The organism is Bordetella pseudohinzii (assembly GCF_000657795.2).
Classification (GTDB): Bacteria; Pseudomonadota; Gammaproteobacteria; order Burkholderiales; family Burkholderiaceae_B; genus Bordetella; species Bordetella pseudohinzii.
In genome coordinates, this window is record NZ_JHEP02000022.1 from 1 (window position 1) to 43902 (window position 43902).

42 protein-coding genes and 3 tRNA genes are annotated in these 43902 nt (G+C 68.5%); 23 read left to right on the forward strand and 22 right to left on the reverse strand.

Going from position 1 to position 43902, the window contains the following annotated elements:
• Nucleotides 1-2318, forward strand: a 2318-nt coding sequence (locus L540_RS20045) for a DUF748 domain-containing protein (protein WP_048026709.1), incomplete at its 5' end; no start/stop codon positions are given.
• Between the two features lie 21 nt (nucleotides 2319-2339).
• Nucleotides 2340-3218, forward strand: a complete 879-nt coding sequence (locus L540_RS20050) for a dienelactone hydrolase family protein (RefSeq protein ID WP_043214512.1) — start codon at nucleotides 2340-2342, stop codon at nucleotides 3216-3218.
• 18 nt (nucleotides 3219-3236) lie between these two features.
• Here the strand turns inward: L540_RS20050 and L540_RS20055 are convergent, their stop codons facing one another.
• Entirely contained in the window at nucleotides 3237-3656 is a 420-nt protein-coding gene (locus L540_RS20055; protein ID WP_197085673.1) for a hypothetical protein, read from the reverse strand.
• 216 nt (nucleotides 3657-3872) lie between these two features.
• Between L540_RS20055 and L540_RS20060 the strand changes: the two genes are divergently transcribed.
• Both L540_RS20060 and L540_RS20065 read left to right on the forward strand, forming a co-directional pair.
• Nucleotides 3873-4376: a peroxiredoxin gene (locus L540_RS20060; RefSeq protein ID WP_043214516.1), complete on the forward strand. Its 504-nt coding sequence runs from the start codon at nucleotides 3873-3875 to the stop codon at nucleotides 4374-4376.
• 69 nt (nucleotides 4377-4445) lie between these two features.
• On the forward strand, nucleotides 4446-5855 hold the full coding sequence (locus tag L540_RS20065) for an MFS transporter (protein WP_043214519.1): 1410 nt from the start codon (nucleotides 4446-4448) through the stop codon (nucleotides 5853-5855).
• Between the two features lie 2 nt (nucleotides 5856-5857).
• Here the strand turns inward: L540_RS20065 and L540_RS20070 are convergent, their stop codons facing one another.
• The 3 genes from L540_RS20070 to L540_RS20080 form a co-directional block, all read right to left on the reverse strand.
• Nucleotides 5858-7009, reverse strand: coding sequence for a hypothetical protein (locus L540_RS20070; RefSeq protein WP_043214522.1), 1152 nt, complete (start codon nucleotides 7007-7009; stop codon nucleotides 5858-5860).
• 8 nt (nucleotides 7010-7017) lie between these two features.
• Complete coding sequence (locus L540_RS20075; protein ID WP_043214526.1) at nucleotides 7018-7746, reverse strand: helix-turn-helix domain-containing protein; 729 nt, start codon at nucleotides 7744-7746, stop codon at nucleotides 7018-7020.
• 129 nt (nucleotides 7747-7875) lie between these two features.
• The gene (locus L540_RS20080; protein ID WP_043214528.1) at nucleotides 7876-9420 is read right to left on the reverse strand and encodes an alanine racemase; all 1545 of its coding nucleotides are present in this window, start codon (nucleotides 9418-9420) and stop codon (nucleotides 7876-7878) included.
• Nucleotides 9421-9576: 156 nt separating this feature from the next.
• Between L540_RS20080 and clpB the strand changes: the two genes are divergently transcribed.
• Nucleotides 9577-12180 carry an ATP-dependent chaperone ClpB gene (clpB, locus tag L540_RS20085; protein WP_043214530.1) on the forward strand — a complete coding sequence of 868 codons (2604 nt, stop codon included), beginning with the start codon at nucleotides 9577-9579 and terminating at the stop codon, nucleotides 12178-12180.
• A gap of 60 nt (nucleotides 12181-12240) precedes the next feature.
• Here clpB and L540_RS20090 read toward each other — a convergent pair whose 3' ends face one another.
• Nucleotides 12241-13188, reverse strand: a complete 948-nt coding sequence (locus L540_RS20090; protein ID WP_043214531.1) for a LysR family transcriptional regulator — start codon at nucleotides 13186-13188, stop codon at nucleotides 12241-12243.
• A 99-nt stretch (nucleotides 13189-13287) separates the two neighbouring features.
• Between L540_RS20090 and L540_RS20095 the strand changes: the two genes are divergently transcribed.
• Nucleotides 13288-14736: an N-acyl-D-amino-acid deacylase family protein gene (locus tag L540_RS20095; RefSeq protein ID WP_043214533.1), complete on the forward strand. Its 1449-nt coding sequence runs from the start codon at nucleotides 13288-13290 to the stop codon at nucleotides 14734-14736.
• 48 nt (nucleotides 14737-14784) lie between these two features.
• Complete coding sequence (locus tag L540_RS20100; protein WP_043214535.1) at nucleotides 14785-15744, forward strand: tripartite tricarboxylate transporter substrate binding protein BugE; 960 nt, start codon at nucleotides 14785-14787, stop codon at nucleotides 15742-15744.
• A gap of 17 nt (nucleotides 15745-15761) precedes the next feature.
• Here the strand turns inward: L540_RS20100 and L540_RS20105 are convergent, their stop codons facing one another.
• Genes L540_RS20105 through L540_RS20125 form a run of 5 tightly spaced genes read right to left on the reverse strand, consistent with a single transcriptional unit; the run spans nucleotide 15762 to nucleotide 20078 of the window.
• A complete protein-coding gene (locus L540_RS20105; protein ID WP_043214536.1) occupies nucleotides 15762-17093 on the reverse strand; it encodes a sulfite reductase subunit alpha in 1332 nt (443 codons plus the stop codon).
• A complete protein-coding gene (locus tag L540_RS20110; RefSeq protein WP_043214538.1) occupies nucleotides 17090-18082 on the reverse strand; it encodes an FAD:protein FMN transferase in 993 nt (330 codons plus the stop codon). The genes L540_RS20105 and L540_RS20110 overlap by 4 nt, the downstream gene beginning before the upstream one ends.
• A 7-nt stretch (nucleotides 18083-18089) precedes the next feature.
• Nucleotides 18090-18890 carry a DUF4198 domain-containing protein gene (locus L540_RS20115; protein ID WP_043214539.1) on the reverse strand — a complete coding sequence of 267 codons (801 nt, stop codon included), beginning with the start codon at nucleotides 18888-18890 and terminating at the stop codon, nucleotides 18090-18092.
• Nucleotides 18891-18915: 25 nt separating this feature from the next.
• Nucleotides 18916-19431, reverse strand: a complete 516-nt coding sequence (locus L540_RS20120) for a DUF2271 domain-containing protein (RefSeq protein WP_043214540.1) — start codon at nucleotides 19429-19431, stop codon at nucleotides 18916-18918.
• 20 nt (nucleotides 19432-19451) lie between these two features.
• Nucleotides 19452-20078 (reverse strand): PepSY-associated TM helix domain-containing protein, encoded by a 627-nt coding sequence (locus L540_RS20125; RefSeq protein WP_043214542.1) that lies wholly within the window; start codon nucleotides 20076-20078, stop codon nucleotides 19452-19454.
• 171 nt (nucleotides 20079-20249) lie between these two features.
• Here L540_RS20125 and L540_RS20130 point away from each other — a divergent pair, with 171 nt between their 5' ends.
• Both L540_RS20130 and crcB read left to right on the forward strand, forming a co-directional pair.
• The gene (locus L540_RS20130) at nucleotides 20250-20795 is read left to right on the forward strand and encodes an HdeD family acid-resistance protein (protein ID WP_043214546.1); all 546 of its coding nucleotides are present in this window, start codon (nucleotides 20250-20252) and stop codon (nucleotides 20793-20795) included.
• Between the two features lie 24 nt (nucleotides 20796-20819).
• Complete coding sequence (gene crcB / locus L540_RS20135; RefSeq protein WP_043214548.1) at nucleotides 20820-21200, forward strand: fluoride efflux transporter CrcB; 381 nt, start codon at nucleotides 20820-20822, stop codon at nucleotides 21198-21200.
• Between the two features lie 7 nt (nucleotides 21201-21207).
• On the opposite strand, the gene hpnE is transcribed toward crcB, so the two are convergent.
• Genes hpnE through hpnC form a run of 3 tightly spaced genes read right to left on the reverse strand, consistent with a single transcriptional unit; the run spans nucleotide 21208 to nucleotide 24210 of the window.
• Nucleotides 21208-22527: a hydroxysqualene dehydroxylase HpnE gene (gene hpnE / locus L540_RS20140; RefSeq protein WP_043214550.1), complete on the reverse strand. Its 1320-nt coding sequence runs from the start codon at nucleotides 22525-22527 to the stop codon at nucleotides 21208-21210.
• Entirely contained in the window at nucleotides 22524-23387 is an 864-nt protein-coding gene (gene hpnD / locus L540_RS20145; protein ID WP_043214552.1) for a presqualene diphosphate synthase HpnD, read from the reverse strand. Before hpnD ends, hpnE begins: the two co-directional genes overlap by 4 nt.
• A 1-nt stretch (nucleotide 23388) precedes the next feature.
• Nucleotides 23389-24210, reverse strand: a complete 822-nt coding sequence (gene hpnC, locus L540_RS20150) for a squalene synthase HpnC (RefSeq protein ID WP_043214555.1) — start codon at nucleotides 24208-24210, stop codon at nucleotides 23389-23391.
• Between the two features lie 95 nt (nucleotides 24211-24305).
• Here hpnC and alr point away from each other — a divergent pair, with 95 nt between their 5' ends.
• Both alr and L540_RS20160 read left to right on the forward strand, forming a co-directional pair.
• Nucleotides 24306-25436, forward strand: a complete 1131-nt coding sequence (alr, locus tag L540_RS20155) for an alanine racemase (RefSeq protein WP_043214557.1) — start codon at nucleotides 24306-24308, stop codon at nucleotides 25434-25436.
• Nucleotides 25437-25549: 113 nt separating this feature from the next.
• Nucleotides 25550-26266 (forward strand): SDR family oxidoreductase, encoded by a 717-nt coding sequence (locus tag L540_RS20160; RefSeq protein WP_043214558.1) that lies wholly within the window; start codon nucleotides 25550-25552, stop codon nucleotides 26264-26266.
• A gap of 11 nt (nucleotides 26267-26277) precedes the next feature.
• Here the strand turns inward: L540_RS20160 and L540_RS20165 are convergent, their stop codons facing one another.
• Entirely contained in the window at nucleotides 26278-26877 is a 600-nt protein-coding gene (locus L540_RS20165; RefSeq protein ID WP_231584918.1) for a hypothetical protein, read from the reverse strand.
• Nucleotides 26878-27049: 172 nt separating this feature from the next.
• Here L540_RS20165 and radA point away from each other — a divergent pair, with 172 nt between their 5' ends.
• From radA to L540_RS20180, 3 genes are all read left to right on the forward strand, one after another.
• The gene (gene radA, locus L540_RS20170; RefSeq protein WP_043214560.1) at nucleotides 27050-28408 is read left to right on the forward strand and encodes a DNA repair protein RadA; all 1359 of its coding nucleotides are present in this window, start codon (nucleotides 27050-27052) and stop codon (nucleotides 28406-28408) included.
• A gap of 60 nt (nucleotides 28409-28468) precedes the next feature.
• Nucleotides 28469-29239 carry a sulfite exporter TauE/SafE family protein gene (locus tag L540_RS20175; protein ID WP_043214563.1) on the forward strand — a complete coding sequence of 257 codons (771 nt, stop codon included), beginning with the start codon at nucleotides 28469-28471 and terminating at the stop codon, nucleotides 29237-29239.
• Between the two features lie 160 nt (nucleotides 29240-29399).
• The gene (locus L540_RS20180) at nucleotides 29400-29624 is read left to right on the forward strand and encodes a hypothetical protein (RefSeq protein WP_043214565.1); all 225 of its coding nucleotides are present in this window, start codon (nucleotides 29400-29402) and stop codon (nucleotides 29622-29624) included.
• Nucleotides 29625-29685: 61 nt separating this feature from the next.
• Here L540_RS20180 and L540_RS20185 read toward each other — a convergent pair whose 3' ends face one another.
• The 6 genes from L540_RS20185 to radC form a co-directional block, all read right to left on the reverse strand.
• A complete protein-coding gene (locus L540_RS20185; protein ID WP_043214568.1) occupies nucleotides 29686-31077 on the reverse strand; it encodes an MATE family efflux transporter in 1392 nt (463 codons plus the stop codon).
• Complete coding sequence (locus L540_RS20190; protein WP_043214571.1) at nucleotides 31074-32804, reverse strand: ArnT family glycosyltransferase; 1731 nt, start codon at nucleotides 32802-32804, stop codon at nucleotides 31074-31076. Before L540_RS20190 ends, L540_RS20185 begins: the two co-directional genes overlap by 4 nt.
• A gap of 152 nt (nucleotides 32805-32956) precedes the next feature.
• A complete protein-coding gene (locus tag L540_RS20195) occupies nucleotides 32957-33223 on the reverse strand; it encodes a type B 50S ribosomal protein L31 (protein WP_043214573.1) in 267 nt (88 codons plus the stop codon).
• Between the two features lie 142 nt (nucleotides 33224-33365).
• On the reverse strand, nucleotides 33366-34205 hold the full coding sequence (gene kynA, locus L540_RS20200) for a tryptophan 2,3-dioxygenase (RefSeq protein ID WP_043214575.1): 840 nt from the start codon (nucleotides 34203-34205) through the stop codon (nucleotides 33366-33368).
• Between the two features lie 79 nt (nucleotides 34206-34284).
• Nucleotides 34285-34914: an arylformamidase gene (gene kynB, locus L540_RS20205; RefSeq protein ID WP_043214577.1), complete on the reverse strand. Its 630-nt coding sequence runs from the start codon at nucleotides 34912-34914 to the stop codon at nucleotides 34285-34287.
• A 55-nt stretch (nucleotides 34915-34969) separates the two neighbouring features.
• Complete coding sequence (radC, locus tag L540_RS20210; protein ID WP_043214579.1) at nucleotides 34970-35647, reverse strand: RadC family protein; 678 nt, start codon at nucleotides 35645-35647, stop codon at nucleotides 34970-34972.
• Nucleotides 35648-35719: 72 nt separating this feature from the next.
• Here radC and L540_RS20215 point away from each other — a divergent pair, with 72 nt between their 5' ends.
• The 5 genes from L540_RS20215 (at nucleotide 35720) to L540_RS20235 (ending at nucleotide 38304) form a co-directional block, all read left to right on the forward strand.
• On the forward strand, nucleotides 35720-36175 hold the full coding sequence (locus L540_RS20215) for an FKBP-type peptidyl-prolyl cis-trans isomerase (protein ID WP_043214581.1): 456 nt from the start codon (nucleotides 35720-35722) through the stop codon (nucleotides 36173-36175).
• Nucleotides 36175-37161 carry a 4-hydroxy-3-methylbut-2-enyl diphosphate reductase gene (gene ispH / locus L540_RS20220; RefSeq protein ID WP_043214583.1) on the forward strand — a complete coding sequence of 329 codons (987 nt, stop codon included), beginning with the start codon at nucleotides 36175-36177 and terminating at the stop codon, nucleotides 37159-37161. Before L540_RS20215 ends, ispH begins: the two co-directional genes overlap by 1 nt.
• Nucleotides 37162-37211: 50 nt before the next feature.
• Nucleotides 37212-37856 (forward strand): maleylacetoacetate isomerase, encoded by a 645-nt coding sequence (gene maiA / locus L540_RS20225; RefSeq protein ID WP_043214585.1) that lies wholly within the window; start codon nucleotides 37212-37214, stop codon nucleotides 37854-37856.
• A gap of 128 nt (nucleotides 37857-37984) precedes the next feature.
• A tRNA-Thr gene (locus L540_RS20230) sits at nucleotides 37985-38060 on the forward strand.
• Between the two features lie 168 nt (nucleotides 38061-38228).
• A tRNA-Asn gene (locus tag L540_RS20235) sits at nucleotides 38229-38304 on the forward strand.
• 74 nt (nucleotides 38305-38378) lie between these two features.
• Here the strand turns inward: L540_RS20235 and L540_RS20240 are convergent.
• The gene (locus tag L540_RS20240) at nucleotides 38379-38729 is read right to left on the reverse strand and encodes a cupin domain-containing protein (RefSeq protein ID WP_043214587.1); all 351 of its coding nucleotides are present in this window, start codon (nucleotides 38727-38729) and stop codon (nucleotides 38379-38381) included.
• A 106-nt stretch (nucleotides 38730-38835) separates the two neighbouring features.
• Here L540_RS20240 and L540_RS20245 point away from each other — a divergent pair, with 106 nt between their 5' ends.
• Nucleotides 38836-39873, forward strand: a complete 1038-nt coding sequence (locus L540_RS20245; RefSeq protein ID WP_043214590.1) for a CobW family GTP-binding protein — start codon at nucleotides 38836-38838, stop codon at nucleotides 39871-39873.
• A gap of 77 nt (nucleotides 39874-39950) precedes the next feature.
• Nucleotides 39951-40865 (forward strand): LysR family transcriptional regulator, encoded by a 915-nt coding sequence (locus tag L540_RS20250; RefSeq protein ID WP_109842581.1) that lies wholly within the window; start codon nucleotides 39951-39953, stop codon nucleotides 40863-40865.
• Between the two features lie 501 nt (nucleotides 40866-41366).
• Here the strand turns inward: L540_RS20250 and L540_RS20255 are convergent.
• A tRNA-Met gene (locus L540_RS20255) sits at nucleotides 41367-41443 on the reverse strand.
• Nucleotides 41444-41513: 70 nt separating this feature from the next.
• On the opposite strand from L540_RS20255, the gene scpB reads away from it, so the two are divergent.
• Complete coding sequence (gene scpB / locus L540_RS20260; RefSeq protein WP_043214593.1) at nucleotides 41514-42503, forward strand: SMC-Scp complex subunit ScpB; 990 nt, start codon at nucleotides 41514-41516, stop codon at nucleotides 42501-42503.
• Between the two features lie 41 nt (nucleotides 42504-42544).
• On the forward strand, nucleotides 42545-43902 hold a 1358-nt coding region (gene rluB, locus L540_RS20265; protein ID WP_048026713.1), incomplete at its 3' end, for a 23S rRNA pseudouridine(2605) synthase RluB.

Below are 43902 nucleotides of genomic sequence, written 5' to 3' on the forward strand. Positions count from 1 at the left end.
GGCCGGCGGCGGCGCCCGACCCGGCCTCGCCCCCTGTCGCGGGAGCCGCCCCCGAGGCCGCGCCTGCGCCTGCGCCGGCGCCCCAGCAATGGCAGGTGGCCGTGGACGCCATCAATATCCGCGACGCCGGGCTGCGCCTGCGCGACGCCGGCACCCAACTGGATTATCTCGTCACCGGGCTGGACGTGGCGGTCGAGAACGTGCAGCTGCCGCAGCCGCCCGAGCAGCCCATCCAGCTGTGGGCCAATATGGAAAACAGCGCCGATGGCGGCTGGCTGCGCGCCAAGGGGCCGCTCAGGCTGGAGCCGCTGGCGCTGGACCTGGACCTGCATATGGGCAATATCGCGCTGGCGCCTTTCGCGCCGGCCGTGCAGGCCGCCGCGCCCTTCATCATCAAGGATGGCCGGCTGGCCCTGGATACCCGGGTCCGCCTGGCCCAGGCCAATGACGCCACCCAGGCCAGCGCCCATGACCTGAAACTCTCGCTTGAGCGGCTGCTCGTCCGCGACGAAGGCATCAAGCCCGCCGTGGACATCTCGCTGGGCCAGCTGGATTTCGGCGCCGATCAAATGTCCCTGGGCGCCACGCCCTCGAACTTCACGCTCAAGGCCAGCGATATCCAGGGCAAGGGGCAGTTGGACATGAAGGGCGTGCTGACCTCCGCCCCGGTCACGCTCAAGAGCCAGGTCGACCTGGCCGGGCTGGATCTCGCGCCCTTCGCGCCCTATGTGGCCTCCAGCCTGAACGCGACCGTGCGCGCGGTGACGGTGGGCGCGCGCGGCGAGGCGGAATTCGCCATGGCCAACGGGAGCGCTCCCATGAGCGCGGCCTGGCGCGGCACGGCCGAAGTGAACGACTTCGACCTGCAAGACCGCGTCAACAAGGCCGACTTCCTCAACTGGAGCAAGCTTGCCCTGTCCAATATGCAGGTCGCGGTGCGCGGAGACCAATTCTCGGCCAACCTGGGCGACATCGTGCTGGACGATTTCTATGGCCGGGTGCTGCTCAATGCCCAGGGACGCCTGAACGTCATGGACATCGTCGCCGAGCCCGGCCAGGCGGGCGGCTCCATCACGCAGGACACGCAGACCCGGGCGCGGGCGGCGCCGGCCAAGGCCGCCTCGGCCATGCCGGATATCTCGCTTAACAGCGTGACGCTGACGCGCGGCAAGATGAATTTCACCGACCGCTTCGTCAAGCCCAACTATACGGCCGAGCTCTCGGCCATCGAAGGCTCGGTTTCGGCGGTGTCTTCGCGCCATCCAAAGCCGGCGCGGGTCAAGGTGGGCGGGCGCGTCTATACGACGGCGCCTTTTGCCATCAGCGGGACGGTCCAGCCTTTCGCGCAATACCTGGCGCTGGATATCAAGGCCTCGGCCAAGGGGGTGGACCTGCCGCGCTTTACGACCTACTCGGCCAAATACGTGGGCTATCCCATCAAGCGCGGCAAGCTGTCGCTGGACGTCGAGTACAAGATCAAGGACCGCGAGCTGCAGGCCAGCAACCGCGTCGTGCTCAACCAGCTGACCCTGGGCGACAAGACCGACAGCAAGGACGCCCTGCAGCTGCCGGTCTTGCTGGCGGTGGCGCTGCTCAAGGACAGCAAGGGCAACATCGATATCAATCTGCCGATTTCGGGCTCCCTGGACGATCCGCAGTTCTCGGTGGGCGGCATCATCGTGCGGGTCTTCGTCAACCTGATCGTCAAGGCCGTCACCTCGCCCTTCAGCCTGCTGGCCTCGATATTCGGCGGCGGCGAGGAGCTTTCCTATATCGAATTCGCCCCGGGCAGCGCCGAGCTCTCGCCCGACAGCGAACAGCGCCTGCAGACGCTGGCCAAGGCCTTGAACGACCGGCCCAGCCTCAAGCTGGACATCGCCGGGCGCGCCGACCCGAAGACCGACGAGGAAGGCCTGCGCCAGGCCTGGGTGGACCGCCAGATCCGCCTGGCCAAGGCGCGCGATACGGCGGGCCGCGGCAAGAAACCCAATCCCGACGGCGTGACCGTCAGCGCCGCCGAACGCGCCAAATACCTCGAAGATGTCTATGACGACACCAAGATCGAGGGCAAGCCCAGGAACTTCATCGGCATCGCCAAATCCATTCCCGCCGACCAGATGGAGGCCTTGTTGCGCAGCGCGGCCACCATCTCGCAAGACGATCTGCGCAAGCTGGCCGACGCGCGGGCGCAGGCCGTGTTCGAGAAGCTGCAGGCCGAAGGGCCGGCCGATCGGATTTTCATCGTCGCGCCCGTACTCGACGCCGAGGGCATCAAGGATGACGGCAAGCCCTCGCGCGTCGATTTCTCTTTGAAGTGATCCCACCCGGAGGGTGTTGCCATGGTTTTCAAAGATGCCGAAATCGATAGTCTCCTGCCGCCCCTGAAGCTGAATCGGCGCGGCTTCATCGCCACCGGCGTGGCCGCCGGTTTTTCGCTGGCCGCCGGCCCCGTGGCGGCCCAGACGGCCATCAAGACCGACAGCAAGGGCCTGGTGGCCGGGCGCGTCGACATCCCGACCACTGACGGCAAGATGCCGGCCTATCGCGCCGCGCCCGAGGGCAAGAAAGGGCTGGCCACGCTATTGGTGGTGTCCGAGATCTTCGGGGTGCACGAGTACATCCAGGACGTCTGCCGCCGGCTCGCCCACCAGGGCTATCTCGCCATCGCGCCCGAGCTCTTCGCCCGCCAGGGCGACCCGGCCAAGTATTCCGACATCGCCACGCTGCGCGCCCAGATCATCGACAAAGTGCCCGACGCCCAGGTCATGGCCGATCTGGACGCCACGGCCGCCTGGGCGGCGGCCAATGGCGGCGCGGCCGACAAGCTGGGCATCCTGGGTTTTTGCTGGGGCGGCCGCATCGTCTGGCTCTACGCGGCCCATCGCGCCGGCCTGTCGGCCGGGGCGGCCTGGTACGGCCAGCTGGGCGGCGCGCCCAGCGAGCTCAAGCCGCGCTCGGTGCTGGACGTGGTGCCCAATCTGCAGGCGCCCGTGCTGGGCGCCTACGGCGGCAAGGACGCCGGCATTCCGCTGGCCGACGTGGACAAGATGCGCGTGGCGCTGGCCAAGGGGCCGGCCGCCGCCAAGGCTTCGCGCATCGACGTCTATCCCGATGCGCCGCACGCCTTCCATGCCGATTACCGGCCCAGCTTCCACAAGGCCGAGGCCGAACAGGCCTGGCAGCGCATGCTGGACTGGTTCAAGCAGAACGGGCTCTGAGCGTTTGCGGCGCGCCGGTCAGCGCGCCGGTTTTTCCGGCAGGCCATCGGTCACTTCGGCGATGGCCTGTTTCATTTCGCCATAGCCGATCGCGCGTTCGCGCTGGAAACTGCCCAGCACGCCGGCGCAGCCGTCGACCCCGCCCTGGCGCATCTGCTCCATCATCTGTTTGCCATTTTCCTGGCCCTGCGCGAAGCGGCTGTCCAGGTTGGCGGCGTCGTAGCGGTATTCCTGGGCATAGTGTTTAAGGTTCACATGCCAGTTCGATTCGTGCTGGCGCAGGTCGGGTTCCGCGGCGCCGCAGATGCGCGCCGCGCCATTGGTGGCGCCGGCGGCGATGACGATCTGCTCGAAAGTGACTTGGCCGCCGGGGTCCGCCGGGGCCTGGGCCTGCGCCGCCGGCGCCAGGGCGGCCAGCGCCATCCAAAAGGCTCGCATGGTTCTGTCCTCCGTCGCTTGTTCGCAACGTTTGATTATCGCCATCCGCGGCCGCAACAGGCCCTTCAGGCCGGTTTGCAGTCGTTTCAGTCTGTGCGCAGGCTTTTCCCGGCCGGCCGCGGCCCCCGGGCCGCCGACAAGAACTATGATGGAGGGCAAGCCGCGTCCGTGGCCCGCCGAGAAGGCAAACAACAAACATTCCTGCTGGAGAGTTCCATGACCATTTCCGTTGGCGCCCGCGTGCCGGACGGCACGCTCACCGAGTTCATCGAAACCGAAACTCCGGGCTGCCAGCTCGGCCCCAACGCCTTCCAGGTCGCCGACCTGACGCGCGGCAAGAAGATCGCGCTGTTCGCGGTGCCGGGCGCCTTTACGCCGACCTGCTCGGCCAAGCACCTGCCGGGCTATATCGCCCGCGCGAAGGATTTCGCCGACAAGGGCGTGGATGAAATCTGGTGCGTGGCTGTCAATGACGCCTTCGTGATGGGCGCCTGGGGCCGTGAGCAGCAGGCCGGCGGCAAGGTGCGCATGCTGGCCGACGGCTCGGCGCTCTGGACGCGCGAACTGGGCCTGGAGCTGGACCTCATCGCGCGCGGCATGGGTGTGCGTTCGCAGCGCTACTCGGCCCTGATCGAAGACGGCGTGGTCACCCGCCTGAACATCGAAGCCCCCGGCAAGTTCGAAGTCAGCGACGCCGACACCCTGCTGTCGCAGATCTGATGTTTCTCCGGAGGCCGGCGGTCCGGCCTCCCGTGCAGCCCCTCCGGAACCCCTGCTGCCCGCCCGCCCATGTTATCGACCATATTCTCGTTTTCCTCGCTGTACCTGGCCACGTTGTTGATGTTGATCGGCACGGGCCTGTTCAACACCTATATGGGGCTGACCCTGACGGCGAAATCCGTCAACGAAATCTGGATCGGCTCCATGATCGCGGGGTATTACCTGGGCCTGGTCTGCGGGGCGCGGCTGGGCCACAGGCTCATCATCCGGGTGGGGCATATCCGGGCCTTCGTGGCCTGCGCGGCCGTGGCCACCAGCATGATCCTGCTGCAGGCCCAGATCGACTACCTGCCCGTCTGGCTGCTGCTGCGCCTGGTCTCCGGCATCATGATGGTGACCGAGTTCATGGTCATCGAAAGCTGGCTCAACGAGCAAACCGAAAACCACCAGCGCGGCCGCGTGTTCTCGGTCTATATGGTGGTCTCCGGCCTGGGCACGGTGCTGGGGCAGCTGGCGCTCACGCTCTACGGCGCGCTGGACGACGGACCGCTCATCCTGGTAGCGATGTGCCTGGTCCTCTGCCTGGTGCCCATTGCCGTGACGGCGCGCTCGCACCCGCCCACGCCGCGTCCGGCGCCGCTGGACTTCCTCTTCTTCGTCAAGCGCGTGCCGCTGGCCATGACCGTGCTCTTCGTGGCCGGCAACCTGAGCGGCGCCTTCTATGGGCTGGCCCCGGTCTATGCGGCCAAGCACGGCTTGCAGACCCCGCAGGTGGCCCTGTTCGTCGCGGTGTCCGTCACCGCCGGCCTGCTGTCGCAATGGCCCATAGGCTGGCTGTCCGATCGCGTCAACCGCGCTGGCCTGATCCGCTTCAACGCGGCCGTGCTGGTGCTGCTGCCCACGCTGATGTGGGGCTGGCTGGACCTGCCTTTCTGGCTGCTGCTCTGCCTCTCGGCGCTGCTGGGCGTGCTGCAGTTCACCCTTTATCCGCTGGGCGCGGCCCTGGCCAATGACCATGTCGAGGCCGAGCGCCGGGTCAGCCTGAGCGCCGTGCTGCTGATGGTCTACGGGGTGGGCGCCTGCCTGGGGCCGCTGGCCGCGGGCATCCTGATGTCGCTTGGCGGGCACGCCATGTATTACGTTTTCGTGCCGGTCTGCGCCATGATCCTGGTCTGGCGCGTGCGGCCCAGCGCCGTCACCGGTCTGCACCAGGTCGAGGAGGCGCCGGTGCAGTTCGTGCCCATGCCCGACACGCTGCAATCCTCGCCCGCCATGGTGGCCCTGGATCCCCGCGTGGATCCCGAGGTGGACCCGGCCATGGAGATGGTCACGCCCGAGGCCGGCGTGATGCAGCCGCCGCAGCCGCCTGCCGAGCCCGCGGCCGGCACGGCGGCATTCGACAATGTCGTGGCCGAGCCGGGCGAGCCGGCGGCCATCGTGCCGCCCGAGGAAACCGCGCCCCCGCGCACGGGAACCTGAACTTATCGGGTGATGGGCAGGCAGGCCGCGCCCTGGGGCAGCGGCGCGCTGGTCTCGCCCAGCAGGGCGCGCGCGCCGCAGGTCGAGCCGAACATGGCCGCCACGTTGTGGCCGGTTTCCACCACTTGCTGCGCCTGGTGCGCCAGCGCCGGCCAATCCGGGTGGCGCTGGGCGCTGTCCAGCTCATGGCGCCAATAGCCCAGGCCGCGCGCCCAGCGCGTGGCGCCCTGGGCTTCGGCGCCGCAGGTCTTGTCCAGGAATTGATGCTCGGGGTTGTTGTCGGCGCTGCCCAGCAGATAGGTGACATGGCGCGCCGCATAGCGCGCCGCCAGCCGCGCGCGGTCCACGTCGTGCAGATAGGCGGGCAGCTGGTCCAGGCCGTATTTGTATTGGTTGTAGGTGGGGCAGATCCCGCGCTCATAGGGCGCGAAACCGCGGCCGTCGGGGCGCGGCCGGTCCGGCGTCAGGTACAGGTAGGAGGACGGGTTGGCGACCACATAGCGCACGTCCAGGCCTTTTCTGCGCAGATCCTCGTCCACATTGTTGAGCACCGCATAGCGCTGGATGAGCTGGCCGCCGGCCGAGTGGCCGGCAAGCACCACCGTGCGCAGCGCCGGCAGGCGCTCGGCGCCGGCCAGTTCCTGCAGGATGTCGTCGAGCACCCGCATCGAGCTGACCGGGGCGGGCCGGCCCTTGGCCTGCATGCTGGGTTCGCCGTCTTCCCAGCTGGCGCGGCGCCAGGCCGGCATATGGCCGAAACCGGCGTCGATGGCGCTGGAGAACTTGGGCGCGATGATGAGGGTGTCGTCCAGGCGGTCCGGATTGCTGCCCATCAGGGCGGAGACCGCCTCATAAGAGCGGGTGGCATCGCGCTTGACCCCGTGCACGACGATGACCAGCCGGCGGATGCCGCGCAAATCGTCGCGCTTGAGGTTCTTGCTGGCATAGACCGGGAAGGGGTAGCGCTGCCCCGCGCGGCCCAGCTCCAGGGGCCGCCAGGGCGGCGTGCGCGCCAGATCGGTGACGATGGGTTCGTCATAGGGGTCGGCCGCCTCGTCGGCAGGCTGGGCGGCCTGGGCCCGCGGCGCGGCGGCGGGCAGGCCCGCCAAGACCGCGGCCAGGACCAGGCAGTACCTGACACGCAGGGGCTTCATGCCGCCTGTCAGCAGTGCTCGTGGCCGAGCAATTGGCGCAGGGCCTGCGGGTCGAGCAGCCGGACCTCGCGCTGGTTGATCCGGATCAGGCCCTCACGGGCAAAGCGCGAGAACAGGCGGCTGACCGTCTCCAGCGTCAGGCCGAGATAGTTGCCGATTTCTTCGCGGCTCATGCGCAGCACGAATTCGGTCGAGGAATAGCCCAGCGCGGCGTAGCGCTGCGACAGATTCAGCAGAAAGGCCGCCAGGCGCTGTTCCGAGCGCAGCGAGCCCAGGGTGGCCAGCATCTGGTGCGAACGGCTGATCTCGCGGCTCATCAGGCGGCGGAACTGCTGTTGCAGGCTGGGCAGGTGGCTGGCGACGCGGTCGATTTCGGCGATGCGGATGACGCAGACTTCGGAATCTTCGAGGGCGACGGCGTTGGACACATGGCGCGATTCGAGCATGCCGTCCAGGCCGACGATCTCGCCCGGCAGATGAAAGCCGGTGATCTGCAGCTGGCCGGCGGCGTCTTCGAGCTGGGTCTTGAGCGAGCCATAGCGCACCCCGAAAACGGCGTCCAGCGGTGTGTCGAGTTCGTAGAGCGTATTGCCTTTTTCGACCCGCACGCGCTCATTGACCAGATCGTCCAGCTTCTCCACCTCGGCGGCGGCCATGCCGATGGGGATGCAGACATGGCCCAGCATGCAACTGGAGCAATGCGCGGCGTCAGGCGCAATGGGAACCCGCTTCAGCATTCTTGACCTCGTTGTTTTGATGCACCGGCTCCGGGAGATGGCGCGGCTTGTTCGTATCGATACATTGTAGTCTTCTTGCCGGAATTTCGCCGATTTATGCAGTCAGCTGACAGAATTTGACGGTTTGCGCTACCAGCCGCCAAAGCGTGCCCAGATGCCTTCGACATGGCCGCTGTCCTGCCGCACGAGGTGGTAGCGCGCGTGCTGCGCGGCCGTCGCGCAAGCATGGTTGGGCAGGATGCGCAGCTGCGAGCCCACGGGGTAGGCGGCGGCCAGGTCGATGGCCGGCGCAGGGTCAAAACTGAGCACGCCGTGCTCCTGGTTGGCGTCGGTCATGCGCAGCCCCGGTATGGGCCGCCCCAGGCGGTCGCAGACCAGGCCATAGCCCTGATCGACGGGCTGGCGCGCGGTGCCCCGGTCGCGGCTCAGGGCCATCCAGCCGCCATCGGTGATGATCCAGCCGCGGTCGGGCTGGTGGCCCAGCACCGTCACCAGCACCGACAGGGCGATCTCATCGGGCGTGCAGGCGCCCACGCCGGCCATGACCAGGTCGAAGAAGACATAGACGCCGGCGCGCAGCTCGGTGACGCCTTCGAGATGGCGCGCATAGCGGGCCGTGGGCGTGGAACCGACGCTGACGATGGGGCAGGGGTGGCCATGTTCACGCAGGCGCTGCGCGGCGGCCAAGCAGGCGGCGCGCTCCTGCTCGGCCAGGGCCACGATGGCTTCGCGGCTGCGGCAGTTGTACGACTCGCCGGCATGGGTCAGCACGCCGGCCACTGTCACGCCGCCGGCGCGCAGCAGATCGGCGATGGCCGGCAGCTCGGGATCGTCGGGCTTCAGGCCGCTGCGGTGGCCGTCGCAATCGATCTCCAGCAGGCAGGGCAGGTCCAGGCCGAGGCGGCTGCGGGCCGCGCACACGGCTTCGGCCGCCTTGCGGTTGTCGAGAATGATTTTCAGGTCGCAGCCGGCGCGGCGCAGGCGGCCGGCGTGTTCGAGCTTGTTGGGCGTGATGCCCACCGCATAGAGGATGTCGTCAAAGCCCGCGGCATGGAAGCGGTCGGCTTCCTTCAGGGTCGATACAGTAATGGGGCCGGGTCGCCCGCCGCTGGCGGCCAGCGCCACCTCGATGCACTTGGCCGTCTTGACGTGGGGCCGCAGCGTCACGCCCAGGGCCGCGGCGCGCGATCGCATCATGTCGGTGTTGGCGCGCAGGCGGTCGAGGTCCAGCAGCAGCGCCGGCGTCTCCAGCGAGCCCAGGGCGGCGGCGTCGCGCGCCACGCGGTAGGACACCCAATCGTCGGCGGGGATGCCGCGCGCGCCGGGGGCGGCGCCCGGATTGATCGGGTAGTACTGGCACAGGACCGGGCCCAGGGCGGTCTCGGCCCGCACTTCGGCGCGCAGGAAACAGGCGTTTTCCTCGGGAGAGATCTCCTCGACCTCGTCCAGCAGGGGCAGCAGCCGCGGATCCGCCTGGTAGATGTCGCCGGTCACGAAGCGGCCGTCCTGGGCGGGCACCAGCCCCGGCCAGTCGCCGAAATCGACCAGATAGCCGGGCACGCGGCCCGGGCCGATCAAGCGCGGGGCGGGCAGGCCGTGCCTGGCGGCCAGTTGCGTCAGATCATTGATTTCGCCGCTGCGTAGCGTGCCGTAGACAAAAACGTTTATGCTCATTGGGACCGCCTCAGGATACAGGCGGTAGTGTAAGTCAGTGTAAGTCGACTTTCCGCGTGCGGCGGGGGCTTGAAAAGTCCCTTTTTGGCCGCACATTCAGGTCATCGAGCCGGCTGACGGGTTTCGGCATGGCTCCCCAACTGCCAACCGACCACTATGCGATTCGACAAACTTACGACCAAGTTCCAGCAAGCCCTGGCGGACGCGCAAAGCCTTGCCGCCCGCAACGACAATCCCTATATCGAGCCGGTCCATGTGCTGGCCGCCCTGCTCGCCGACGCCGACAGCGGCGCGGGCAGCCTGCTGGCGCGCGCCGGCGTGGCGGTCAACCGCCTGCAGCCCGCCCTGGAGACGGCCATGCGCGCCCTGCCGCAGGTCGCCGGCGAGGACAACGTGCAGGTCGGCCGCGATCTGCAAGGCGTGCTCACGCGCACCGACAAGGAGGCCGCCCGCCGCGGCGACACCTTCATCGCCAGCGAGCTCTTCCTGCTCGCCCTGGCCGATGACAAGGGCGAGGCCGGGCGCATCCTGCGCGAGGCCGGCCTGCAGAAAAAAGCGCTCGAGACCGCCATCGACGCCGTGCGCGGCGGCGAGAAAGTCTCCGAGGCCGAAGGCGAATCCAACCGCGAGGCGCTGGCCAAGTACACGCTGGACCTCACCGAGCGCGCCCGCGAAGGCAAGCTCGACCCGGTCATCGGCCGCGATGACGAGATCCGCCGCACCATCCAGATCCTGCAGCGCCGCACCAAGAACAACCCCGTGCTGATCGGCGAGCCCGGCGTGGGCAAGACCGCCATCGTCGAAGGCCTGGCCCAGCGCATCGTCAACGACGAAGTGCCCGAGACCCTGCGCGGCAAGCGCGTGCTCTCGCTGGACCTGGCCGCCCTGCTGGCCGGCGCCAAGTTCCGCGGCGAATTCGAAGAACGCCTGAAGGCCGTGCTCAAGGAGCTGTCGCAGGACGACGGACAGAACATCGTCTTCATCGATGAGCTGCACACCATGGTGGGCGCCGGCAAGGCCGAGGGCGCGATGGACGCGGGCAATATGCTCAAGCCCGCGCTCGCGCGCGGCGAACTGCATTGCATCGGCGCCACCACGCTGGACGAGTACCGCAAATACATCGAAAAAGACGCCGCGCTGGAGCGCCGCTTCCAGAAGGTGCTGGTGGGCGAGCCCGACGTCGAGTCGACCATCGCCATCCTGCGCGGCCTGCAAGAGCGCTATGAGATCCACCATGGCGTGGAGATCACCGATCCGGCCATCGTCGCGGCGGCCGAGCTTTCGCATCGCTACATCACCGACCGCTTCCTGCCCGACAAGGCCATCGACCTGATCGACGAGGCGGCGTCGCGCATCCGCATGGAGATCGACTCCAAGCCCGAGGTGATGGACAAGCTGGACCGCCGCATCATCCAGCTCAAGATCGAGCGCGAGGCCGTCAAAAAGGAGACCGACGACGCCTCCAAGCGCCGCCTGGCCGCCATCGAGGAAGAGCTCGAACGCCTGCAGCGCGAGTACAACGACTACGAAGAAATCTGGAAGGCCGAGAAGGCCGCCGTGCAAGGCACGCAGTCCATCAAGGAAGAAATCGACCGCGTGCGCGCCGAGATGGCCGAGCTGCAGCGCAAGGGCCAGTTCGACAAGCTGGCCGAGCTGCAATACGGCAAGCTGCCCGAGCTGGAGGCGCGCCTGAAGGCGGCCGACCTGGCCGAGACCGACATCGAGCGCGCGGAGACCGCCGGCGGCAAGCCGCGCCTGCTGCGCACCCAGGTCGGCGCCGAGGAGATCGCCGAGGTCGTCTCGCGCGCCACCGGCATCCCGGTGTCCAAGATGATGGAAGGCGAGCGCGACAAGCTGCTGCACATGGAAGACGCCCTGCATAAGCGCGTGGTGGGCCAGGACGAGGCTTGCAGCCTCGTGGCCGACGCCATCCGCCGCTCGCGCGCCGGCCTGGCCGATCCGTCCAAGCCCTATGGCTCCTTCCTCTTCCTGGGCCCCACGGGCGTGGGCAAGACCGAGCTGACGCGCGCCTTGGCCGACTTCCTGTTCGACTCCGAAGAGCACATGATCCGCATCGACATGAGCGAGTTCATGGAAAAGCACTCGGTGGCCCGCCTCATCGGCGCGCCTCCGGGCTATGTGGGCTACGAAGAGGGCGGCTATCTGACCGAGGCCGTGCGCCGCAAGCCCTATAGCGTGGTGCTGCTCGACGAGGTCGAGAAGGCGCATCCGGATGTGTTCAACGTCTTGCTGCAAGTGCTGGACGATGGCCGCCTGACCGACGGCCAGGGCCGCACGGTGGACTTCCGCAACACCGTCATCGTGATGACGTCCAACCTGGGCTCGCAGCAGATCCAGAGCATGGCGGGCAAGTCCTACGAAGTCATCAAGGATGTGGTGATGGAAGAACTCAAGCAGACTCTGCGTCCGGAGTTCCTGAACCGCATCGATGAGGTCGTGGTCTTCCATGGCCTGGACGCGCAGCACATCGAGTCCATCGCGCGCATCCAGCTCAAGCGCCTGGCCGACCGCCTGGAAAAGCAGGAGATGCAGCTCGAAGTCACCGATGCCGCGCTGGCGGAGATCGCCCGCGTGGGCTTCGATCCGGTGTTCGGGGCGCGCCCGCTCAAGCGCGCCATCCAGCAGCAGATCGAGAACCCGGTGGCCAAGCTCATCCTGCAAGGCGTTTTCGGGCCGCGCGATGTGGTGCCGGTGGACTACCAGGACGGCAAGTTCGTCTTCACCCGCACCTTGCAGTAAGCGCGCGCAAGCGCCACCAAGCCGGCCGCGAGGCCGGCTTTTTTTTGCGCGGACGGGTTTTCAGACGCAGCGCCTGCAGCCGGCGGGCAGCCGGGCCTGGCGCGCATAGGCCGCGATGGCCTCGATGAGCGCGGCCGCCGCGGGGCTGGGCGCGCGTTCGCGTTCGCGGACGATGCACAGCGTGCGCACGACCGTTGGACGGGCCAGCAAGGCATAGCTCAGGCCGGGCAGCATGACGCGGTGGGCGGCCAGGGCGGGCAGCAGGGCCAGGCCCAGGCCGGCCTGCACCAGGGCGGCCTGGGAAGTGGTGCTGGAGGCTTCGTAGAAAGGCGCGGCGGCCTCGATGGGCAGGTCGGCGCGCGAGCGCAGCAAGGCCATGATGCCGGTTTCGTCCACCACGCCGACCAGCTTGCGGCCGGCCAGGGCGCGCCAGGAGAGATAGCCGTCGCGGCCGGCCCGCAGCTGCGGGTCATCGCTGCGGTAGAGCACGCCGAAGCGGTCTTCCAGCAAGGGATCGAAGGCCAGGCCCGGCGCATCGGCCCAGCGGCTGGTCAGGCCGAAATCGACCTGGCCCGCGGCCACCAGGCGCTGGATGCTGCCGGAGTTGTCGTCGCGCAGATAGAGCCTGATGCCGGGGTAGCGCGCGGCATAGTCCGCCGCCGCCGGGGAGATGAGTTCGGTAATGGCCGAGGGCGCGGCGGCCACGCCCACGCGGCCGCGCTGCAGCGAACCATAGCGCACGGCATCGTCGATGGCGCCGTCGAAATCGGCCAGCAGGCGCAGCACCCGGGGCAGGAAGTCCCGGCCCAGCGGCGTGAGCAGCACGCGGCGGCTGGTGCGCTCGAACAGGGCGGCGCCCAGGGCCGTTTCCAGCTGGCGCACCAGGGTGGTGATGGAGGACTGCGTCTGGAACAGCCGCTTGGCGGCATGCGTGAAGCTGCTTTCCTGGGCCACGGCTACAAAGGCGTTCAAGTGCTTGAGCGTGACGTGCTTGGGCAGGCGATGCATTGCAAAATCCGATAGATGGATCAACTAAAACAATTTTCCCAGATTGATGGCAAGGCGGATACTGCGGGACGCCGGCTGTTCCGGCCTCCCGATACGCAGATGACACCGCATTCTTCCGACACCGCCGACTTCATCATCCTGGGCGCCGACCTCATCGACGGCAGCGGCGCGCCCCGGCGCCGCGCCGATCTCGCCGTGCGCGGCGACCGCATCATCGCCATCGGCCAGCTGGGCGACATGCCCGCCGCCCGGCGGATCGATGCGCAGGGCCGGGCGCTGGCGCCGGGTTTTATCGATGTGCACGGCCACGACGACCTGATGTTCGTGGAAAAACCCGCGCTGCCCTGGAAGACCAGCCAGGGCATCACGACCGTGGTGGTCGGCAATTGCGGCGTGAGCGGCGCGCCCGCCCCGCGGCCCGGCAATACCGCCGCGGCGCTTGCGCTGCTGGGCGAGACGCCCTTGTTTGCCGATATGGCCGCCTATCTGGCCGAGCTGGAGCGCCTGCGGCCCATGATCAATGTGGCCGCCCTGGTGGGCCATGCCAATCTGCGCCTGGCCGTCATGGAAGACCCGGCCGCCGCGCCCAGCGCGCAAGAGCAGGCCGCCATGGAGGCCCTGCTGGAGCAGTCGCTGCTGGCCGGCGCCGTGGGTTTCAGCACCGGCCTGGCCTATGAGCCCGGGGGGCGGGCCCAGCCCGCCGAACTGCACGGCCTGGCCCGCGTGGCGGCCAGCCATCGCCGCCTGCACACCAGCCATATCCGCAACGAGGCCGATGCCGTCGAGCAGGCCGTCGAAGAAGTCCTGGAGATGGGCCGCGCCACGGGCTGCGCCACGGTGGTCTCGCACCACAAATGCATGATGCCGGCCAACTGGGGCAAGAGCCGCGCCACCTTGGCCAGTATCGACCGCGCTCGCGCCCAGGGCCTGGAGGTCGGCCTGGACATCTATCCCTATCCGGGCAGCTCCACCATCCTGATCCCCGAGCGGGCCGAGTTGATCGACGAGATCCGCATCACCTGGTCGGTGCCGCACCCGGAGTGCAGCGGCCGCGGCCTGGCCGACATCGCCCGGGAATGGGGCTGCGACAAGACCACGGCGGCGCGGCGCCTGCTGCCGGCCGGCGCGATCTACTTCGCGATGGACGAGGCCGAGGTCCAGCGCATCTTCCAGCATCCGGCCTGCATGGTGGGCTCGGACGGCCTGCCCAATGATGCGCATCCCCACCCGCGCCTGTGGGGCTCGTTTACCCGCGTGCTCGGACGCTTTGTGCGCGAGGCCGGCCTGATGACGCTGGAAGCCGCGGTGGCGCGCATGACCGGCCTGCCCGCCCGCGTCTACGGCCTGAGCGGCCGGGGCGAGCTGCGCGTGGGCGCCTACGCCGATCTGGTGTTGTTCGACCCCGCCACGGTGGCGGATCGCGCCACTTGGGAGACCCCGGCCTTGCCCTCGGTGGGCGTGGACGGCGTCTGGGTCAACGGCCAGGCTGTTTTCCCGGAGCCGGCCCGCGGCCGGCCGGGCCGCGTCCTGCGCCGCGCGGCGGCCTGAGGCCGCCCGACCTGCTTGCCATCCTCAACTGTTATTGGAGACCTGACCATGCTGCGCAAGAGCTGTGCCGCCCTGGCACTGGCCGCTGCCGCGCTGAGCGCGCACGCGGAATTTCCCGACCGTCCCATCACGCTGATCGTGCCTTTCCCGGCCGGCGGCCCCACCGACATCGTCGGCCGCGTGGCCGCGGCCAAGGCTGGCGAGATCCTGGGCCAGCAGATCGTGGTGGAAAACCGCACCGGCGCCTCGGGCACCATAGGCATGGCCGCCACGGCCCGCGCCAAGCCCGATGGCTACACCGTCGGCCTGGCGACGGTGTCCACCCACGGCACCGCGCCGCATCTGTTTCCCAAGCTGGCCTATGACCCCGTCAAGGACTTCACGCCCATCAGCAATCTGGTGACCAGCCCCAACATCCTGGCCGTCAATCCTGCCTTTCCCGCCAAGGACCTGGCCGGCTTCGTGGCCCATGTCCGCGCCAATCCGGGCAAGGACGGCTACGCCAATGCCGGCGCGGGAGGCGTCAATGACCTGGGCATGATCTGGTTCCTGCAAATCATCGACGGCAAGATGAACAGCATTTCGTATCGCGGCTCGGCCCCAGCCCTGACGGACACCGTGGCCGGCGTGGTGCCGGCGATCTTCGACAACTTCCCGTCGACGCTGCCCTACGTCAAGAGCGGCCATCTGCGCGCCCTGGCCATCACCGGCAATGCCCGCAATCCGCGCCTGCCCGGGCTGCCGACCTTCGCCGAGCTGGGCTACCGCGATTACGATGTGACGGCCTGGTATGGCGTGGTGGCGCCGGCCGGCCTGCCCGATGCGGTGCGCGACAAGCTGGCGCAGGCCTTCGCCCAGGCCGTGCGCGATCCGGCCACGGCCGCCAAGATGGAAGAGGCGGGCGCCTTCCCGCTGGGCAATACGCCCGCCGAGTTCGCGGCCCAGATCCGCACCGAGAAAGACCGCTGGCAGCGCGTCATCCAGCAGGCGGACATCAAGATCCAGTGATGGCCGGCGCCGCGGCCTCAATAGACGTCGCGGCGCAGCCTGCCTTGGGCGCGCAGGGCAAGCACGGCCGGCGCGCCCAGTATCTCCGTGAGCGCCTCCTCCACACCCTGGGCCATGCCTTGCAGGCTGCCGCAGACCGCGATGAGGGCGCCTTCATCGACCCAGCCGCGCAACCGCCCGGCGCGTTCGCGCAGGCGGTCCTGCACATAGCCCTGTCCCTGGCGCGAATACACGAGGTCTAGTTCGGGCAGGAGCCCTTGCGCCTGCCAGGCGCGCAGCTCTTCGGCCAGCAAGGCATCGTGCGCCGCGTGCCGTTCTCCGAACACCAGCCAGTTGCGCGCATGGCCGGCCGCGATGCGGGCCTTGAGCCAGGCCCGCAAGCCGGCCAGCCCGGTGCCATTGCCGATCAGGATGAGGGGCTGGGGGCCCGGCGGCAGGTGAAAGCCGTGATTGCTGCGGATGCGCAGGGCCACCTCCGCGCCCACCGGGCATCGCTCGGTCAGCCAGCCGCTGCCCAGGCCCAGGCGGCCGTCGGCATGGCGCTGCTGCCTGACGAGCAATTGCAGGCAGCCATCGGCCGGCAGCGAGGCGATCGAGTATTCGCGATGGTTTTGCAGGGGCGCATCGGGCGCGGCGCGCGGCCCGACCTCGGCGATGTCGCCGGCCTGCCAGCTCGTCTCGCGGTCGGGCAGGAGACTGAGCAGAAAGCAGGGGCCGCCGGCGCTGCCGGGATTGAGGTGTTCGCGCCGGACCAGGCGCCAGGCCTGGTAATCGGGCGCCTGCCAGTCGTCCTGTTCGGCCGCGCCGCAGGCGGCGACCAGTTCGCCTTGCCAATGGCGCAGGGCCGCCGGATCGGCCCGGTCCACGTCCACCCGGTCGAACAGACTGCGCGCGCCCTGGGCCGCCAGCCAATGGTCCAGCGCGCGGCCGAAGCCGCAGAAGTTCGCATAGCTGCGGTCGCCCAGCGCCAGCAGGGCGTATTGCAGCTGCGCCAGCCGGCCTTGGGCGGCCGGGCGCATGACGTCCAGGGCAAAGCGGGCCGCGCCATCGGGCGCATCTCCCTCGCCATAGGTGCTGGCCACGAAAAGGGCGCGCCGGCATGAGGCCAGCATTGCGGCATCGACCTGGTTGAGCGGCCGCACGTCGGCCTCATGGCCGGCGGCGCGCAGGGCCGCCGCGCTGTGTTCGGCGAGTTCCTGGGCCAGGCCGGACTGGCTGGCATGCGCCACCAGCCAGCCGCCGGCGGGGCGCGCCGGCTGGCGCGCGGGCCTGGCGCGCCGCCAGGCCCGCCAGCTCAGGAGCATCCAGGCCGCCACCAGCAGGGCGGCGGCGGCATAGCGGGCCGTCATAGGCCGATCACATCCAGGGCGAGAAAGGCGGGGCTGGGCGCCAGGCGCAGGCCCTGGCTGCCGCGCACGATGAACAGCGCCGCCAGCTCATGGCGCCGGGCATAGGCCATGCCCTCGGCCTCGCCCATGACGTTCAAGGCCGTGGCCAGCGCGTCGGCCTGCATGCAGCCGGCATGCAGCACGGTCACCGAGGCCAGGTCATTGTCCAGGGGCTGGCCGCTGCGCGGGTCCAGCGTATGGGCATAGCGCCGCCCGCCGTGTTCGGCGTAGCGCCGATAGTCGCCCGAGGTGGCGATGGCCTGTCCGGCCAGGACCACGCCCAGGGCATGGGCGCCGCTGCCATCCGGCACTTCGACGGCCACCCGCCAGGGCTGGCCATCGGGCCGCCTGCCGCGGGCGCGCAGCTCGCCGCCCACCTCGATCAGATAGTGCCGCAGGCCCAGGGCGTCCAAGGCCCAGGCCGCGGCGTCCACGCCATACCCCTTGGCGATGGCCGACAGGTCCAGTTTCAGGCCGCCGGGCTGCCAGGCGCGGCCGCGCTGCGGATCCAGCGCCAGCCGCTGCCAGCCGCAGCGCGCGCGGGCTTCGGCGATCATGGCCGGCGAGGGCGGTTCGGACACGCCGCGGCGCGGACCAAAGCCCCACATATCCACCCACTCGCCCAGCGTGGGGTCGCAGGCGCCGCCGGTCTCGCGGGCCAGCGCCAATGCGTAGTCCAGCACGTGCAGCAGGGCCGCAGGCAAGACCTGCCAGCCGGCCGGCGCGCGATTGAAGCGCGCCAGGTCGCTTCCCGGCTCCCAGTGGCTCATCTGCGCCACCACGCCATCCAGCGCGGCCTGCGCGGCGGCCTGGATGCGCGTGTCGGACAGACTCAAGGGCGCGGACAGCCGCGCCGACCAGGTCGTGCCCATGGTGGCGCCGGCCAGCGCCGCCGGGCGGGTGAGCGAGGCGCCATAGTGCTCGGCGGCGGCAACGGCGATCTGCGGCATGCCGGGCTCAGGGGCGCAGCACTTCCAGCGTGCCGGCATAGCTCAGGCGGCGCTTGCTGGCCTTGGGCACGGTCACCTGCTGGTCTTCCAGGCTGGCCTCCAGCCAATACATGCCGGGCTGTGGCCATTGGACCTGGAACTTGCCCTGCGCATCGGTCTTGAGCGCAATCTCCCCGACCTTGTCGCGATAGCGGCTGCCGTCGGGCACGACGGTCACTTCCAGGCCGGCGGCCGGCTTGCCGTCCACCATCATCTGGAAGGTCGCGGCCTCGTCGGAGTACAGATCGTTCGGGTGCGTCACGGCCACCAGCTCCAGGCCGCGGCCCACGGGCTTGAGCGGGCTGGGCTTGCCGGAGGTCACGAAGGTTTCGACCCGCCCCAGGCTCTGGCTGATTTCCAGGTCCTGGGCCTGGGCCGGCACCGCCTGGGCCAGGCCCTCGGCCTTGCCGAAATAGCGCTTGGGCTTGCCGTCTTCTTTCCAGCGCGCGAACACGCCGTCATTGACCACGGCGACGCGGTAGGTGCCAGGTTGCGCGAGCTGCAGATCGAAGGTGCTGCGCAGCTTGCCGCGCTGCGCGTTCTCGGCCTGGACGCTGCTGCCGTCCGGCGCGACGATCACCAGGTTGTCCAGACGCAGCGGCGCGTGGTTGACGTAGAACTTGTCGTTGCTGACCGCGCCGTCGAAGGTCACCCAGGTGCTGTTCCCGGACAGCACGGTGGACGAAGGCAGCAGCCACACGTCGTGCGCGTGCGAGACCAGGGGCAGGGCGAGCGCGGCCGCGAGGCCCAGCTTGGCGAAGAGTTTCATGTCTTGTGCTCCGTTTGCGATGCGATCAGGGCTTGAGTTGGATGGCGACTTCGCCGAGTTCATGTTCGCCTTTGGCGGCCTGGCTGGCGGCGGCCTTGGGCGGCCAGGCAAAGGGCAGGCGCAGCAGCTCGCGGCCGCCGACTTCGCGCGCGGCCTCGACCACCACGGCATAGTTGCCCGGCTTGAGGTCGGACAGGGGCTTGGCGCGGTCGGAGAAGGCCAGCGCATGCTTGCCCGCCGGGCGCGTGGCGCCGCTCACGCCATCGACCGGGAACTGCTGGTTGCGGCCGCTGCGGCGCCACCATTGGCGCATGTCCTTGAGCCATTCCGTGCCTTCGTTGTTCTTCTTGGCCACGTCATACCAGACAGCCAGGTCGCCGGCCACGCTCTGGTCTTCGCGTTCGATCCAGATGGCCACATAGGGGCGGTGGTATTCGGCGACATCCAGCCGCGGGATTTCCACCGTGATGTTGAGGTCGGCCGCCTGGGCCGTGCGCGCGATGGCGCCAGCCAGGACAAGGGAAAGAATCAGTTTGCGCATGTCGTTTTCCGCGAGGGCGATCAATGGATGAAAAGCAGTGCCAGCACGACGGGGATCACCACGCCCAGCCCCACCATGGGCCAGGTGGCGGCGCGGTGGCCGGCGTGCATTTTCAACAGCACCAGCCCGGTCAGGGAGAAGACCAGACAGGCCACGGCGAACAGGTCCAGAAACCAGCTCCAGGCCAGGCCGGTGTGGCGGCCCTTGTGCAAATCGTTCAGGTAGGAAATCCAGCCCCGGTCGGTGCGTTCGTACTCGACCTCGCCGGTCTGCATATCGACCGACAGCCAGGCGTCGCCGCCGGCGCGCGGCAGGGAAAGATAGGCCTCGTCGGCGGACCACTCGGGCTTGGCCCGCGCCGTGTCGACGCCGAATTCATGGTCCAGCCAGGCCCCGGCCTCGGCGGGCAGGCGGGCGGCGCGTTGGCCGCCGGCGGCCTTGACGGCCTCGTGCAGCGGCCCGGGCAATTGCGCGCGGCGGGTCTGCACCGTGGCCTTGCTCTCGATATGCGAGGCGTTGTTCAGCGTCAGCCCGGTGACGGCGAACAGCAGCATGCCCAGCAGGCAGAGCGCCGAGCTGATCCAATGCCAGGTATGCAGGGTCTTGAGCCAGTAAGCGCGCCGCTGGCTGGCGTTTTTCTCGTTCATTGTGCAGGACCACAAAGGTGGGGCGCATTCTAACACTTAATGAGAATGACTCTTAAAATCGACTCGAATGCGGTCATTTCAGCTTGTTTCAGCCGGGGCCATGGCGCAGGGACGGATGAGGGCGATAAGATGAGCCATCCCGCCTGGGGCGGGCCCGACACGGAGAGAACCATGATCGACGTTACGCAAAACGTGGGACGGCAATGGGGGTGGGTGGCTTTGCGCGGTGTGGTGGCGGTGCTGTTCGGCCTGCTGGCGCTGTGCCTGCCCGGCATTACGCTGGCGGCCCTGGTCCTGGTCTGGGGCGCCTACGCCCTGGTCGACGGCGTCTTCGCCCTGATCGCGGGCTGGCGCATCCGAGACCAGGACAAGCCTCTATGGCCCTTGATCCTGGTCGGCATCACCGGCTTGGCCGCCGGCATCGTGACCTTTCTGTGGCCCGGCGTCACGGCCCTGGTGCTGCTGTACATCATCGCCTTCTGGGCCATCGTGGCCGGCGTGTTCCAGATCGTCGCGGCCATCCGTTTCCGCAAGGAAATCCAGAACGAATGGCTGCACGGGCTGTCCGGCCTGGTGTCGCTGCTCTTCGGTCTCATGCTCTTGATCCAGCCGGGCGCGGGGGCCTTGGCCCTGGTCTGGGTGATCGGCATCTACGCCGTGTTTTTCGGTATCCTTCTGCTCGCCCTGGCCTGGCGCCTGAAGCGTCACGCGGCCTAGGGTTTCTTCAGTCCGCGGATCCCGATGCTCATTCCTTTCAATTTTCTCGTCATCGGCCTGGGCGCGGCCGCCGGCGCCTGGCTGCGCTGGCTGCTGGGCCTGAGGTTCAACAGCGGCGGCTGGCCCTGGGGCACGCTGGCGGCCAATCTGGGCGGCGGCTATCTGATCGGACTGGTGCTGGGCCTGGTCGCCCTGCACCCGGAATGGCCGGCCTGGATACGGCTGGCGGCGGTGACCGGCTTTCTGGGCGGCCTGACGACGTTTTCGACGTTCTCGGCCGAAGTGGTGCAATACCTCGAACGCGGGCAGTTCGGGCCGGCGGCCGGCTATGCGCTGGCCAGCCTGGCCGGTTCGCTATGCCTGACCGCGCTGGGGCTGGCCACGGCCCACCTTCTGGGCCGTTAAGGCGCGCTCAGGCCGGCCCGGCCGCAAGCAATACCCGCGCGGCGGCCAGGCCGCTGCGCACCGCGCCTTCCAGCACGCCCGGATAACCCGTGTCCGTCCAGTCTCCGGCCAGCGCCAGGTTGGGCCAGGGGGTGCTGTTGAGCGGCCGGCTGAGCTTGGGCAGGGCGGCGAAGGTGGCGCGTTTTTCGATGAAGAGTTCCGCGACCTCGATGGCGGGCAGGGGCGGCAGGCCGGCGCGCGCGGCCTGTTCTTCGATCTGGCCGACCAGCGCGTCGATGGCGTCCTGCCGCTCCATATTGGCCAGGGTGGCCGCGGCGCTGCATACCAGGGCCAGCTCGCCCGTCTTGGACTTGCCGGTCAGGCGGGCGCGGTCGAACAGCCACTGGCCGGCCTGGCCTCGGCTGATGTCCTCGCGCAGCATCATCATGGGCTCGGGCAGCGACCAGGGCGCGGCCAGGCGCAGATTCAGGGTGGCGATGGGCTCGTACTCGAAGGCCTGCAGGGCGCGCAGCAGGCCCGGCGACTGCGAGGCGCGCAGCGCATTGCCCAGCAGCCGCGCGGCGATGGCCGGCGGCACGGCCACCACGGCGGCGTCGAAGCGCTCGTCATTGACGTCCACGCCCGTGGCCGAGGGCTGCAGCCGGCGCACGGTGTCGCCATAGCGCATCTTGACCTGCAGCGCGATCACATCGGGCCATAGCGCGGAAAGATCCACGCAGGGCAGCAGCACGTCGCTGTTGCGGCGATGGCCGGCCAGGGTGTCGCGCAGCACGGCGGCAAACAGCGATGCGCTGGCCTGCACCAGGGGGGTGTTGAGCGCGGCCAGGCATAGCGGCCCCCAGATATTGCGCACCACCGCTTCGGGCTGGGCGTGGTAGTCCAGCAGGCTGGCCACGGTCCAGTCGCGCGGCGGCTGCCAGTGGCAATGCCGCAAGGCGCGGATCAGGCGCAGCGCGGCCACTTTGTCGCCCAGGCGCAGGCCGCGCGCCAGCAGCAGGCCGGCGGCCGCGTGCAAGGGGGCGGGCAGCGGCGGCGCCGACAGCAAGAATTGCCGGTCCAGACTGGCCAGCCGCAGGGGGCGGCGCATCAGCAGGGCGTCGGGGTTGCGGCCCAGGCGGCGCATCAGCGCCAGGGTTTCGGCATAGGCGCCCAGCATCACATGCTGGCCGTTGTCCAGGTCGGCGCCGAAGGCAGGATGCACGACGCGCCGGGCGCGTCCGCCCGGGGTGCGGCCGGCCTCGAACACCGTGACCTTGGCGTCGGCCTCGCGCAAGGCCGCGGCCGCGGCCAGGCCGGCCCAGCCGGCTCCGATGACGGCGACCTTCATCGTCCCAACCTGCGCACGACGCCGTGGCCTCCGCCCACCCAGGTTTTCCAGGCCAGCCAGAGCTTGCGCAGCGGCGTGAGCGAGATGCGCTGATGCAGCACCTGCCAGTTGTCGCGCTCGATTTCATCGAGCAAGGCGTGATAGATGGCCGCCATCATGAGGCCGGGGCGCTGGGCGCGCACGTCGGCCTTGGGCAGGGCTTGCATGGCCTCGCGGTAGAGTTCGCGGGCCCGCGCGGCCTCGAAGGCCATCAGGGCCGAGAATCCCTCGGAGTAATTGCCGTTGAGGATGTCGCTGGCCTTGACCTCGAATTGCTGCAGGTCGTTGACGGGCAGATAGATGCGGCCGCGCCGCGCGTCGTCGCCGACGTCGCGGATGATGTTGGTGAGCTGGAAGGCCAGGCCCAGCTTGGCGGCGTACTCGACCGTGGCGTCCTCGGTGTAGCCGAAGATGGAGGCCGACATTTCTCCCACCACGCCGGCTACATGCCAGCAATACTTGCGCAGGCCGGGCCAGTCCAGGTAGCGGGTCTGGTCCAGGTCCATTTCCATGCCGTCGATCACGGCCATCAGGCGCTGGCGGCTGATGCCATGGGGCTGCACATGCGGTTGCAGCGCCCGCGTCACGGGATGCTCGGGATTGCCGGCGAACATGGCGTCGATCTGCGTGCGCCACCAGCCCAGCTTCACGCGGGCCAGCTGGGCGTCGGAGGTTTCGTCCACGACATCGTCGACCTCGCGGCAGAAGGCGTACAGGGCCGTGATGGCGCGCCGCCGTTCCGGCGGCAGGAACAGAAAGGCGTAGTAGAAGCTGGAGCCGCTCTGGGCGGCCTTGTCCTGGCAGTATTCGTCAGGGGTCATGTCAAATTAGCGCGCGCCACGCCATGAGCGCCCAATCGCGGGCGCCCAGTTGCGGGCGGTTCATGAAAACATCGTAGTCGGCCTGCTCGATGCGTTGCAGGATGCGCAGGCCGCCCTGGACCACCAGCTTCAGTTCGAAGCCGATGCGGCCAGGCAGGCGACGCGGCAGCGCAGCGCCAGAGTGTAGCAGCGCGCGCGTGCGGTTGATTTCGAAGGCCATCAGCGAGCGCCAGGCCGGGCTGAGGCGGCAGGCGGCCAGGTCTTCCTCGCTCACGCCATGGGCCTGGAGGTCTTCCTGGGGCAGATAGACGCGGCCCTTGTGCCAGTCCACGCGCACGTCCTGCCAGAAATTGGTCAGCTGCAGGCCGGTGCAGATGGCGTCGGCGTCGCGGATGTTGTCGGGGGTGGCGGCCTCGTAGAGGTGCAGCATCAGGCGCCCGACGGGGTCGGCCGAGCGCGCGCAGTAGTCGCGCAGGCTGGCGAAATCCGCGTAGCGCTTGGTGCCCACGTCCTGCTCGAAGGCCGAAAGCAGGTCGAAAAACGGCGTGATGGGCAGCTGGTGCCGGCGGATGGTGTCGGCCAGCGGGTCGAAGATGGGCGCCAGGTCCGCCTGGCCGGAAGGGCCGGGGCCGGCGCCGATGCGGTGCAGCTCGGCGCGATAGCGTTCCAGGGCGGCCAGGCGCTGGGCGTCGTCGGCCTGGCCTTCGTCGGCGATATCGTCGGCGGCGCGCGCATAGCGATAGATGTCGCGCACGGCCTGGCGCAAGGGCCGGGGCAGCAGCAATGAAGCGACGGGGAAGTTTTCGTAGTGATCAACAGCCATGGCGACATGGGGAAAGACATGCGGGGCGGCCGGCAGGGGGGCGTGGCCGCCATGCGCGGATACGTTAGACTATCCGACTCAGGAAGAAAGCTACCATGCCCCGTCCCATTTCCGCCTTGATTTCGTCTTCGGCTTTGCGTCATAACCTTTCCGTTGTGCGCCAGCGCCTGGAGCGCCAGGCCGAGGTGGAGGGCGGCGTATCGCCGTCCATCTGGGCCGTCATCAAGGCCAATGCCTATGGCCACGGCATCGAGCGCGCCGTCGGCGCCTTCTCCGAAGCGCAGGGCCTGGCCATGCTGGATCTCGAAGAAGCCGTGCGCTGCCGCGAGGCCGGCTGGGGCGGGCCCATCATGCTGCTAGAGGGATTTTTCCAGCCGCGCGACCTGGAGCTGCTCGACCGCTACCATCTCAGCACCGCCATCCATTGCCAGGAACAGCTGGACATGCTGGCCCATGCGCGGCCGGCGCACCGCATCAACGCCATGGTCAAGCTCAACAGCGGCATGAATCGCCTGGGCTTCGCGCCGGCGGCCTATGCGCGCGCATTCGAGGCCGCGCAGGCGCTGCAGGCCCGCGGTGTGCTGGGCGCCGTGGGCAAGATGACGCACTTCGCCACGGCCGATGGGCCGCAGGGCCCGCAATGGCAGTGGGACGTCTTCGAGGAAGTCACGCAGGGCCTGCCCGGCCCGGTCAGCGTCTGTAATTCAGCCGGCACGCTGCGTTATCCCCAGCTGGCCATCGGCCGCGCGGGCCAGGATGCGCACTGGGTGCGTCCCGGTATTTGCCTCTATGGCGCATCGCCGTTTGAAGACCAGCGCGCCGCCGAACTGGGCCTGCGCCCGGCCATGACGCTGCGCTCCGAGCTGATCGGCGTGCAGCAGCTGCGGCCGGGCCAGACCGTGGGTTATGGCGCCACCTTCACCGCGCCGCGGGTCATGCGCATCGGCGTGGTGGCCTGCGGTTACGCCGATGGCTATCCCCGCCATTGCGGCACCGGCACGCCCATCACCGTGGCCGGCGTGCCGACCCGGCTGCTGGGCCGGGTCTCCATGGACATGCTGGCCGTCGACCTGGAGCCGGCGCCGGCCGCCGGCGTGGGCAGCCCGGTCGTGCTCTGGGGCGAAGGCGGTCCGGACGTGGACGAGGTGGCGGCCGCGGCCGGCACCATAGGCTACGAATTGTTGACGGCGCTCGCCCAGCGGGTCCCTGTCACGGAAACGCCCTGAAACCGAGGGTAAAACCTCGGTGGATCCAGGGCTAGCCAAGGCGCTCCAGCCAAGTTACAAGACGCCTTGTGCTTTTGCGGCACCAAGTTGATAGACAAGCGAGGTTGAAATCCATGAAGGACAAATGCGTGCTCGTGACGGGCGCAACCAAGGGTATAGGCTGGGCGCTCACGCAGCGTCTGGCCGACCTGGGCTGTCACGTGGTCGGCATTGCGCGCAACACCACGGACGTGGATTTCCCGGGCTATCTCTACGCCTGCGACCTCGCCGATGCGGGCCGCACCGAAGAAGTGCTGCGCGAGATCCGCGAGAAATTCCCCGTCGACGCCATCGTCAACAATGTCGGCGTGGCGTCGCCCCAGCCCCTGGGCGAGATCGATCTGGCCACGCTCTATAGCGTGCTGGATCTCAATATCCGTGTCGCCGTGCAGGTGACCCAGGCATTCGTCGACTCCATGAAGGCGCGCCGCGCCGGCCGCATCGTCAATGTCGTCAGCCGCGCCATCCACGGCGCCTATGACCGCACGGCGTATTCGGCCGCCAAGAGCGGGCTGGTGGGGGTGACCCGCAGCTGGGCGCTGGAGCTGGCCGAGTATGGCGTGACGGTCAATGCGGTCGCGCCCGGCCCCATCGAGACCGAGCTGTTCCGCCGCGGCCATCCGGCCGGCAGCGATGCCGAAAAGCGCACGCTGGCGTCCATCCCCATGAAGCGCATCGGCGCTCCGGCGGACGTCGCGGCGGCGATTGCTTTCCTGTTGTCGGATGATGCCGGCTTCATTACCGGCCAGGTGCTGGGCGTGGACGGCGGCGGCAGCCTGGGCGGACGCTGACGCCTGCGCGGTCAGGGCGCCGTCTTGCTTGAGGTCGGGCCGGATTCTGTCTGGTCGGGCTCGGGCAGGGCCTCGGCCTCGGGCAAGAGGCTCAGCAGGTCGGGCGGCAGCTCAAGCTCGTCTTCGTCGCGGTGCAGGGCGCCCAGCTGCACCAGCGCCGCGTCGCGCTGGTCGCCGCGCAAGAGGTTGCGGATGTACTCGATGCGCGAGGTGGCGTCGGGGCCGGCCGGCGGCGGCACTTGCTTGAGCACCGGCCTGGCGGCGTCGGGGGTGGTCAGCGAGGCGGGCAGGGCGGGCGGCGGCGCGGCCGTATAACTGCCGATCTCGGGCGGCTCGGTCAGCGTCTCGTCGGGCCCGTCGCTTTGCGCCACCACGTCGTCCTCGTCCATCGTGGCCGAGTTGTCCAGGTTGCTGTAGTCGGTGAACACCAGCAGGCTGAACACCACCGCCACCGAACCCGCGATGCCCCAACCCGGATGCCAGGTCCCGTGGGGGCGGCGCAAGGCCGCGCCCGTCGCGGCCAGCTCCGGCGCGAGAGGAGGCGTACTGCGATAGTGCGCGCGCAGATCCAGGTCTTCAGTGTCGTCATCAGGCGACAGGTGAGGGCACATACAACAGACTCCTAGCGGGCCGGGCAATGAGGGGCGTGCGGCGCCGCATCATTGCAAAGGATAGCCTTCCCGGCGGGCTGTGCGCCAGGGGTAAATGCCCGTTGAAATAATTTTAATTCAAGGGCGGGATCATGCCCCATGGCCGGGGCCGCCTTGCCGGTACACTTCCGGCATGGCTAAAACCCGAACCGTCTATGTGTGCGCCGAGTGCGGCGGCACCAGCTTGAAGTGGCAGGGCAAGTGTCCGCACTGCGCCGCCTGGAATACCCTCGAAGAAACCGTCGAGTCGTCCGCGCCCGCGGCCGGCCATCGCTATGCGCCCCTGGCCTCGTCCAGTCCCGTGCGCAGCCTGGCCGATATCGAGGCGCGCGAGACGCCGCGCCAGCCCACCGGCCTGGACGAATTCGACCGCGTGCTGGGCGGCGGCCTGGTCGAGGGGGCCGTGGTGCTCATCGGCGGCGATCCCGGCATCGGCAAATCCACCTTGCTGCTGCAGGCCCTGGCCTCGCTGTCGGCCAGCGTGCCTGTCCTTTACGTCACCGGCGAAGAGTCCGCCGAGCAGGTGGCCCTGCGCGCCCGCCGCCTGGGCCTGCAGACCGGGGCGGTCAATCTGCTGGCCGAAATCCGGCTGGAAGCCATCCAGGCGGCCGTGTCCCAGCAAAAGCCGGCCGTGGCCGTCATCGATTCCATTCAGACGCTCTACAGCGGCGAACTGACCGCTGCGCCCGGTTCGGTCTCGCAGGTGCGCGAATGCGCCGCGCAGCTCACGCGCCTGGCCAAGCAGACCGGCATCGCCATTGTCATGATCGGGCATGTCACCAAGGACGGCGCGTTGGCCGGGCCGCGGGTGCTTGAGCACATCGTCGATACGGTGCTGTATTTCGAGGGCGACACGCATTCCTCCTTCCGCCTGGTGCGGGCCTTCAAGAACCGCTTTGGCGCGGTCAACGAGCTGGGCGTGTTCGCCATGACGGACCGCGGCCTGCGCGGCGTGGCCAACCCGTCGGCGCTCTTTCTGTCGCAGCACCAGGACCAGGTGGCGGGCTCCTGCGTGATGGCCACGCAGGAGGGCACGCGGCCCATGCTGGTCGAGATCCAGGCGCTGGTCGACAGCTCGCATGCGCCCAATCCCAAGCGCCTGACGGTGGGCCTGGAGAGCAACCGCCTGGCCATGCTCCTGGCCGTCATGCACCGGCATGCCGGCGTGAGCACCTATGACCAGGATGTCTTCGTCAATGCCGTGGGCGGCGTGCGCATCACCGAACCGGCGGCCGATCTGCCCGTCCTGCTGGCCATCATGTCCTCGCTGCGCGACCGGCCCCTGCCCAAGGGCCTGATCGCCTTTGGCGAAATCGGCCTGGCCGGCGAGATCCGGCCGGCGCCGCGCGGCCAGGAGCGGCTGCGCGAGGCGGCCAAGCTGGGTTTCTCCATCGCCCTCATTCCCAAGGCCAATGCGCCGCGCCAGGCGATCGAAGGCCTGGAGATCTGGGCGGTGGACCGCCTCGAAGAAGCCTTGGATAAATTGCGCTAAAGTGCGTCGGCCCGCCAGGCGATGTCGCCGGCGGCGTCGCACAGGGTGGGGAGAGCAGTCTTGAGTGGTCTGGTGGTGGCGGCCTGTCTGGCCAGCGGGGCATTGATCGGGTTCCTGGGCGGGGTGCTGGGCATAGGCGGCGGGCTGATCGCGATTCCGGCGCTGGTGCTTCTGATGGGCATGCCGCAGCAGCTGGCGCAGGGCACCGCGCTCATCATGGTCTTGCCGACCATCGTCATGGCGGTGCGCAAATACAACCAGCATGTGCGGCTCGACGTGCGTGCGGCGGTGGCCGGCGCCGCGGGGGCGGTGGTGTTCACCTGGGTGGGCGCGCGCCTGGCGCTGGGCATCGCCTCAAGCACGCTGCGCCTGACGTTCGCGGTTTTTCTGTTCGGCATCGCGCTGTTCTATCTCTACCAGACCCTGCGCAAGCCCAGGCCGGCCGCCGCGGGCGCGCGTGCGGCCGCGCCGGCCTTCACCCAGGGCCGCGCCGCGCTCCTGGGCGTGGTCTGCGGCACCTTGGGCGGTTTTTTCGGCGTCGGCGGCGCGGTGCTGGCCGTGCCCATCCTCACCTCGGTGTTCCGCCTGGCGCAGACCTCGGCCCAGGCGCTGGCGCTGTCCATGATCATCCCCGGCTCCACCATTGCGCTCATCACCTACAGCTGGGCAGGGCAGGCGGATTGGTGGGTGGGCCTGCCGCTGGCGGCGGGCAGCCTGCTCTTCGTGCCCGTTGGTGTGAGGCTGGCCTATCGCCTGCCCGAAAAGCGATTGCGCGCCGCCTTCGCGGCCATGCTGCTGGCCACCGTCGTGCTGTTGATTGCCGAGGCCTGATCTTTCAGCCGTCTGTCGTCGATATGACGAGGTTTTACGTGCGCAAAAAAGCGCTGCCGCCCTGAACCTTTTGCGGGCCGCCAGCCTCCAACTCCGTACAAGAAACCCGGCCTTCCGCCGGGTCTTGAAATGGAGGATGCCCCTCCAGAGGAGTACCCGCATGACGACTCAAACCCGTATCGCCGCCTTCCTGTCCACCTCCGCGCTCTGCCTGGGCCTGGCCGCCGCGCCGGCTTTCGCCGCCCAGGATGATGCCGCGGCCGGCGGCACCTCGGCCAGCACGGCCAAGAGCGGCGCCGGCAAGGCCGGCCATCAAAAACACGCCAAGAACAAATCCCACCACAAGGCCAAGGCCGGCGGCCAGAGCGGCACGCCAGCCAAGTGATCGCGTCTTGCCGACAGCCCGCCGCCGGCCCTTGGGGCCGGCGCGGCATTTCAGGGGCGTCTCAGGCGTAGCGGCGCACGATGCGCCGGTACCACAGGTGCAGCAGCGTGGCCGACAGGCCCAGCCCCAGCATGGCCATCAGCCACATGGTGCCCGCGCCGGCGGGCGAGCCGGGCAGGATCCATTCGCGCAGCCCGTCCAGGCTGCCCCGGCCGGGCCCGAAGCCCAGCCACCAGCCGCCGGCCAGGCCGACGCCGGCCAGGGCCACGGTCTGCAGGATCAAGGGCACCACCGCCACTTTGTAGGCGCGCAGCAGATAGGAGTTGATGCACTGCATGGAGTCGCAGAGGTGAAACAGCGGGATCATGGCCAGCAGCGTGCCGGCCACCGCCGCCACCCCCGCGTCATCGGTATAGGCCGCGATGATGGCCGGACGGCCCACCAGCAGAATGGCCGATGTCAGCAGGGCGCCGATAAGGCCCAGGGCCAGGCCGGCCGTGCCCACGCGGCGCGCCAGCGCGTGATGGCCGGCGCCGATGGCCTGGGCCGCCATGGCGGCGCTGGCCACGCCCAGCGCCATGGGCATCATGTAGCACAGCGCCGCAAGATTGGACATGATCTGATGGCCGCCCGACACCAGCGTGCCTTCGCGCGCGACCAGCAAGGCCATGAAGGTGAAGGCCGACACCTCGACCAGGTAAGAGCCGCCCATGGGCAGGCCCAGGCGCAGCAATTCCTTGAGCACCTTGGGATCGGGCCGGCCGATGCGCAGCTGGAACTGCCGGAAATATGGGTCGTGGCGGATGATCCACCAGCCCGCCGCCAGGCTCAGCCATGACACCAGCGCGGTCGACAGGCCGGCGCCCGTGGCGCCCAGCGCCGGCAGGCCGAACTTGCCGTAGATCAGTATCCAGTTGAACAGCGCCTTGAAGACGATGGCCGTCAAGTTGATCGTCATGACGACCTTGGGCCGCGAGACGGCGGTGCCCAGCGCATAGATGGTGCGGAATACCAGCGCGCTGGGCAAGGCCAGCACCAGCGCGCGCAAATACCAGGCGACGCGGTTGCGCACTTCGGGATCCACGTCGCCGGAGAAGGCCAGCCACATATCCGGAAAGCACATGAGCAGGCCGCCGACGACCGACAGGCCGAGCGCCAGCCACACCCCCTGGCCCCAGACATGGCCGACCTCTTGCGGGCGTCCCGCGCCATAGTGCTGGGCGGCGATCGGGATCAGGGCGTGGATCACTCCCATCAGGCCGACGAAGACGGTGATGAAGACGGACGCCGACAGCGACATGGCCGCCAGGTCGCGCGCGCTGGCGTGGCCGGTCATGGCGGTGTCGAGCACGCCGAAGGCGATGCCGGCCCATTGGCTGACAAGGACGGGCCAGGCCTGGCGCGCGATGCCGCGCATCGTGGCGCCCAGGCCGGCTTGCACCGGGAGTGTCATCGTGGCGGGGCGACGCGCAACAGGCGGAAGACTTCGTGCCGGTCGGCGCGGCGTCCGCCGCGCCACAGCTCTTCGGCGCCTTCGCTATAGGCGGCGGTGCCGTCGCGCAGGCTGCTGGCGGTGGTCTGCTGCAGCACCAGCGTGCAGCGCGAGTCGTAGCTGAAGGAGAGGTTGTCGAAGATGAGGAAGGAGGCGCGCTGGCCGCTGCCCAGGCTCAGGCCGCGCACGCATTCGCCTGGCTGGCGGTTGGCCTGGATGGCCGCGGCCAGCTCGCCCGAGACGGTGCGATAGCTGCGCGCATAGTCCACCGCCGGCTGCCACAGCAGCACCAGCAGCAGCCAGGTCGCGGTCAGGCCGCCGGCCGACAGCACGGTGCCGCGCCACAAGGCGGCCGGTTTGGCGCGCAGGCGCCAGACCACCAGCAGCGCCCAGGCGGCGGTGACCGCCAGACCCAGGCCGAAGGCGAACCAGGAAATGACCGGCTCATAGCCCGTGGTCTGCCGCGCGATATTGCGCGCGATCTGCGCCGGCCAGCCGAAATGCAGGGCGATCCAGCCCAGCCAGGCCGTGGCCACCGTGAGCGAAAAACACATCACCGCGAACCAGTCCAGCGTGTTCACGACGCCGCGGCGCAGCGTGGGCAGGGAAAACGCGCCCAGCACCGCGCAGGGCACAGCCAGCAGAATGTATTCCGCGTCGTTGGGATCTTCCAGGAAGAAAAGCATCAGGCAGGACGTGGCCAGCAGCATCAGGGCAAGCCAGATGTGCGGGGCGAACAGCCAGCTGCGCCAGCGCCAGATCGCCAGCAGCGCCAGCGGCCAGGTGGGCCAGAGATACCAGGGCAGGTCGCGCAGCGTGCGCGCCGACAGGCCGAGCTCGGGCAGCGAGAAGGAGGCGAGGTTCCAGATCTTCCAGTTGCGTATCCAGTACTCGCTGCCGTGCGAAGCCGGAATCCACCACGCGAGGATCAGCGCCGCGGCCAGTATCGCGGCCCAGGGCAGCCAGCGCACCCGCTGCCACAGGACGCTGCGGGGCATGAAGGCCAGGAAGGCGGCCAGCATGATGGGCGCGCCGCCCATCCAGCCGCGCGTGAGAAAACTGCCCGCCAGGGCCAGGCCCAGCGTGGTGGTGCCCAGCAGCGGGCGGTCCAGCGTGCGCGCCATGGCGTAGAAGGTCAGCGCCTGCCAGGCCATGATGGCCGGCACCACCGAGGTTTCGTGCACGCGCTGCAGGATGCCGACGGTGGCCACCAGCAGCAGCAGGGCCGCGTCGGCCAGCATGCGGCCGTAGTCGCGCGGCGGCGGTTCGCCGCCAAAGGGCAGGGCCAGGGGCTGGGCCTCCTGGCGGCGGCCCAGCAGATAGGTGCCGTACCAGACGCTGATGGCCGTCATGGCGAACCAGAGCAGATTGGGCAGCCGGGCAGCGGTGATGTCGCCGAAGAGGGGGCCGAAGAGCCAGATGCAGACGGCGCCCACCCAGGTGATCATGGGGCCTTCTTCGGCGTGGGCCAGCTCGCCGACTTGCGGCAGCAGCCAGGTCAGGCCGCCTTCGCGCAGCGCGGTGACCATGGTCGCCATGCCCACCGCGTCATCGGTCTTCCAGGGGTCGCGCATGAACAGCCCGGCCACGATATAGGCGAGCGACAGACCAAGCAGCACCAGGCGGGGCAGCTTGGATGTGGCTGAAATGGTCAGCCGGGCGGGAGTGGAGCGCGTAACTGGGGACACGGACGTAATGTAACCGACCGGCGCGATACCGGCTGCCTATGCTGACAAATAACCGAAAGCCCGGCTTGCCGCGGCTTGCGGACAGAGGAAAAAAAAGCAGCCCGGAGGCTGCTTTTCTTCGCGCGACCTGGGGTGGCGCAAGCGACGTCCGATCAGGAAGAAGCCTTGACCGTGCCGGCGGTGCGGGCGAAACGGGCGCGGAACTTCTCCACGCGGCCGGTCTCGACGATGCGGGTCTGGGCGCCGGTGTAGAACGGGTGCGATTCGGAGGTCACGTCGCACTTAAAGAGCGGGTAGGTCTTGCCGTCCAGCTCAATGGTTTCGCGGGTGTTGATGGTCGAACGGGTCACGAACTTGCTGCCCGTCTGAACGTCCATGAACACCACTTCGCGGTATTCGGGGTGGATGCCTTCTTTCATGATGAGTTCCCTGGTTTGCGGGTCGCCAACAAGATTCAGGCAGCCCGCAGGGCCCACGCTGTACTCTTGCCACGTATCCAAAAAGTAACCCCGCATTCTAGCATGGCCTGCCTGCCCCGGGTAGGGGGGCGGGCCAAGGCGCTCACAGATCCGTGCGCAGCGTCCATATTTCGGGAAAAAGGACGACCTCCAGCATCTTGCGCAAATACGCCACGCCGGACGTCCCTCCTGTCCCCTTTTTAAAACCGATAACGCGCTCCACCGTGGTGACGTGGCGGAAACGCCACAGGCGGAAGGCGTCCTCCAGGTCGGTCAGTTTCTCGCCCAGCTGGTAGAGATCCCAGTAGCGCTCGGGATCGCGGTAGACCGTCAGCCAGGCGGCCTCCACCTCGGCGCTGGCGTGATAGGGCTGCGTCCAGTCGCGTTCCAGATAGCCGTCCGGGATGGGCAGCCCCTGGCGCCCCAGCAGGCGCAAGGCCTCGTCATAAAGCGAGGGGGCCTCGTAGGCCGCCCGCACTTCGGCCAGCAGATCGGGCCGGTGGGCATGCGGACGCAGCATGGCGGCATTCTTGTTGCCCAGCGTGAACTCGATCTCGCGGTATTGATAGCTCTGGAAACCGCTGGAGCGCGCCAGATGGGGGCGCAGGGCGGAGTACTCGGGCGGCGTCATGGTGGCCAGCACGTCCCAGGCGTGCACCAGCTGCTCCATGATCTTGCTGACGCGGGCCAGCATCTTGAAGGCCGGCGGCAGGTGGTCGCCGCGGATCTGCGCCACCGCGGCGCGCAGCTCATGCAGCATCAGTTTCATCCAGAGTTCGCTGGTCTGGTGCTGGATGATGAACAGCATCTCATTGTGTTCTTGCGACAGCGGGTGCTGGGCGCTCAACAGCGCGTCCAGCTGGAGATAGTCGCCATAGGTCATGTCCGCGCGGAAATCCAGCTGGGCGTTTTCCTGGCGGACAATGTCTTCGGGGTTGCTCATGGGCGAGCCTCATGGTCGGTTCCCGGGCCGGCGGACCGGGAACCTCGTGGTCGTATGGCGCCGCGGCGGGCGGCGCGGTTCAGCCCAGTTCGCGCAAAACGGCGCGCACCGGGCTGGCGTCGGCCTGGACCAGGGCGAGCGGCAGGGCGATCAACTCGTAATCGCCCGGCTCGACCGCATCGAGCACCAGATTCTCCAGGACACGCATGTCGCGGCGCAGGATGGTCTGGTGGCTGTCCAGGGTCTTGCTGCTGGCGGGGTCGATGCTGGGCGTGTCGATGCCGATCAGCTGGACCCCGAGGCCGGCCAGCCACTCGATGGTTTGCGGCGCATAGGCCGAGAAGTCGTCCGTCCACCAGTGCACGGCCGCATGCTGGGCGGTGCGCACCAGCACCCGCGCCGGCATGGCCTCGGCGGCATGGGCCAGGTGCCGCGGCAGGATGAGCGGGCCGCAGCCGATGGCGTGAATGACGCGACAGGGCCCGAGAAACGGCTCCAGCGGCAGGCTGCCGACGGCGGCCGCGCCATCGGCATAGTGCAGGGGCGCATCGGCATGCGCGCCGACATGCGGCGACATGGCGATTTCGCTGACATTGACCGGGCATTGCGGCGAGCGCTCCCACGTCCATTGCTGGCGATAGGGCGTGTCACCCGGGAAAACAGGTGACTGGGCCGAGACCGGCGGTGAAATGTCCCAGATGCGCTTCATGAAAACCTGGCGGAAGAGTCTTGCCAGCTAGTCTAGCGAAGCCTGCGCCGCCAGCCTAGAGCTGGCCGTGTTCGGCCATGGAATAGACCTGGTCGCGGGCCACGATGAGGTGGTCGATGAGCTGGACGTCCACCAGGGCCAGGGCCTGCCCCAGCTGGCGCGTGAACAGGCAATCGGAACTGCTGGGCCGGGCGCTGCCCGAAGGATGGTTGTGGGCCAGGATGATGGCCGCGGCATGGCGGCGCAGGGCTTCCTTGACCACCTCGCGCGGGAAGACCGAGGCGCGCGCCAGCGTGCCCTGGGCCAGTTCGCCGCAAGCCAGCAGCTGCAGCTGCTGGTCCAGGAAGAGCGCGATGCAGTGCTCGATGGGCTGGTGGCTCAGGGCGGTGCGGCAATAGCGCTTGACCTCGTCGGGGTGGTTCATGGTCTGGCGGCCCCGCAGCGACTCCTCGATGGCGCGCCGCGACAGCTCCGGCGCCACCAGCAGCGAGCAGGCCTTGGCCGCGCCCAGCCCGGGCTCGGCGCAGAGTTCCTGGGCGGTGGCGGAGAACACGCCGCGCAGCCCGCCGTAGCGCACCAGCAGCCGCTGGGCCAATTCCAGCGCGTTGCAGCCGCGCCGGCCGGTGCGCAGGGCCAGCGCCAGCAGCTCGGCGTCATTGAGCGGGGGCGCTCCCAGGCGCAGCAGGCGCTCTCGGGGACGCTGGCAGGGAAGCAGGGTGTCGGGCAGGTTCATGCGGGAGGCTCTAAAATGTCGGATTCTCGGTTGCTGAAATGATGGCGCCCCGCCGCGCCCGATTTGCCCACTATGACTGTTTCCATCCATCCGGACTCCTACCTGACCCTGCATTACCGCGTCGTCCTGGCCTCGGGTCCGGCCGAGGGCTCGGTGTTCACCGACACCTTTGACGGCCGCCCGGCCACGCTGCAGATGGGCAGCGGCCAATGGGCGCCCGGCATGGAGGCCGCCCTGCTGGGCCACGGCGAGGACGAGCGCTTCAGCTTCACGCTGGAGCCGGCCGACGCCTACGGCGACCGCAACCCCGAGCTGCTCCAGAAAGTCACGCGCCGCATGCTCGCCGAGCATGCCGGCGCCGATGCCGGTTTCAATCCCGGCGATCTGGTCGAATTCGCCGCGCCCAATGGCGGGCGCTACTCCGGCGTCCTCAAAGAAATCAACGACGACTGGGCGCTGTTCGACTTCAACCATCCGCTGGCCGGCACCCGCCTGCGGATCGATGTCCATATTCTCGGAGTCCTCTGATGAGCGAGCTCGTCAAGCCGGTCACCGCCGCCGATGCCGAAGTCCTGCTGGCCCAGCCGCGCGGCTTCTGTGCCGGCGTGGACCGCGCCATCGAAATCGTCGAGCGGGCGCTCGAACTGCATGGCGCGCCCATCTATGTCCGCCATGAAATCGTCCACAACCGCTATGTGGTCGAGGATCTGCGGGCCAAGGGCGCCGTCTTCATCGACGAACTGGACCAGGCGCCCGAAGGCGCCATCGTGGTGTTCTCGGCCCATGGCGTGTCCAAGGCCGTGCGCGCCGAGGCCGAGGCGCGCGGGCTGCGCGTCTTCGACGCCACCTGCCCGCTGGTCACCAAGGTCCACGTCGAGGTCGCGCGCATGCGCGCCGCCGGCCGCGAGATCATCATGATCGGGCACAAGGGCCATCCCGAGGTCGAGGGCACGCTGGGCCAGGCCCAGGGCGGCATGTATTTGGTCGAGACGGTCGAGGACGTCGAGGCGCTGCGGGTCGCGGATCCCGACAATCTCGCCTACGTCACCCAGACCACGCTGTCGGTCGACGACGCCGCGGCGGTCTCGCGCGCCCTCAAGGCGCGCTTCCCGACCATCGTCGAACCCAAGAAGAGCGATATCTGCTACGCCACGCAGAACCGCCAGGATGCGGTCAAGGTGCTCGCGCCCGAATGCGACCTCGTCCTCGTGGTGGGCAGCCCCAACAGCTCGAATTCCAACCGGCTGCGCGAAGTGGCCGAACGCATCGGCGTGCAGGCGCATCTGGTCGACGGCGCCGCGGCCATCGACCCCGCCTGGCTGGCGGGCCGGCATCGCGTCGGCATCACGGCCGGCGCCTCGGCGCCCGAAGTGCTCGTGCGCCAGGTGATCGACCGGGTCCGCGAGCTGGGCGCCGTATCCGTGCGCACCATGCCCGGCCTCGAAGAAAACGTCGCCTTTCCGCTGCCCAAGGGCTTGTCGCGCAAGGGCGCCCAGGTCGAGAACCTCGACTGACCATTCATAACACACCTCACCAGGCGGCCCGGCCGCCGGCAGGAGACACCATGCAGTTGTTCAGCTACTTCCGCAGCTCGGCCGCCTATCGTGTGCGCATCGCCCTCAACCTCAAGGGCCTGCCCTACGACTACAAGCCCGTGCACCTGCTCAAGGACGGCGGCCAGCAGCTGTCGGAAGGCTATCGCGCCCTGAATCCGGCCGCGCTGGTGCCCACGCTGGTCGACGGCGACCATGTCATCGGGCAATCGCTGGCCATCATCGAATACCTGGACGAAACCCATCCGGCCGCGCCCTTGCTGCCGGCCACGCCGGCCGCGCGCGCCCGCGTGCGGGCCATCGCGCTGAGCATCGCCTGCGACACGCATCCGCTGAACAATCTGCGCGTGCTGAAATACCTCAAGCACGAAGTCAAGGCGGCGGAAGAGGTCAAGAACGCCTGGTATCGCCACTGGGTGGACACCGGCCTGGCCGCCGTGGAATCCATGCTCGCGAATTCTTCCGAGACGGGCCGCTTCTGCCATGGCGATACGCCCACCCTGGCCGATCTTTGCCTCGTGCCGCAGGTCTTCAATGCGCGCCGTTTCGGCTGCGACCTGACCGCCATGCCGACCATCCTGCGCATCGACGAAGCCTGCAATGCCTTGCCGGCCTTCCAGAAGGCCGCGCCGGAAAACCAACCCGACGCCGAATAAACCGGGCTTGGCTTGCGCGGCGGAAAAAATTTCTGCTATTATCGCGGTCTCCTTTCTTTGGCCCCTGATTTTTCAGGGGCAAGATCGAAGGCTCGCAGGTAGTCAGATCGGCGAGGCGCAAGAATATTGCCGGCATAGCTCAGTTGGTAGAGCAGCGCATTCGTAATGCGAAGGTCGTAGGTTCGACTCCTATTGCCGGCACCAGTTGCAAGTCAAAAAGGCCACCCACCGGGTGGCCTTTTTGCTGCCGGCTTGGCCGGTATGGCGTCGAGTTTGCGCGCATCGTTGGGGGCGTGCTGTTGCGTAAAGCGGGCGGCCGAGGCCGACTTGCACGCAAGAAAAAAATACCGCATAATCTCGTTTCTTAGCAGTTCCCCGATAGCTCAGTCGGTAGAGCGACGGACTGTTAATCCGCAGGTCGCTGGTTCGAGCCCAGCTCGGGGAGCCAAAGAATTCAGGGTCATCTACGTAAGTAGATGGCCCTTTTGGTTTTGGGCGGCCCTGTCCTTATCGGTTATCGGCTTATCGGGGCGGGATGGGCCCGCGGTCCAGGCAGAGCGTGAGCAGGATGGCGCAATCGGTGATGGCGCTTAAGCGATGCGGCACGCCCGCGGCCAGAAACACCAGCTCGCCCGGGCTCAGGGCTTGGCTCACGCCATAAGCGTCCAGCATGGCCTGGCCCTCCAGGCACTGCAGGGTGATCGCGCTGGCCGCGACTTCATGGCTGGGCTGGATGTCGCCGGCTTTCAGAATCAATCTAAGCACTTCTATCTGGTCGGAGCGCACCAGGGCCTGCGAGGGCGTGTCGCGCAAGGCGGCGCCCAGGGGCCTGATGTCGATCCGTTCGCCTGGGCGGGCGTGGTGCAAGGACATGGCGCTCTCCCGGTAGGGGTGGGGTGTTTGTAATATTATTCCCGCGCGCGCCAGCCGGCGCGCAAGGCAGGGCGGCGCCGGGCCGCCGAGGACAGGGCAGGGCAGCATGGAAACGGTAAGCGGCAGCCAGCCGGACACCCGTATCGGCGTGACCGTCCTGACGGGTTTTCTGGGCAGCGGCAAGACGACCCTGTTGAATCGCCTGCTGCTCGATCCCGCCTACGCGGACGCCTTGGTCATCGTCAATGAGCTGGGCGAGATCGGCGTCGATCATGTGCTCGTGCGTTCGGTCGATGACCGCATCGTGCTGCTCGAAGGCGGCTGCATCTGCTGCACCGTGGCTGGCGGCCTGGTCGATACCTTGCGCGATATCTTCATGCTGGCGCTGCAGCGGCGCATCAAGCGCTTCAGGCGGGTGCTCATCGAGACCACGGGCATGGCCAGCCCGGCGCCGATACTGTTCACCTTGCGCAACGATCCCTTTCTCGCCGCGCGCTATGTTTATCGCGGCGCGATCGCCGTGGCCGACGCGCAGCATCTGCTGCGGCATCTGGGCAACGAGGCCGGGGGCGGGGCGGCGCAGCAGGAGGCGGCGCAGCAGTTGGCGCTGGCCGATGTGGTCGCCATCAGCAAGGCGGACCTGGTCGGCGAGGCGCAATTGGCGCGTGTGCGCCAGGCCATCGCCGAGGTGCATCCCGGCGTGCGGGTCCTGGCGCTTGAGCCGCGGGGGCCGGTGCCGGCGGCCTTGACCGAAATGTCGCTGCGGACCGAGCGCCGCGAGCCGGCTCCCCTGGGACGCTGGCTGTCGGCCTATGGGGGGCAGGGGCAGTTGGGGCGCCATGCCGGGGTCGGGCATTTTGTGCTCGACATGGTGGCGCCGGTGAGCCGCGGGCAGTTTTTCGCCGGCATGCACGATATCCAGGCGCGCTATGACCAGGGCTTGCTGCGCATCAAGGGCCTGGTCTGTTTCGAGGCGGAGGCCCTGCCCCATGTGGTGCATGGCGTGCACCGCCAGCTCTATCCGCTGGAGCCGCTGGCGCAATGGCCCAGCGACAGCCGGGCCTCGCGGCTGGTCTTCATCCTGCGCGGCTTGGACCCAGGCGCGGTGGGCGCGGTGGCGCGCCAGGCGCTGCGCCAGGTGTAGGCGGCCCGCGCCGCCATTTGATTGCGCGCAGAATCCGTTATAAAACTGTTCTGTCTGATGCGTGGAACGAGACAATCATGGACAGGCTCAAAGCCATGCAGGTGTTTGTCGAGGTCGCGGACCGGGGCAGCCTGTCCGCCGCGGCCACTCATCTCGATATGTCGCGTGCGATGGTGTCGCGCTATCTGGCCGAACTCGAAGAGTGGGTGGGGGTGCGCCTGCTGCATCGCACGACGCGGCGCCTGAGCCTGACCCCGGCCGGGGCCGAGACGCTGCCGCGCTGCCGCCGCATGCTCGACCTGGTGGGCGATATGCGCGACGCGGTGGCCACGCCCGAGGCCGCGCCCAAGGGGCTGTTGCGCGTGAGCGCTTCCCTGTCTTTCGGCAGCAGCCAATTGGTGCCGGTGGTGGCCGACTTCGTCAAGCGCTATCCCGGCACCTCGGTGGACCTGCTGCTGGTGGACCGGCTGGTCAATCTGGTCGAAGAGCGCGTGGATCTGGCGGTGCGCATCACCAATGATGTGGACCCCAATCTCATCGCGCGCCGCTTCGCGGATTGCCGCTCGGTGGTGTGCGCCAGCGATGCCTATCTGTCCGAGCGCGGGATGCCGGCCCGGGCCGAAGATCTGGCCTTGCATAACTGCCTCACGCATTCCTATTACGGGCGCAGCCTGTGGCGTTTCGTGCGCGAGGGCGAGACCGTCGATGTGCCGGTCAGCGGCACGATCACGGCCAACGAGGCGCAGGTCCTCATGGGCGCGGCCTTGCGCGGCGCGGGGATCGCCATGCTGCCCACCTATCTGGCCGGGCCGGAGATCCTGGCCGGCCGGCTGCGGGCCATCCTCGCCGATAGCGAGCCCCAGGTGCTGGGGGTCTATGGGGTCTACGCCTCGCGCCGCCAGATGCCGCTGGTGCTGCGCACCATGCTGGATTTCCTGGTGGAGCGCCTGGGCCAGGCGCCTTGGGATGTGCCCCTGGCTGGGCGAAAATGAAGGGGCTATAATGAAGAAACATCGCCATATAAGCGCGTATCGCCGCAAGCGGCTTGCGGGTGGCGCGCATTCCCGGGTGGATCGGTTTTGATCTTGCGGTTTTGCCGCCCCGGTCCGGCCGTCGTCCCCGGCGGGGTAATGGCGGCGATGTCCTTGAATATCTTGAGTACCGTTCGGCCCTGTGGCGGCGCGCCCGCGGCGCGGCAGCGCGCAGACGCTCGCTGTCCGGGACGGTTCAGGTTTCTTATTCAGTTTTCTTTTGTCTTTGATCCGGCGGGCCGTGCAGGCCGCGCGGCGGGTTGCGGGCCACGCCGCGAGCCGTCAGGACAGGAAGAGGGTAATGATCGTTAAGGCAAGCGCATCGGCATTCGCTGATCGGCTGGCAGATGGCCAGGCGGGCGCGGCTGCGCGCTGCCTGCCGGGCGGCCTTGGTTGCCGTTTTTGCGCCCGCCCGGGCCAGGCAATGAAAAAGGCCCGGCAGATGCCAGGCCTTTTCGAATTTGGTTGCGGGGGCAGGATTTGAACCTACGACCTTCGGGTTATGAGCCCGACGAGCTGCCAGACTGCTCCACCCCGCGTCTGAGAAGAAGAACTTTACTCTGAAATCAATCCCGGCGCAAGTTGGCCGACTTTTATTATTAGGTATCGATGAACGATAGCGAGGCAATTCTCGTGCTGGAAACGGCGCTGCTATGTGCCGCCCAGCCTATGCAATTGGCCGAGATGCACCGGCTTTTTGGCGATGACCCCGAGCTGACCAACGGTACGTTGCGGACCTGGCTCGAGACCTTGCAGCAGCAGTGGGACGGGCGCGGCATGGAATTGGCGCATCTGGCCGGCGGCTGGCGTTTCCAGAGCCGCCCGGCCATGCAGCGCTATCTCGAGCGCCTGAATCCCGAGCGGCCGCCCAAGTATTCCCGCGCGGTGCTCGAGACCTTGGCCATCGTGGCCTGGCGCCAGCCGGTGACCCGGGGCGATATCGAGGATATCCGCGGGGTGACGGTGTCGTCGCAGATCGTCAAGACGCTGGAAGACCGCGGCTGGATCGAGGTCATCGGCCATCGTGACGCCCCTGGCCGTCCCGCGCTGTTCGGCACCACGCGGCAATTCCTGGACGACCTGGGCCTGCGGGCGCTGGACGAGCTGCCGCCGCTGGAGTCCTCCCAGGCCGCCGCCGCGCTGGCCGGGCTGGACCTGGGCGGCACCGAGATCCAGCTGGAGGAAATCGCCGCGGCGGCTGGCGAGGCCCTGCCGGCGGAGGGCGAGCCGGGCGCCGACACAGCGGACGCTGACGCGCCGGCCCAGGATGGCGTAGAATCTCGCATCGCTTCCGAGTCTGCGGCCGAGTCCGCCGCGCCGGATGCGTCTTTGCCGGAGCCGGCGGATACCTCCGCCGATCCGGATGACGGGCGCCCCGCGACACCTGAGGTGCCCGTGCCGGAACCCGACCGGATTCAGCCTCCCGCCGAACCCGACGAGACGGTCCCGCCGTCGACTCCCGAAGTGGAGCCGGTTCAGCCCGAACCCGAAATCGTGCCGCCGCCGCAACCCGCCACCCCCGAGGTGCCGGAAGTGCCGCAGCGTCCCCAAGACCAAGACAACAATGGGCTTGCGCCAGGCAAGTCCGAGCCAGTTTGAAATCCGGAGCTGTCCCAGTGACAACCAATACAACGACAACGATGCAGGACGACAATTCCACCGTTGATCAGGCGCCTTCGGCCGACCAGGCCGCCGGCGCCTCCCCCGAAGGCGAGGGCGGCGGCCGCAGCCGCGGCCGCAAGCTGCGCACGCCGTTTCGCCGCCGCCGCGCCGACGCCGCGGGCGAAGAAGCCAAGGATGCCGGCGAAGCCGCCGATGAGGCGGCCGCCGAGGCCGTCCGTCCGAGCGACAATGCCCGCCAGGCGGAACGCGAGGCCGATGAGGCCCTGTCCTATCTGGACAAGGCGGCGCGCAGCGAACAGCGCCTGGGCAAGTACCTGAACAGCGAAGCCATCATGCCCAAGCTGCACAAGGTGCTGGCCGACGCGGGCATCGGTTCGCGGCGCGAGATGGAAGAGCTCATCGTGGCGGGCCGTGTGTCCGTCAACGGCGAGCCGGCCCATATCGGGCAGCGCGTGGCGCCCAATGACCAGGTCCGCGTCAATGGCAAGCCCATCGCGCGCCCCAACGCCAAGAAGCCGCCGCGCGTGATCCTGTATCACAAGCCGGCCGGCGAAATCGTCAGCCATGATGATCCCGGCGGCCGCGCCAGCGTGTTCGCCCGCCTGCCCAAGCTGCGCACCGGCAAATGGCTGTCGGTGGGCCGCCTGGACCTGAATACCGAGGGCCTGCTGATTTTCACGACCTCGGGCGATATGGCCAACCGCATCATGCACCCCCGCTACGGCACCGAGCGCGAATACGCCGTGCGCGTGCTGGGCGAGATGGACGAGGCGCAGCGCAAGTCGCTGGTCGAGGGCATCGACCTGGATGATGGCAAGGCCGCTTTCGGTTCCTTCGATTATCTCGGGGGCGATGGCAGCAACCGCTGGTACCGCGTCACGCTGCAAGAAGGCCGCAACCGCGAAGTGCGCCGCATGTTCGAGGCCGTGGGCGTCACGGTCAGCCGGCTGATCCGCACCCGGTTCGGTGATCTGGTGCTGCCCCGTTCGCTGCGCCGCGGCCGCTGGGAAGAGCTCGATGCCTCGCTGGTGTCCGCGCTGATGGTGCAGCTGGGCCTGTTGCGCGACGGCGACGACGAGGCGGGCGGACGCCGCGGCAAATCGCGTCAGCCGCAATCGCATGACAGCGCGCTGCCGCCGGGTTTCGGCACGATGGAGCGCAACGGCATGAACGGCGCGCGCATCGGCCGCCGGGGCAAGCTGCAAGGCGGCCGTGCCGGCGCCTCGGCGCCGTGTCCTTCCGATCCCTTTGGCACCGGCCTGATGTTCACGGGCGGCTATGCCAACGGGCACCCGCTGGGCAATGACGGCGGCGGCAAGGCCAAGCCGGCCGGCAAGGGGCGCGGCCGCAAGCCGGCCTCGCCGGCGGGCGGCGG

Coding starts and splice junctions, on each gene's coding strand:
- L540_RS20050 (WP_043214512.1), top strand. CDS start 2,340: ATGGTTTTCAAAGATGCCGAAATCGATAGTCTCCTGCCGCCCCTGAAG.
- L540_RS20055 (WP_197085673.1), bottom strand. CDS start 3,656: ATGCGAGCCTTTTGGATGGCGCTGGCCGCCCTGGCGCCGGCGGCGCAG.
- L540_RS20060 (WP_043214516.1), top strand. CDS start 3,873: ATGACCATTTCCGTTGGCGCCCGCGTGCCGGACGGCACGCTCACCGAG.
- L540_RS20065 (WP_043214519.1), top strand. CDS start 4,446: ATGTTATCGACCATATTCTCGTTTTCCTCGCTGTACCTGGCCACGTTG.
- L540_RS20070 (WP_043214522.1), bottom strand. CDS start 7,009: ATGAAGCCCCTGCGTGTCAGGTACTGCCTGGTCCTGGCCGCGGTCTTG.
- L540_RS20075 (WP_043214526.1), bottom strand. CDS start 7,746: ATGCTGAAGCGGGTTCCCATTGCGCCTGACGCCGCGCATTGCTCCAGT.
- L540_RS20080 (WP_043214528.1), bottom strand. CDS start 9,420: ATGAGCATAAACGTTTTTGTCTACGGCACGCTACGCAGCGGCGAAATC.
- clpB (WP_043214530.1), top strand. CDS start 9,577: ATGCGATTCGACAAACTTACGACCAAGTTCCAGCAAGCCCTGGCGGAC.
- L540_RS20090 (WP_043214531.1), bottom strand. CDS start 13,188: ATGCATCGCCTGCCCAAGCACGTCACGCTCAAGCACTTGAACGCCTTT.
- L540_RS20095 (WP_043214533.1), top strand. CDS start 13,288: ATGACACCGCATTCTTCCGACACCGCCGACTTCATCATCCTGGGCGCC.
- L540_RS20100 (WP_043214535.1), top strand. CDS start 14,785: ATGCTGCGCAAGAGCTGTGCCGCCCTGGCACTGGCCGCTGCCGCGCTG.
- L540_RS20105 (WP_043214536.1), bottom strand. CDS start 17,093: ATGACGGCCCGCTATGCCGCCGCCGCCCTGCTGGTGGCGGCCTGGATG.
- L540_RS20110 (WP_043214538.1), bottom strand. CDS start 18,082: ATGCCGCAGATCGCCGTTGCCGCCGCCGAGCACTATGGCGCCTCGCTC.
- L540_RS20115 (WP_043214539.1), bottom strand. CDS start 18,890: ATGAAACTCTTCGCCAAGCTGGGCCTCGCGGCCGCGCTCGCCCTGCCC.
- L540_RS20120 (WP_043214540.1), bottom strand. CDS start 19,431: ATGCGCAAACTGATTCTTTCCCTTGTCCTGGCTGGCGCCATCGCGCGC.
- L540_RS20125 (WP_043214542.1), bottom strand. CDS start 20,078: ATGAACGAGAAAAACGCCAGCCAGCGGCGCGCTTACTGGCTCAAGACC.
- L540_RS20130 (WP_043214546.1), top strand. CDS start 20,250: ATGATCGACGTTACGCAAAACGTGGGACGGCAATGGGGGTGGGTGGCT.
- crcB (WP_043214548.1), top strand. CDS start 20,820: ATGCTCATTCCTTTCAATTTTCTCGTCATCGGCCTGGGCGCGGCCGCC.
- hpnE (WP_043214550.1), bottom strand. CDS start 22,527: ATGAAGGTCGCCGTCATCGGAGCCGGCTGGGCCGGCCTGGCCGCGGCC.
- hpnD (WP_043214552.1), bottom strand. CDS start 23,387: ATGACCCCTGACGAATACTGCCAGGACAAGGCCGCCCAGAGCGGCTCC.
- hpnC (WP_043214555.1), bottom strand. CDS start 24,210: ATGGCTGTTGATCACTACGAAAACTTCCCCGTCGCTTCATTGCTGCTG.
- alr (WP_043214557.1), top strand. CDS start 24,306: ATGCCCCGTCCCATTTCCGCCTTGATTTCGTCTTCGGCTTTGCGTCAT.
- L540_RS20160 (WP_043214558.1), top strand. CDS start 25,550: ATGAAGGACAAATGCGTGCTCGTGACGGGCGCAACCAAGGGTATAGGC.
- L540_RS20165 (WP_231584918.1), bottom strand. CDS start 26,877: ATGTGCCCTCACCTGTCGCCTGATGACGACACTGAAGACCTGGATCTG.
- radA (WP_043214560.1), top strand. CDS start 27,050: ATGGCTAAAACCCGAACCGTCTATGTGTGCGCCGAGTGCGGCGGCACC.
- L540_RS20180 (WP_043214565.1), top strand. CDS start 29,400: ATGACGACTCAAACCCGTATCGCCGCCTTCCTGTCCACCTCCGCGCTC.
- L540_RS20185 (WP_043214568.1), bottom strand. CDS start 31,077: ATGACACTCCCGGTGCAAGCCGGCCTGGGCGCCACGATGCGCGGCATC.
- L540_RS20195 (WP_043214573.1), bottom strand. CDS start 33,223: ATGAAAGAAGGCATCCACCCCGAATACCGCGAAGTGGTGTTCATGGAC.
- kynA (WP_043214575.1), bottom strand. CDS start 34,205: ATGAGCAACCCCGAAGACATTGTCCGCCAGGAAAACGCCCAGCTGGAT.
- kynB (WP_043214577.1), bottom strand. CDS start 34,914: ATGAAGCGCATCTGGGACATTTCACCGCCGGTCTCGGCCCAGTCACCT.
- radC (WP_043214579.1), bottom strand. CDS start 35,647: ATGAACCTGCCCGACACCCTGCTTCCCTGCCAGCGTCCCCGAGAGCGC.
- L540_RS20215 (WP_043214581.1), top strand. CDS start 35,720: ATGACTGTTTCCATCCATCCGGACTCCTACCTGACCCTGCATTACCGC.
- ispH (WP_043214583.1), top strand. CDS start 36,175: ATGAGCGAGCTCGTCAAGCCGGTCACCGCCGCCGATGCCGAAGTCCTG.
- maiA (WP_043214585.1), top strand. CDS start 37,212: ATGCAGTTGTTCAGCTACTTCCGCAGCTCGGCCGCCTATCGTGTGCGC.
- L540_RS20240 (WP_043214587.1), bottom strand. CDS start 38,729: ATGTCCTTGCACCACGCCCGCCCAGGCGAACGGATCGACATCAGGCCC.
- L540_RS20245 (WP_043214590.1), top strand. CDS start 38,836: ATGGAAACGGTAAGCGGCAGCCAGCCGGACACCCGTATCGGCGTGACC.
- L540_RS20250 (WP_109842581.1), top strand. CDS start 39,951: ATGGACAGGCTCAAAGCCATGCAGGTGTTTGTCGAGGTCGCGGACCGG.
- scpB (WP_043214593.1), top strand. CDS start 41,514: ATGAACGATAGCGAGGCAATTCTCGTGCTGGAAACGGCGCTGCTATGT.